A 56,655-nucleotide genomic window follows, 5' to 3' on the forward strand; every position below is an offset into this window, starting at 1 on the left:
CATAAAGGAAGTGAATCATGATTCACAAAAAACAGGAATCCCTTCTGCCACCAGATCTGCTCCAGTTACCGATCAATCATCAACCCGGTCGGCCATGGAGGAATCACGATGTCTCGCAGTTGACGCGAAACGTTTTTTGACGATACGGCAAGGCGATAGCGCAAGAGCGGGTAACCGCCGGTGAGCAAGGAAGAGCTGCGAACATGGGTTTGAAACGGGCGGTGGATTTTTTCCTGGCTTTGATTGCATCGGTGATCCTGCTCGTTCCGATCCTTATCGTTGCTCTTTGTGTTCGCCTGACCTCGCCGGGACCGATCCTCTATTGGTCACGACGTGTGGGCCGTTTCAACCGGATCTTCCTGATGCCGAAATTCCGCAGCATGCGCGTCGACACGCCAACGGTCGCCACGCATCTGCTCGAAAATCCGGATCGGTTTTTGACACCCATCGGGTCGTTTCTGCGTAAATCGAGCCTCGACGAACTGCCGCAGCTCTGGTGCATTCTGGGGGGCACGATGAGTTTCGTCGGCCCACGGCCGGCACTCTACAATCAGGATGATCTGATAAAGTTGCGAACGGCTTATGGGGTCGACAAACTCCTGCCCGGTTTGACCGGGTGGGCGCAGATCAACGGCCGCGACGAGTTGCCTGTTCCGGAGAAGGTGAAATTCGACATCGAATATCTCGAGCGGCGTTCATTCGGCTTCGACATGCGTATCCTCTTTTTGACCGCAGAGAAGGTAATCCGCCGCAAGGGAATACGGCATTAAGCTACCTACTTCTGATAGATAAGCGGTGCGGAAGACCTTGATTTCCGATTATTTCAGTTGCGCTCATTGCAGAAAGCGACAAGAAGGTGGTTGTCTGTTGATCTGCGAGACGCTGGTAAGCAATGCCTGAAAATTCTCCCTCTGAGACATCGCGCTCACGATGGTTGTTGGTGCCGTTGCAGGCGCTCGTTGCCCCATTGCTGGCGATGCCGCGGGTTGCCAAACGCGCTCTGGCTTTGCTGGTGGATTCCAGCTTTTGTGTTCTGACGATCTGGCTGGCCTATTGCTTCCGGCTGAATGAATGGACGGTGCTGACCGGCGTGCAGTGGTTGCCGGTTTTCGTTTCGCTGTGCATGGCGCTTCCCATCTTCATCGTCATGGGCATGTATCGGGCGATCTTCCGTTATGCCAATCTGGCCGCTTTCATCACTGTCTTAAAGGCGATTGCGATCTACGGCCTCGCCTTCATGGCGATATTCACGGCTCTCAGCGTCCCAGGCGTTCCGAGAACCGTCGGCATTCTCCAGCCTTTCCTGCTTTTGATCGGGATCGGGCTGTCGCGGCTGGGTATCCGCTACTGGCTCGGAGATGCCTACCAGCGCATCCTTCACAAGAATATGCTTGCGAAGGTGCTGATCTACGGGGCCGGCAAGGCCGGGCGGCAACTGGCGGCCGCCCTGACGAACAGCGCCGAACTCAACGTCGTCGGCTATCTGGATGATGATCCGCGCCTCAAGGGCGGCGTCATGGGTGGCTTGCCGATCTATGACCCCTCGGATCTTCCGGAGCTGGCCGAAACGCTTGGCGTGCACAATGTGCTTCTTGCTCTTCCGTCTGCATCCCGGCAGCGTCGCAACGAAATCCTGGAGCATATCCGCAAAGCCAGGGTGAATGTTCGCACATTGCCTGATCTCACGGCGCTTGCTCAGGGACGTGTCACTGTTTCCGACATTCGTGAGCTGGAGATCGAAGACCTGCTGGGGAGGGAAGCGGTCGCGCCGCGGCAGGAATTGCTCGACAAAGCAATGCGCAACAAGGTGGTGATGGTCACCGGCGCCGGCGGCTCAATCGGCGGCGAGTTATGCCGACAGATCCTGCGCAACGCGCCTTCCAGCCTGATCCTGCTCGATCAGAACGAGTTTGCGCTCTATAATATCGATGCCGAATTGCGGAAGCTGGCCGAACTCTACGAGCATGAAAATCTGCAGATCGTCCCGATCCTCTGTTCCGTTCGCGATCAGGATCGAATGGAGCATATCATCCGGAGCTGGCGACCGCAGACCCTCTATCATGCCGCTGCCTACAAGCATGTGCCGCTCGTCGAGCATAATGCCGTGGAGGGCATCAAGAACAACGTCATGGGTACGCTTGTTGCGGCTCGCGCGGCGCAGAAATACGGCGTCTCGAATTTCGTGCTGATCAGTACGGACAAGGCCGTGCGTCCGACAAATGTGATGGGTGCCAGCAAGAGGCTGGCGGAGATGGTTCTGCAGGCGCTCGCCGCAGAATCGACGACCGACAGAATGCGGACGAATTTTTCCATGGTCCGCTTCGGAAACGTCCTCGGCTCCTCCGGATCCGTCGTGCCGCTTTTCAGGCAGCAGATCAAGGAAGGCGGCCCCGTTACGCTGACACATCGCGAAATCACCCGCTATTTCATGACCATTTCGGAAGCCTCGCAGCTGGTCATCCAGGCCGGCGCGATGGGTGAGGGCGGCGATGTCTTCCTGCTCGATATGGGAGAACCCGTTCGCATTGCCGATCTTGCCCGCAAAATGGTGGAGCTGTCCGGATTGGCCGTCCGTGACGAGGATAATCCGGAAGGGGATATCGAGCTTTCCGTTACCGGCCTCAGGCCTGGCGAGAAGCTTTATGAAGAACTGCTGATCGGGGATAATCCGGAAACAACTGAACATCCCCGGATCATGAAGGCGCGTGAGGATTTCCTTTTCTGGCCGGAGCTTTTGAAAAAGCTCAACTCGCTCAACGCGGCATTGGATCGGAACGACATGGTTGCTGCACGTATGACGTTGGCCGAGCTCGTTTCTGGCTATTCGTCGACGGGTGAGGTTTCGGATTTGGCTTTCACCGGCGCCGAAACCAATACGGCCGCCTGAGAAGCGCAGACGTCAAAGCGCGCCTGCGTCAGGCTTGCGTCCTGCAGCGCGCTTTCGCTCTATGCAAGTCGTCATCCCAGTACAGCTGCACCCCTTCCGAAGGCATCGAAGCAATTGCAGGAAAAGTGCGAAGCGGCTTTCCGTCCGGGATTGCATTGAAACAAAGGTTGGAGCGGTTCGGCGCTTCCGTGAAACCTGTACCGCTCTAGTTTCGAACGACGGGCACAAAGCCTGTGCTGCCGCGATCCACGCAAATAAGAGCTACCAGATAAGCGAAGATCGGATCCAGGGCCTTCTGATTGAACATAATGCCGAAGCTGCCGGTGATGACGTAGCTGCTGACGAGCAGAAGCGCGAGCGCAATGGCCAGATCCCGGCCGGGTCCGGCTTCCTTTCTCCAAGCGCCCATCACCGGCGTCGCGAGCATCAGCGACAGCGCTGCAATGCCGAAAATGCCGGCATCGATCCCCGCGGTCAGAAAACCGTTGTGGACATGCGAATAGGTCAGTTGCGGCCTTATGCTTTCGGGCAGCTCTGCCAATACCGAAGCCATCCGGTTTTGCGGGCCATAACCCGTCAACGGGTCCTTGCTGATCGCCGATACTGCGCCTTTGTACAGTGCGAATCGTGCGCTGAGCGACGTGACCTCGCCGTCGCTGCGTTCGAGCGACGCCATATTCTCCTGCAGCGCCTCGATACGATGAAGGATTTGGCCGCTGCCGAGGGCGATAAGTCCCGCAAACAGCAAAGACCCGGTGATGGCGAGGCTGCGCAAACTCAGATGGAAGCTGTGTTTGCGAAAATACCAGAGGAAAATAACGATATGAATGGGTATGACCAGCCAGGCCGAGCGCGTTCCCGACAGCAGGACGCAGCCCAGACCGGCGGCATATCCCAATATGGCAATTCTTTGCTCGACACTTTTGGGTGATTGAACGTTGAGAAGCGCGATGCCACCGAAAAGAACGCCTATGACGCCCAGTAGTGCGGCGTTCGAAGTCCCGGCCTCTGCCCTCTCCATCAGAAACATGATCTGGAGCAGACTGAAAAGAAAGGTAACGATCATGCCGATCCCTGCGCCGAGAATAAACAGTGGCACGAGGCTGCCATTGGGAGACTGGCGCATCCGCGGCAAAACCAGCCAGACCGCAAAGAAAGGCAGCAGCCGGAATATCCAGTCCAGTTCTTCGGAGTAGGGCGGATTGACGAATATGCTGGCGATCATCACCAGCGGGTAGACCGACATGCCAGTGGCAACCAGCCGGTCGGATTTCGACAGGCTCAGGGAAAGCCGGCCCATCGCCAGACAGTAGAGGCCCCACACCATCGATCCGAGAAGGATGAACGAGTTGAAGTTCGGCGAAAGTCCGGGAAGCACGGCAAAGAGAAAGACCGCAATGCGGTTGTTCCGATCGAGTGTGCTTCCCGTCCCATTTTCAGGATAGAGCACTGCTATCTTCAGTTGTCTGAGGTATTTCACTTGCCGATCCTGACCATGCTGATGCCGTTTCGCTAAGGATCGCGGTCACGCCTGTCAAGCCGGGGATTGCGTGCAATCTATGGCTTTAAGCCTCGTGGTGTTCCAGCAACAGGCCTCCATGGGCGGAGGCGGTTCTATGAAATGTCGGAATCCGACATAAAGGCCAGCTACAGCAGTAAACACGTCTGAGGTGCAGTGGGCCGAAGGTTTGGTCGGCATACATATTCGCGCAATATCGCTGATTGCATTGAAGGCGCTACGAAGCACGGACAGAAATGATGCGTGGTCGCGGCTATACGGCCAGCTTATATGACCTCGCCGTTGTCAAAGTGCTATCGCCAATATCGGCCTGTCATATTTTCGGTCGATGATCGACCGAGGAGGTAGCCGAGGCCGAATGCCAGAATGCCGGTGCCGAGCAACAGGGCGCTGGCGGTATGCGGATGATCCCTGACGCCGTAGGCGACGGCGTAAGCCTCACGCTTCACCCCATCGGCGGCCGACTTCGCGGCTTTGGTTAAACCCTCTGGCTGCTCAGCCGGTTTTCCGGTGAATCCGGCGTTCAAATTCTGTTTGTCGGTCATGTCGGGACCTTTCCTGAAATTGGCTCGAGGCGGACGTTCAACTCTGCTCGCGCGTGCCGGGGGAGGCTTCGCGTTGATCGGCATCCTCGAGATCCGTTTTGACGAGGAACGCATCGGTATGTTCGCGCAACGCCTCCCGCAGTGCCGCAAGATTTGGCCGATTATCGATTTCGGCCTGTACATCGAGTTCATGGGCGTCGAGTTCATGGGCGTCGAGTTCATGGGCGTCGAGTTCATGTTCCGCCAGGGTCCAATGATGCCGGTGCCGGCCTTCCGGCCTGCCTTCATTTTCCCAGAGGGAATATGCCCTTTTCCGAATTTCCTCCTCGCGGGTGGTTGCCGGCAATCCGCCGCTATGCCTGTCGGTTTCGTTTGCGTCTGGCCGGGCTTTCTCCCGTCCGCGCGCCCTCGCGACAGATGAAAATTCCGGCCGGGCGTCGCCTAGCTTTTCCTTTGTCTTGCGTCGTGCTGGGTTTTTCATGAGGGTCTCCTTGGGGATTTCAACCAACTCGGCCGATCTAAGTTCCAAAAAAACAGTGTATTGAGGGAAGGGACCCATCACCTCGGTTGGCAAGGCAAGACAACTGGTATACTAGTATGCAAACAGTCTCACCGTCCTGGTATGGGTATGCCGCAGGCGTCAGAAACCGAAGTTTTGGTCGTCCCGCCGCAAGAAATCGGCGGAAGGCTGCGCCGGGTCACCACGGCCGGCGCCATTTATGAGCGGCTGCATGCCAATATCGTCTCGCTGCGGATGCCGCCTGGCATGCCGCTGCAGGAAAAGCGCATCGCCGAGGATTTCGGCGTCAGCCGCACACCGGTCCGAGAGGCACTGCTCAGACTTTCCGAAGGCGGGCTGGTCGATATCTATCCGCAGTCGGGTACTGTCGTATCGCGGGTTCCGGTTTCGGCGATTCCCGAAGCCGTCGTCGTGCGCAAGGCACTCGAAGGCACAACCGTCGAGACGGCTGCTCTGAACGCCACCGCTGCCGATATCGCCCGTCTCGATGCCATCATCGCCCGGCAGCGGTCGCATGCCGCGACCGGCAATGCTTCGAGCTTCCATGAGGAGGACGAGGCCTTTCACGAAGCAATCGCGCAGATATCGGGTTATCCCGGCATCTGGGTGATCCTGAAGACGGTCAAGGTGCAGATTGACCGGGCGCGACGGCTGACGCTGCCGGTGCTCGGACGAATGGACAATGTGGTGCATGAACATCTGATCATCCGCGATGCGCTCGCCGCCCACGATGCTGCGGCTGCACGTGATGCGATGATCCACCACCTGAGCGCCGTCATTCCCGACGTCGACGAGCTGCGCTCGCGTTACCCCGATTATTTCTGCTGACGGCAGATCCAGACACGAAACAAAATGCAAGGGAAGGAAGAAGCATGCGGCAAGGTTGGAGATGGTTCGGGCCGGAAGCGCCGGTAACGCTGGATGATGTCCGCCAGACGGGCGCGACCAATATCGTCTCTTCGCTGCACCAGGTGCCGATCGGCAGGGCCTGGACGGAAAAGGAAGTGCGCGAGCGCCAATCGCTGATTGAGACGACGCCAGGCGACCGTTCGCCGCTCGTCTGGTCGGTGGTCGAGAGCATTCCGATTCCCGATGCCGTCAAACGCAAGGGCGGCGAGGCGAGGGGCGAAATCGAGGCGTGGATCGCCAGCCTCGAAGCGGTGGCCGCCTGCGGCATTCCGATCGTCTGCTACAATTTCATGCCGGTGGTGGACTGGACCCGCACCGAACTCGACTTCGTGACGCCGACTGGTGCCACCGCCATGCGCTTCGATCACGAGCGCTTCGCGGCCTTCGACCTCTTCGTCCTGGAGCGGCCGGATGCGGGCCAGCAATATTCCGCGGAAGATCGCGAACGGGCCCGTGTCGTCTTCGAGGCGATGTCGGAGGCGGAGATCGCCGAGATCACCCGTATCATCACCTCGGCTCTGCCTGGTTCGACCACCGAGCCCCTCACCATTCCGGCCTTCCGGGAAAAGCTGGTCGCCTATAGCGGCATCGACGCCGCCCGGCTGCGCCGGCATCTGATCGAATTCCTGGAGGCGGTGACGCCGGCTGCCGAAGCCCGCGGCGTCAAGCTGACGCTGCATCCGGATGATCCGCCGCGTTCGCTGTTCGGCCTTCCCCGCATCGCTTCGACGAGCGATGATTATGCCGCTCTCTTCGATGCGGTGCCGTCACCGGCGAACGGCATGTGTTACTGCACCGGCAGTCTCGGCGTGCGCGCTGAGAACGACCTGCCGGCGATCGCCCGCCGCTTTGCTTCGCGCATACACTTCGCCCATCTGCGTGCCACGACCCGCGAGGGCGACGGCCGGACCTTCCATGAAAGCGCGCATCTCGAAGGCGACGTCGACATGGTTGCGGTGCTCCGGGAGTTGGTGGCGGAAGATAAGCGCCGCAGTGCCGAGGACACCATCGTCTTCCGCTCGGACCACGGCCATCGCATGCTCGACGATCTCGACAAAACAGTCACCCCCGGCTATCCGGCGATCGGCCGCATGCGCGGCCTTGCCGAACTGCGCGGCATCCTGCATGCGCTGGGCGCCCCGCCGAACTGAGGGCGCCCGGATCGCCGCCCTGCGCCAGCGGAAATCGGCGCGCTCTGAAGTCCAAGCGGTACTTCAGAGCGCGCAACCCTTCAAAAATAGATCGGTGCACATCTTCGCCCGTGCCGCGATCGCATCGATCTTCGGCGGCGGCTCCTGGCGCAGCATCGCGGCGCGCTGCGGCTCCATGATCATCATGCCGCGCAGCATGCCGCAGGCCGCATGCGGATCGTTGAGTGTTATCAGTCCACGCTCGATCTGCCTGCGCAGCCAGTCCTCCATCAGCGTGTTGGTCCTGACGATAGCCTTCTCATAAAAGCTATTGGCGATCTCCGGAAAGCGGTCGGACTCACTGATGACGAGCCGGGTGACGGTGATCGTATCCAGTGACAGTGCCAGCATGCCATAGGCCGTCAGCATACGTTCCAGCCCCTGCCTGAGATCCGCTACGGCGAGCGTCCCGGGGTCAAGCGCCATGAGGAAGCGTCCGGTCCGCTCCGTGACCATCTCGGAAAAGAGGTCCGCCTTCGTTGGAAACAGGCGGTAGAGCGTCTTGGTCGAAACCCCTGCGTCTTGTGCGATTGCAGCGATGCTTGCCGCGGCATAGCCGCTCTCATGAAACTGCCTGTTCGCCGCCTCGATGATGACGTTTCTCGTATCGTCGTCGCAGCGGATTTGCGGTCGGCCTCGGGGCCTCTTCTCGATTTCGTGATTTTGGACCATGACAATTTTCCAAATTCTCGTTGACATCCATTTTCTAATACATATTTTGGAAAACATCAAGTTTCCTAAATTGCATTCCATTCGAATTCAAAGGCCGCGGCCGATAGCGACAGCGACCACTCCCAGGAGAGAGACAATGTCCATCAAAACCCTGCAGGCTCTGAACAACAACGCGCCTGCCTCGGAAATCACGGCGGAAGCCGCACCCGCAACCCTTGACGCCGGCAACGCGCCCCGCATCACTGAGGCCGTCGTCGTATCGGAGCCTGCCGTTCGCAAGCGCCGTGGCCGGGGATTGCTGCTGGGCGCAACGGCTGTCGTCCTGATCGCTGCAGGCGCCTATTACGGCCACGACTACTGGACAGTCGGCCGCTTTCACATCTCGACCGACGATGCCTATGTGAAGGCCGACAATACGACCGTCGCACCGAAGGTTTCGGGCTATCTCGCCGAAGTGCTCGTCAGCGATAATCAGCTGGTCAAGGCTGGTCAGCCGCTTGCGCGCATCGACGACCGCGACTTCAAGGCCGCTCTCGATCAGGCAAGCGCCGATGTCGCCGCGGCCGAGGCAACGCTCAACGCCAAGCAGGCTTCGCTTGATATCCAGCAGTCGGCAATCGCCGCCGCCCGCGCGACGGTTGACGTCGACCGCGCGAACGAAACTTTCGCCGAGCAAAACAACAAGCGTTATTCGAACCTGGCCACCAGCGGCTACGCCCCGGTCCAGACGGCGCAGCAGGCCGCTTCGCAGATTGCCGCCGCCCAGGCAACGATCGTTCGCGACAGCGCTTCGCTCGACGCCGCCGTCAAGCAGGTCGATCTCTTGAACGCCGAGCTTGCCCAGGCGAAGGCTGCGCTTGCCCGCAGCCAGGCCGTGCAGCATCAAGCCGAGCTGAACCTCTCCTATGCAACGATCACAGCACCCGTCGACGGCACGGTCGGCAACCGGACGCTGCGTGTCGGCCAGTATGTTCAGGCCGGAACCCAACTCATGGCGGTCGTGCCGACGAGCGCGGTCTATGTGATTGCCAACTATAAGGAAACGCAGCTCACCGACGTCCGTGCCGGCCAGCCCGTGGAGATCGAGGTCGATACCTTCCCGGGCCGTACCTATCGCGGCCGGGTCGACAGCCTCGCTCCGGCAAGCGGCCAGGAATTTGCCCTGCTGCCGCCCGATAACGCCACCGGCAACTTCACCAAGGTCGTCCAGCGCATCCCGGTCAAAATCGTGCTCGACGGCGACGCCGCCATGAGTGGCGACCTGCGCCCCGGCATGTCCGTCCAACCGAGCATCGATACCAAGAACGACCGCAGCTAGGCCGGGAGCGAGGAGTTCGTGTCATGTCCACCATCGCAGCAACAACCTTAGCCATATCGCAGCCGCGCGCCAGCACCCGGGAATGGATCGCCGTTCTCGCCGGCATGATCGGCGCCTTCATGGCGATCCTCAACATCCAGATCACCAATGCGTCCCTCCTCGACATCGAGGGTGGCATCGGAACGGGCGTCGACAACGGCGCCTGGATCTCCACCTCCTACTTGATCGGCGAAATCGTCGTCATTCCGCTGACTGCCTATTTCAGCGGTGTTTTCTCGTTCCGCCGTTATATCCTCGTCAACTCCGTGCTTTTCCCGCTGTTCTCCATCGCCTGTGCCTTCGCCCATGATCTCGGCACGATGATCGTGCTACGCGGCCTGCAGGGCTTTGCCGGCGGTGTACTGATCCCGATGGCTTTCACCATGGTTCTGACCAAGCTGCCGAAATCGCAGCAGCCGCTCGGCCTCGCTATCTTCGCGCTTTCGGTCACCTTCGCACCGGCGATCGGCCCGACCATCGGCGGTTATCTCACCGAAAACTATGGCTGGCAGACGATTTTCTTCATCAATGCCGTCCCGAGCGCGATCATGGTGGTGGCGCTCGCCCTGACGCTCGACAAGCAGCCGATGCAGCTTGGTCTGCTGAGGGAAGGCGATTGGGCCGGTATCTTCACCATGGCGATCGGTCTTTCGGCACTGCAGACGGTGCTTGAAGAAGGCAACAAGGAGGACTGGTTCTCCTCGCCCTTCATCGTCAAGCTGAGTATCGTCGCCTTCGTCTTCCTCGCCGCCTTCATCTGGATCGAGCTCACCGTCAAGAAGCCGCTGGTCAAGCTCAGCCTGCTGAGGCAGCGCAACTTCGGCATTGGTGTTGCGGTCAACGTGCTTGTCGGCGTCGCTCTCTTCGGCAGCGTCTACATCCTGCCGCAATATCTCGGCCAGGTGCAGCGCTACAATGCCGAGCAGATCGGCAACGTGCTGGCCTGGACCGGTCTGCCGCAACTGCTGCTCATCCCACTCGTGCCGATGATGATGAAACGCTTCGATGCGCGTTACATCGGTTTTCTCGGTATCTCGATCTTCGCGATCAGCTGCTTCATGAACGTCATGCTTTCGGCCGATACCGCCGGCGACCAGTTCTGGATCCCGAACATCGTTCGCGCGATCGGCCAGGCGCTGGTGCTAACGCCGATCACCGCTATCACCACCGCCGGCATCGCAGCCGCCGACGCGGCCGCCGCTTCGGGCCTGACCAACATGCTGCGCAATCTCGGCGGGGCGGTCGGCACGGCAACGCTCGGCACGGTTCTGACCAAGCGCGAGCAGTTCCACTCCAACATCATCGGCCAGTCGATAACGCTCGGCCGCGATGAAGTCCGCAACCGCCTCGACCAGGTGACCGGCTACTTCATGTCGCACGGCGTCTCCGACCATGCGGTCGCAACGCAGAAAGCTGTGGTGGCGCTCGGGCAGATCGTCAAACGCCAGGCCCTAATTATGGGCTTCAGCGATACCTTCGCCGTTATCGGCACGGTGCTTGCCATTGCTGCCATTGCCTTGCTCTTCGCCCAGAAGCCACGCGCAGGTGCAGGCGCCGGCGCCCACTGAAGGTCGGCCTCCGCATTGTTTCCCAACGAGCGCAGAAGCATGACAGGGAAAGCCCTCCTTCGCCCGAAGGAGGGCTCTTTGTGACGGCCTGTTACGGAATCTCGACCGTGAAGGCGAAGCTTGCCACGCCGCCCGGCGCCAGGATGGTCGTGGAGGGACGTTTCGACAGTTCGGTCGAACCTCCGCCCTCCGCAGCCGTTCCATGCCAAGGCTCGATGCAGATGAACGGCGCACCCGGTTTGGTCCACAAGGCAAGGTTGGGCAGGTTCTTGAAGCCAAATAGCAAGCTCGGTCCGCTTTCGGCGCCGTAACGCAGCCCTTCGCCGGCACCTTGCGGGAAGATCATCGCATCCTGCTCGAACATCGCATGATCCAGCATCAGCCGGCCGGCATTGAACGGCGAGGGCAGCGACGCAGGGTTGATCAGGCCACCCTCCAGCCGTACGAGCTCCGGCTCGCCTTGATTGTCGAGTGTAACCGTATGGGCCTGCCCGGCGGCACCGGGCAACGGCCAGGCGAAAGCCGGATGGAAGCCCAGCCCGAACGGCATCGCCTTGCTGTCGCGATTGGTAACCTCTGCCGTCACCGTCAAAATGCGGCCCTCGACCGCATGCTCCAAGGTCAGCTGAAAATCGAATGGATACACTGCTCTCGTGGCTTCGGAGGCGACCAGCTGGTGCCGGCACATCGTTGCCGTGGATGCTGCAAGTCTAAACTCGCTCCGGCGGGCAAAACCATGCTGGGCCATCGGGTAGACCGCGCCGTCGATCGCGATCTTGTCATCCGGAGCCTTGCCGACGATCGGAAACAGGATCGGCGACCGCCCGGTCCAGAAGGCTGCATCGCCCGTCCACAGCCAGGAGCGTCCGTCGCTTGACGTAAGCGACTGCATCTCGGCGCCAAGGGGAGAGATGTCGACGGTGAGATCCTGATTGCCGATCCGGATTAAGGTTGGCATCGCAATTCCCTTTCGCGCTGGTTCGGTACCAAGCCATACCTTTCCGCACCAGGGATTTCCACTCAATAGGTGGAGCGCGCGGTGGTGTGATCATGTTGTTGGGCGGACGCTATTTCCTGATCGCACCCAATCTTGCGAGCACTTCATTCGGGATTCCGTAGCGCTGAATGGCATCGCGATTGTTGCGCAGCCCGCAGATCTCGCGCTGGATGAAGAATGCCCAGACGGCATCGGAGGCTGCATTGAGCAGCCTCTCGTGTTCCTCGGCACTCTGGCGCTCGGCGGCCCAAGCCTTCAGCGCTGCAAGCGCCGCTTCCACCTTCAGCCCGTGACGCCCGAGCGCATCGGCACGTTCGGCCATCAGCTCGTATTCGAGGACGTTGAAGCCGTTTCTATCCTGCTGGGATTGTCTGAGGGTTGCGGCGGACGAACGCTCATTGGCACGAATTCCCTTCGGCGAAGGCCACGATCTTAGCCAATCCGGCTCGACAGATCGAGAGGGTTCGAACGGGTCTATCCCGTCATTTCCATGCGTGGCATAAGGGCGCCGAAAAAACTTTCCCCCTGGGCCCAGCACATCATGATTCGTATCGAGAATATCAGCAAACAGCTCAGCCACCGGATCCTCTTCATCGAGGCATCGGCAGCCCTCAACAGAGGCGAGAAGATCGGTCTCGTCGGCCCGAATGGCGCCGGCAAAACGACGATCTTCAGGATGATCAACGGTGAGGAACAGCCCGATGAGGGGCAGGTGTCCTGCGAGAAGGGCGTTACCATCGGCTATTTCAACCAGGACGTCGGCGAGATGGCGGGGCACAGTGCCGTCGCCGAGGTGATGAACGGCGCCGGTCCGGTCAGCATCGTTGCCGGCGAGTTACGCGAGCTGGAGGCCGCCATGGCCGATCCCGAGCAGGCCGACGACATGGATAAGATCATCGAGCGTTATGGCGAGGTGCAGGCGCGCTATGAGGAGCTTGACGGCTATGCGCTCGAAGGCCGCGCCCGCGAAGTGCTCGCGGGCTTAAGCTTCAGCCAGGAGATGATGGACGGCGACGTCGGTGCGCTGTCGGGCGGCTGGAAGATGCGCGTGGCGCTCGCCCGCATCCTGTTGGCGCGACCCGACGTCATGCTGCTCGACGAGCCGAGCAACCATCTGGATCTCGAAAGCCTGATCTGGCTGGAAGAGTTCCTGAAGGGATACGAAGGCGCGCTGCTGATGACCTCGCACGACCGCGAGTTCATGAACCGGATCATCACCAAGATCATCGAGATCGACGGCGGCACATTGACGACCTATTCGGGCGATTACGAATTCTACGAGCAGCAGCGGGCGCAGAACGAAAAGCAGCAGCAGGCCCAGTTCGAGCGTCAGCAGGCGATGCTCGCCAAGGAAATCAAGTTCATCGAGCGGTTCAAGGCGCGCGCCTCGCATGCCTCGCAGGTGCAGAGCCGCGTCAAGAAACTGGAAAAGATCGACCGGGTGGAGCCGCCCAAGCGCCGGCAGTCGGTCGCTTTCGAATTCCAGTCGGCGCCGCGATCCGGCGAGGACGTGGTCAGCTTGAAGAACGTACACAAGAAATACGGTAGCCGAAGCATCTATGAAGGGCTTGATTTCATGGTGCGGCGGCGGGAACGCTGGTGCATCATGGGCATCAACGGCGCCGGCAAGTCGACACTGCTGAAACTGGTGACCGGTACCGCCGAGCCAGATGAAGGCAGCGTCGCGCTCGGTGCCAGCGTCAAGATGGGCTATTTCGCCCAGCACGCCATGGATATTCTCGATGGCGAGCACACCGTCTTCCAATCCCTGGAAGACCGGTTTCCCCAGGCGGGGCAGGGGCCTTTGCGGGCGCTTGCCGGATGTTTCGGCTTTTCCGGCGACGACGTCGAGAAGCGGTGCCGCGTGTTGTCGGGCGGCGAGAAGGCGCGGCTGGTCATGGCAATGATGCTGTTCGACCCGCCGAACCTCTTGGTGCTCGACGAGCCGACGAACCATCTCGACCTCGACACCAAGGAGATGCTGATCAAGGCGCTGTCGCAATATGAGGGCACCATGCTGTTCGTCTCGCATGACCGGCATTTCCTCGCCGCACTTTCCAATCGGGTGCTGGAGCTGACGCCTGAGGGCATCCATCAATATGGCGGCGGCTATACGGAATATGTGGCGCGCACCGGCCACGAGGCGCCGGGTCTTAGGAGCTGACGATTATTTTCGTGCGGCATGTCGAAACCGTCGGCATCCGGCGAGGGCAGTCGCGGTCCTGCTGACGATCAAGGTCGACGATGTTTATGCAGTCTGCGCGGAGCTGCGCAGGCTTGGCGTGACGCTGCTCAATGGACCGGTCGATCGTCCCTGCGGCCGCCGTACGGCGGCCTTTGCGGATCCGTCCGGCCACGTCTGGGAGGTCGCGCAGATACTGCGCTAAGTGTTGCATCCAAGGCCTTGGCGAGCCGCTTCCATCACCCGAAGGGCGGATTCTGCGGCTATTGCCACGATGATGACCAAATTCCGTGGTGTTCGGAGCCCTCTTCATGCAATCGGGGACGGGCGCATCAGCATGGACTGGATAAATCGCTATATCGATCAGCCGCTACTGCACGGCGCGGCGGGCTTGTTGCGGAGCTGGCATCTTCGGACGCGGCAACCGCCGGAACTGCTGGAGCCGACGTGGAATCTCGTCGTGCTTTCCTTTCTGCTGATCGCGAGCGGGCAGGTCCTGGCCGGCAAGCCTTTCGCGCTCGGTGTTGCCGCGCTGATCATGCTGGCGCTGCCGTCCGCGCGAAAACTGCTTTCGGTGATGAAGGCGAGCGGAGGCGGCTACGGCGCCCGGGAATACAAGTCGTTGAGAGCACGCGCCATCGCCAAACGTGAGGCGGAGTGGTCGGTGCGGATCATCGTCCTGTTTTGCTCTGCCTGCCTTCCCTTCTTCACCCGCATCGACGATCCGGCGGGAGCCTGTTTCATGCTGGGGGCAAGCATCTGGTTCGTCCTGACCGGGCCGCTCAAGGCCTATCTCGAGGCGGCCGAGCCCCCCGAGCCGAATGAAGGCGACCGGATGTTCAGCGGCGCTTTTTATTTCGGCTGAACCGGGCCGATGCGGCGTTGCATGCGCCGGGCCCGAGAGGGACAGGGAACCAAATGGGGCGGCCTCCGTTATCTCCGCAGCAACGTAAAAGGAGATTGCGATGCTTTATTACGCTCTGGTGTTTCTCGTTGTGGCCTTGATAGCCGGCGTCCTCGGATTTGGCGGTATAGCAGGGGCTTCAGCTTCTATTGCCCAGGTTCTGTTCTTCATTTTCCTGGTGCTGTTCGTGGTATCGCTCGTCATGCGCTTTATGCGCAGAGTATAGCGCGAATGGAATAAGTATAAAAACCCGGCGAGCACATCGCCGGGTTTTTCTTTATTGCCGCATCCGGTTTGACGCCGCCCTCACTGGAGGTTCCCGTTACGATCATGGTCGGCTGTCGCGAAATCCGCCATGACCCGCTGCATGAATTCGCTTCGGCTGATGCCGCCATTGTGGTTGGCGTCGGTCAAGGAGAATTGCTCGACGGTCAGGATCTGAACCGTCTCATCGGACTGAAGGCTGCCATCCTTGTTCTTGTCGAGACTTCCGAATGCCGTGCCCATGAAGGTTTCGTATTCGGAGCGATCGACCGTCTTGCTGGCATTGCCGTCGAGTCGGTCCATCTGGCCCTGATACATCGATCCGGGCTGCTGTTGTTGTGCTGCTGCCCCAAGGCATTGGCACAGGATAAGTGTCGTCGCGAAAGCCAAGGTCTTCATCGTTTGATATCCTTCCCCCATTATCGGCAAGCCAGACGATTGCCGACGAAACCGCCACCGCCTATGCCGGCTCCAATAGCAAGCACCTGTCCGGTTCCAGCCCCGATCGTGCTGCCGATCAGACCGCCGACAATCGCGCCGCCGACGGTTCCGGCAATACAGCCGAATTCGGAATTGTGATCCGCGACCGCCTGTGATGTCGGCCCGGACTGGCAGCCAGAGATGGCAAGGCATCCCGCAAGCATGATGTTTGTCGTGCGTATGCGCATGTTTCCCTCCCGATAAATATACCCGCCATCTGCAAAAGAGACCGGTGGGTGTACGATTGTTCGGTCCCTGCGAAGCTATCGCCTGATTATATCGCTGAAATTCAGACTTTATTTCTGTTCGAACAGAAGGAGAATTCCGGAAAACAACCGGACATTCTGCGGCAGTGCAAAGCAATCACGCCATTTCCCCCGCCGTTACAGTCTTGCAGGGAGAATACTTCCAAATAGTACAGCTGTAGACCCCGAATGGCAACCTGCGCGGTCATCATCGCAATCGGCAACAGGGCGCTCGTCCGGAAAAGACGATGGCGATCGCAATCGTGCCTTTCCGGCAACCATTCCTGACAACATCATGAAATAACCGGATGACGTGAATTAGTGCCTTTGAAATGTCCCAATGGGGCTGAACCGTAGGCATGTTTGTCGCTCGTGCCCTCCCATGCGCTTCGACAGGCGATGCGAAAAGGATGCCGGTTCCGGATCGTTTAGTGGTTCCGTCCGTTATCTGTAGCCGAATCTGGTGGCGAGTAGCCGGGTATTTTGCTCCCGTCACGATTTGAGAAGGAGACACTTATGAAGAAGACTTTTGCGACGGCGTTTGCCGCGGTATCATTGAGCCTCATCGGCGCGGCGGCGGTCAATGCCGCCGACCCGGTCACCAGGACATATGAAGAGCCGGACCTGCGCAACGGCGTGAAGATCGGTTACCTCACCTGCGATATCGGCGGCGGCACGGGTTATGTGCTCGGTTCATCCAAGGAGGCCGATTGCATCTTCCAGTCGACCGTCGGCAACGAGCTTACGGATCGTTATACCGGCGAAGTGAGAAAACTCGGCATCGACCTCGGTTTCACCACGCGCAGCCGGTTGATCTGGGCCGTGTTTGCGCCGACGGCCGGTTATCATCGCGGATCGCTCGCCGGCCTCTATGTCGGCGCCACCGCCGAGGCGACGCTCGGCGCCGGTGTTGGCGCCAATCTCCTGGTTGGCGGCACCTCCGGCTCGATCCATCTGCAGACGGTCAGCCTGACCGGCCAGCTTGGCCTTAACGTCGCGGCCGGCAGTGCCTCGATGACGCTGACGGCCGACAATTGATATGCCTTTTGGCGCCCCGCCGCGTTGCGGCGCGGCAGGGGCGCCACTCCTCCGAAGGGCCTTTCACGCCGCAACTTGCCTCAGCCGGTCACGATATTATGAATATTCGCATGGCAACGCCTGACGAGGACGACATCCTGGTGAGGCACTATCTGAAGATTTGGGACAGCTACGGCACGCCGCCGGAACATTACAGGCCAGATGCGGTGGCACGGATCTTGTCTTTCATCAGCAGCGGCCGCGAGCAGCGACGTCTGACTTCGTTCCTTGCCATCGTCGAAGGCGAAATCGCCGGTTCCGTATCCTGCCAGCTGCACCAGTCGCCGTTTCCCGAAGTCATCCGGGAAGAACAGCAGCTGCATGGTTACATCTGGTCCGTCTATGTCGCGGACGCCTTCCGACGGCGCGGCATCGCGCAGGCGCTGACCGGCAGGGCGGCCGACTATCTGAAATCGATCGGCTGCACGACCACTGTCCTCCACGCCTCGGAGGCCGGCGAGCCGGTCTATCGGACCGTCGGTTTCGAACTGGCGAAGGAAATGCGCCTGCAGTTTCCGGCGGAGTAACGAAGGGTCTTCCGTTTATGTTTTTGCCCGGCCGGGTGCGACAAAAGTGGCGATCGTTGTCTCGTCATGGCCGGCCTCGCGCAGGAAGCGGCTGGCAAATTCGATGGCGGGGCTTCTCAGCGCATCGTCTGGTCGGATCAGATGAAAGGCCACGTGATAATCGAGCGTCCGGTCCGAGACGGCGACGACGCGCCCGTCGGCAAGTGCGGCGTCCGATAGAGGTGGCCGGGCAAGCGCGATGCCAAGCCCTTGCGCGCAGGCATCGATCACCAGATTGTAATCCTCGAAGCGCCGGTCATGGCCGCGCGGGATATAGTCGACGCCCTCGCGGGCAAGCCAGCGGCGCCAGCCTTCGATATTCGAATCGTGGAGGATCGGCAGATCGAGCAGCGAAAGGGCGTCGGAGCGCGGGCCGAGCCGGTCCGCCAGGGCCGGGGCGGCGATCGGAAACGACTTCTCCTGCCAGAGCGGCAGGGCGCGCACGCCGGCCCACGGCCCCTTGCCGCAGCGGATGGCAAGGTCCGTGCCTTCGCCGAAATCCGCCAGCCGGTGTTCGAGCGTCAGTTCGACATGCAGCTCGTTTCCTTCGAGCTTCGGCAGACGCCGAAACAGCCACAAAGAGGCGACGGAGGGTGTCACCGAAAGACGCACCACCGCCTTGTTCCGCCGAGGCAGCCAGCGCTCGCCGCTATTGCCGAGCAGGGCAAGCGCTTCCTCCGCCCGCGCGAAAAACCGCATGCCCTCCGGGGTCAGGCGCACGCCTCTGGCCTCGCGGGCAAACAGGCGCACCCCCATCCAGCGCTCGAGGCGGGAGACCTGGCGCGACACCGCGCCATGAGTGATGCCGCTTTCCTCGGCCGCGGCGGAAAACGAGCCGAGACGGGCGGCACGTGCAAAGGTCTCGAGCGTATCGAGTGGCGGCAGAACCTGCGAGCTGTGAACCATATGCACATTTGATCATCGATTGCGATGCTTTTCAAGCACGCATCGAAGGCCTATCCATTGGCTCATCACATATGGAGGCGAAAATGAGCATGGCTGCAAGCGCACCGGTTTCGGCGAAAGAGCAAGGCAAGTTCGACCTGGTGGCATTTGCGGCGATCGTCGTCACCATCCTCTTCTGGGCATCGTCCTTCGTGGTAATCCGCATCTGTCTCGGGCCGCTGACGCCGATCGAACTGGCAACGGCGCGTTATGTCGCCGCTGGTGCCATCGCGCTGGTCTATCTCGCCCTCTATCGGCCGATGCCGGAAAAGCGCGATTTCCTCCGCCTCTCCGTCGCCGCCGTGCTCTTCATCGCCGCCTATGCGGTTCTGTTGAACACCGGCGAGCAGACCGTTGCGGCCGGGCCGGCGAGCTTCATCATCAATACCATGCCGGTCTTCACCGCCCTGATCGCCACGTTCGCGCTCGGCGAGCGCTTCGGACGCTGGGGCTGGGCCGGTACCGCGGTGTCCTTCGGCGGCGTAGCGTTGATTGCGGTTTCCTCCGAGGGCGGCTTCAAGCTCGATCCGAATGCCGTCCTTATCCTTGGCGCAGCGCTCTGCTCGGCGATCGCCAGCGTGTTGCAGAAGCCGCTGCTCGGGCGGCTACCGGCCCTTGCCGTCACCGCCTGGATCCTGCTGATCGGTTCCGTGCCGCTGTTTCCGGCTGTTCCAGCGACGATCCATGCAATGGCCGCCGCACCGGCTGAGGTGAACTGGGGTGTTGCCTATCTCGTCATCTTCCCGACGGCGATCGGCTACCTCACCTGGGCGATCGCGCTGAAGCGCCTGTCAGCCGCCCGCGCTTCGAATTTCCTCTATGGCGTTCCGCCGGTCGCCACGCTGATCGGGTTCGTCTGGCTCGGCGAGACGCCGACGGTGCTGGGCGCGGTCGGCGGTGTCATGGCAATCCTCGGCGTGCTCGTCGTCAACGTGATGCGGAAGCGATAGACACAAATCGGTCCGGAAGGTGATCATGTCTTACCCCAGATCTAGCGGAGCAGTCCGTCCCGCCCAAACTCATCCCAACCCCGTAGCTGTGCGGACGCTTCCTCGGTGAGTTCTTGCGATGCCGCAGCCGCCTTATTGTCACTCTTCAGCGAACGCGTCAGCTTCGCCTTGTAGGCCGCCCTCCGCCTGTTTTCCATGGCGGCCGCGGTGTCCTCTTCACGCCACTCTTCGACAGCGCCTCGGTCGAGCAGATCCTCGACCATCCGTGGTTCGAAGACGTGGAAGGTAATCTGCCTGGCGCGGCCTCGAAGCTTCACCGTACGCGTTCCCGCGCTGGGCAGGCGACCGTCCTGCAGCCAGCGACGCCTCTCGGTCGTTGAGATCGTCAGGATGTCCTCGATTTCGCGCGGGATCACCGGCAGGCTTTCGACACCTTGGAGCGATTTCGCAATGACTGCCGAGGCATGACGAAACTCGCTCCTCGCGCTTTCAGGCATTGTCAGCGTGAAAACCGTCCCGCTGATGTCGAGCGATTTTCGGAGGGGCGAGGGGAGGCGCGCACGGATTTCCAAGAGGATTCCCTTGGCACGCACTGAAGACCCTAGCGTGGCCGCGGGCGGGAGCGCCCACGTTTCGACCAGTGCAGGAGTGTCATTCTTCTTGTTTTTCGCCATGCGCAAAGAGATGGGATCAAGGCGCAGCCCCGTCAACGCTCACCGCGTTTTACATCGACCTCCTCGATCCCCGCCAAAACGAACAGCTCCTGCGCCACAGCGTGGTACGACGACGGCGTTCGTGGTATTTTTTGAGAACGGTGGAGCGGGATCAACGTCGATGCAGACGATTGAGGATTGGCTAGGTCAACTCGGTCTCGGCAAGTACGCCGACGCTTTCGTCGGGAATGACGTCGATCTGAGAGCGCTCCCTCATCTTGCCGAATCTGACCTCCAGGAGCTCGGCGTCTCGCTTGGGCACCGGAAGATTATTCTGGCTGCTATAGACCGGCTTGCGCATCAAGGTCCCGGCGAGCAGCCTCCTGCTCCGGCCGTTACCGAGGCCCAATCCGAAGCGGCGGCTGACCGGCGACTGCTCAGCGTGCTCTTCTGCGACCTGGTCGGGTCGACAGCGCTGTCCGCGCAGCTCGACCCGGAAGACATGCACGAGCTGACCCGCCGCTATCAGGATAGCGTCGCCGGCGCAGTCACGCGCTTCGGAGGCTACGTCGCCAAATATCTCGGAGATGGCGTGCTTGCCTATTTCGGATGGCCAATGGCCTACGAGGACCATGCAGAGCGTTCAATTCGAGCCGGCCTCGAGGCGATGGCCGCCGTCGACGCCCTGCAGTCTCCTAGCGCGCAACAATTGAAGGCGCGCATCGGCATCGCATCCGGGCGCGTGGTCGTTGGCGACACCGACGGCAGCGCGAAGGAACGTGCATCGATCGCCGGAGACACTCCCAACCTGGCCGCACGTCTGCAGGCCGCGGCCGCCCCAGGCCAGATCGTGGTCTCCGACAGCACCCGCCGCCTCGCTGGGCAGTCGTTCGAAATCGAGAGCCTCGGCACGCAGGAGCTCAAAGGCTTCACCTCGCCCATTGCGCTGTTCGAAGTCCGCGGTCAGCGAGAGGTGGACAGCCGTTTCGAAGCCGCGCATGCCAGCGGGCTTTCGAAATTTGTCGGCCGCGTCAGTGAGATCGGCCTGCTGCTGGAACGGTGGGAGTTAGCGAAAGCCGGGCAAGGCCAGGCGGTCTTCCTGTCGGGGGAGGCTGGTATTGGGAAATCGCGCCTTATCGAGGCTTTCGAAGAACGTCTGCAAGGGTCACAGCATGAACTCATCCGATTGCAATGTTCGCCCTATCACGTGACATCGGCCTTTTACCCGATCGTCGAGCGACTGAGCCGGCTCGCGTCGTTTTCGCCGGCAGATGATCGGAACACGCGCGTCGAAAAGTTTCTCACCCTTGTTCGCCGCTACGGCGAAAACCCCTGCGACGTTGGCGCGATCTACGCCGAGCTGCTTTCGCTCGACCTCGGCGACGAGTTCAGGCCGCCTGATCTCTCCGCGCACCAGCGCAAAGAAATTCTCGTCCGCACATTGGCGAACCGTCTGCTGCTTGCGGCCAGGATCGCACCGGTGCTCATGGTTTGCGAGGACGCGCACTGGATGGACCCGTCCACCAGCGAAGTGCTGAGAGAACTCGTCAGCCGGCTTCACGGCGCCGCCGCCCTTGTCGTTGTGACCCACCGACCGGAATGGAGCGCGAACTGGGCAAGCGGACTGGCGCAGGCGACGACGCTCTCCGTTGGGCGCTTGACCAGGCAGCAGATGCGCGAGTTGATCGAGTCCATGGTGTCCGACATTCCCGAACAGCTCGCCGAAAGGATTGCGGAGCGGACGGACGGAGTGCCGCTGTTCGTCGAGGAGTTGACCCGCTCGGTCGTGGAGAGCGGAAAACCGTCATCGCTGGACGCAGAGATCCCGGACAGTCTGCAAGGCTCCCTCATGACTCGTCTCGATCATTTGTCGACCACGGCCAAGGAAATCGCGCAAATTGCCGCCGTCATAGGCAGGGAATTCGATCGCGGCCTTCTTTCGAAGATAGCCGGCCTGGACGACCGGGCGCTGGAGAAAGCGCTGAACCAGCTCGAGTCCAGCCAGATCGTCGTCGAAGGCGGCGTCTTGCACGACGCTCTCGTTTTTCGACATGCGCTGATTCAGGATGCGGCCTACCAATCGCTCCTCAACCGGCGCCGGCGCCATTTCCACGAGAAGATCGCCAGGGTGCTCGTCGAACAATATGACGATGTCGCTGCCACCCAGCCCGAGCTCATCGCCCAGCACTACGAGAAAGCGCAGCGGATTGAGCTCGCGCTTCCCTACTGGATGAAGGCTGGAGAACGCGCCCTCGCACGATCAGCCAACTACGAGGCGGTCGACCATTTCCAGAATGCCTTGGCAATCGCAGAGCAACTGCCTGAAGGAGCTGAGCGGCAAAGGGACCTGCTCACCGCGATCCTAAAACTCGGCGACGCCCTTTTCGCTGCGGGTCGCATGACGGATTCGCTGGCGAAATACAGGCTGGCCGCCCCATTGGCACGCAAAGCGGCCGACACGCAGGCCTTTGTTCGCGCGGTGATTGGTCTTGACGGATCCAAATTCCTCTCCTCGAATTCGCTTGCCGAAACGGTGCCGCTTCTCGAGGAAGCCCTCGAGATGGTTGAACCTGCGGATCTAAGTTCACGGTGTCAGCTTCTCAGCCGCCTTGCGCGAGCATACACCTACCTGAGCGACAGCAAGAACGCGGCAAAATGCCATGGAGAAGGGATAGAACTGGCCCGGCGGGTTGGCGATAAGACTGCGCTTGTGGAGCTCTCCGCACTGCCATTCCTGACGCCGGCACCGGTTAAGTCCGTTAGCGAGAGAAACGACCGGATCGCACGCATAGATGAAATAAGACGCCTCGCGGGTGAGATCGATGACGACGACGTGCAAAGCCGAGCGCTTTCAGTCGACGCCTATGTCTCGACGGAACTCGGCGATCGCGCACGCGCCGATCGGGCGGTTGACGCGCTGGACGAACTTGGTACCAAGCGGCAGCATCTCAACGTCCAGTTCTACGCTCGCATCGCAAGAGCGATGATGGCCATACTCGATGGAAGGTTCGCGGCTGCGGAGGAGTTTGCTGAAGACGCGCTGAAGCTCGGCATGCAGACCCTTGGCGTTGCGCCCGAGGGCGTTTACGGCATGCAGATGTTCGCGATCCGACGGGAGCAGAGCCGCCTCTCGGAGGTCGCACCGGTCATGAAACTGTTGATTGAGGAACACCCGGACGAAACTACCTGGCTGCCGGGTTTTGCGTTGGTTGCCTTTGACCTGGGCTATCGGGATGCGGCTCAAAGAAGGTTGAGCGAGCTTGCCCGCACCCGCTTCGCCCTTCCGCTTGACGGAAAGCGGAGTGCATCCCTCTCGTTCCTGACAGAAGTCGCTGCCGGTCTCGCCGATACGGACGCTGCTAGAACCCTCTATAAGCTTATGCTCGACTACAAGGAGATGACCGTCACGATCGGTATGGCAACCGTTTGCTTCGGCGCGGCCAGCCGCTATTTGGGAGTGTTGGCAGCGGCGCTGGGCGAATTCGACAGAGCGTCGGAGCACTTTGAGCATGCGCTCGAAATGAACGCGGCGATCGGTTCGCGGCCGTGGCTCGCGCACACAGAGGCAGATTATGCGGACTTGCTAATGAAAATAGGTAGCCGGGCCGCGATAAAGAGAGCAATGTTGCTATCCGAGAATGCCCGGTCAACCGCGGCCGAACTGGGAATGGTCCGGCTGCAACAGCGACTGAAGCCAACGATGCATTAGGACCAACAGTTCGCTGCTTTGGTGGGAGGAAGGTCTCGTCATGCCACGCTACATCATCGAAAGAAACTTTGCAGAACAGCTCGATCTATCAAAAGAGGGGGTCGAGGAAATCAACCTGATCAACGATCAGGAAGGAGTGAAGTGGATTTTTTCGTTCCTCAGCGCGGACAGAAAAAAGACTTACTGCCTTTACGAGGCGCCCAGTACGCAAGCCATTCTCGCCGCGGCCCGGAGGAACAATGTCCCCGCGGATGTCATCATAGAGGTCAGCGAGGAAATCGGTCCCAATATGTTTGCTTAGCGCTCCTCGGCCAGCACAGGCGTCAGGCGCTGCCGCGAAGGCTGCCAGAACGAACTGGTGGCCGTCGTTATCCGCCTTGTGTCCTCTCAAAGGCTGCGGGTCCAGAATTTTCGGGTGGTCAGTCTGAACTTAAATGGAAGGCGATATCAGCAGATAAGCATTGCGCAGGCGTTCGCTTTCTTTAAAACGAAAGCAGATCGAAAGGTGCCTGCTCATGTTCTTGACCGACCGGCAAACTGAAATCGTGGAAATAGCGAAATCGAGCGGCAGGGTCCTGGTCGAGGAGCTCGCTTCCCGCTTTTCGGTGACGCCGCAGACGATCCGCAAGGACTTGAACGATCTCTGCGATGCGCAGGTGCTGACGCGCATCCATGGCGGCGCCACATTCCCGAGCGGCACCGAGAACGTCAAATACGAGGCACGCCGGCAGATCGCCGCTTCCGAGAAACAGGCGATCGGCATGGCTGCGGTCGAACTGATCCCGAGCGGCGCCTCGCTCTTCATCAATATCGGAACGACGACCGAGGCGGTGGGCGAGGCGCTCGCCAACCATCACGAGTTGATGGTCATCACCAATAATATAAATGTCGCCAACAGGTTGCGCTTGCTGCCGGCGATCGAGGTGGTGATCGCCGGTGGCGTCGTGCGCGGTTCGGACGGCGGCATCGTCGGCGAAGCGGCAGTCGATTTCATCCGCCAGTTCAAGGTCGATTATGCCGTGATCGGCGCGTCGGCGATCGATATGGACGGCGCGCTTCTCGACTATGACTTTCGCGAGGTGAAGGTCGCCCAGGCGATCATCGCCAATGCCCGGCATGTCATTCTGGTTGCCGATTCGACCAAGTTCGAGCGCACGGCACCGGTCAGGATCGGCCAGCTTTCTCAGGTTCATACCTTCATTACCGATCACTGTCCGGCGCCGTCGATCCGCAATCTCTGCCTCGAGAATAATGTGAAGCTGATCGAAACGAACGCTAGATCGCGCTAATCGCGCCGCGATCTTCAGATTCGCTTGGCCCACGTGTCGGTCTTTCGTTTTGCGTAATCCGGGGCGACATGCATTAGGACTTCGGCCGAGGATCTCCCGTCAGCGCCTTGTACTCTCCGTCAGTCAACCCGCGAAACATTCGTTTGACATTCGTATTGCTTTCGTTTTAACTGCCTCTACTTTCGCAATTGCGCAGGTTTTGTGCGATGCGAAATCGGCATTTGGGCTCGGAGGGGTAATGGGCCGGGAGATTCACGACATATTCGTCATCGGCGGCGGCATCAACGGCTGCGGCATCGCGCGCGATGCCGTCGGGCGCGGTTATTCCGTGGCGCTGGCGGAGATGAACGATTTCGCCTCGGGCACCTCGTCGGGCGCCACCAAGCTCATTCATGGCGGCCTACGGTATCTCGAGCATTATGAGTTCCGCCTCGTGCGTGAATCGCTGATGGAGCGCGAGATCCTCTGGGCGACGGCGCCGCACATCATCTGGCCGCTGCGCTTCGTGCTGCCCTACCACAAGGGCGGTATCCGCCCGGCCTGGTTGATCCGCCTCGGCCTCTTCCTCTACGACCATCTCGGCGGCCGCAAGCTGCTGCCGGCGACCTCCGTGCTCGACATGCGCCGCGATCCGGCTGGCAAGCCGCTGAAAGCGCTGTTTGCCAAGGCCTTCGAATATTCCGACGGCTGGGTCGACGATGCCCGCATGGTGGTGCTGAACGCCCGCGACGCCGCCGACAAGGGAGCGACGATCATGCCGCGCACCAAGGTGGTGTCGGCAAGGCGCGAAAATGGCCTGTGGCATATCGAGACGACCGATACGGTCACCGGGCGCAATGACAGCCATCAGGCCAGAATGCTGGTCAATGCCGCCGGTCCCTGGGTCGATCATGTCATCCGTTCGGCCTTTGGCCAGAACGAGGCGCATCACGTCCGCCTCGTCCAGGGCAGCCACATCATCGTCAAGAAGAAGTTCGACGATCCCAGAGCCTATTTCTTCCAGAATCCCGACAACCGTATCATCTTCGCCATCCCCTATGAGGGCGAATTCACGCTGATCGGTACCACCGACCGGGATTACACCGCCGATCCCAGGGATGTCCGGATCTCCGAGGAGGAGACCGTCTATCTTTGCAATGCGGCATCGGAATATTTCAAGGAGCCGGTCAGGCCCGAGGATATCGTCTGGACCTATTCGGCGGTCAGGCCGCTTTATGACGATGGCGCTTCGAAAGCGCAGGAAGCGACGCGCGATTACGTGCTGAAGCTGGAGGGCGAGGGGAGTGCCGCGCCGCTGCTCAACGTCTTCGGCGGCAAGCTCACCACCTATCGCCGGCTTTCCGAGCATGCGCTGGAAAAGATCGGTGCCGCAATCGGCGTCAAGGGCGCCCCGTGGACGGCAAAAAGCCATCTGCCGGGCGGCGATTTCCCGGTCAAGGGTTACGAGGCCGAGGTCGCCAAGTTGAAACGGCGCTATGCGTTCCTTGCCGACCAGCATGCGCGCCGGCTGGTGCGCCGCTACGGCACGAAGGCCGAGGCGCTGCTGGGCGATGCCCGTGCGACCGAGGATCTCGGACGGTTGTTCGGCGGCGATCTCTACGAGGCCGAAGTCAAATATCTCGTCGAACATGAATGGGCCCGGCACGGCGAAGACGTGCTGTGGAGGAGAACAAAGGATGGTCTGCGCCTTTCCCAGGAGCAGGCTCAGTCACTGGAGGAGTACATGGCTGCCATACCGGCAATGGCCGGATAAGGCGGCGTGTGGTCCCCGCTGCGTGGAGGCACGGGAACAGGAATGCTGGAACTGCGAAACGCCGCCAAGATGGTGGGCGCGGACTATCATATCTATCCGACCGATCTGGTTCTCGAGCGCGGCACGCTGAACGTCCTGCTCGGGCCGACGCTGTCGGGCAAGACGTCGCTGATGCGGCTGATGGCCGGGCTCGACCGTCCGACTGCCGGCTCCGTTCATTTCGACGGCGCCGATGTCACCGGCATGCCGGTGCAGAAGCGCAACGTCGCCATGGTCTACCAGCAGTTCATCAACTATCCGGCGCTGACCGTTTATGAGAACATCGCCTCGCCGATGCGCATCTCGGGCAAGGATGCCGCGACGATCGACCGCGATGTGCGCAAGGCGGCCGAGCTTTTGAAGCTCACGCCCTATCTCGACCGCACGCCGCTCAATCTGTCCGGCGGCCAGCAGCAGCGCACCGCGCTGGCGCGCGCCCTCGTCAAGAATGCCAGCCTGGTGCTAATGGACGAGCCGCTCGCCAATCTCGATTACAAGCTGCGTGAAGAATTGCGGCAGGAATTGCCGAAGATCTTTGCCCAGTCCGGCGCGATCTTCGTCTATGCCACGACGGAACCCTCCGAAGCTTTGCTGCTGGGCGGCAATACGGCTGCGCTCAACGAGGGTCGGATCACGCAGTTCGGCCCGACGATCGAGGTCTACCGCAATCCAATCGATCTGACGACGGCGAAAACCTTTGCCGATCCGCCACTGAATTTTATTGATCTGGTCAAATCGGCAGGCAATTTCCTGCGCGACGGCGAGTTGATTTTTGCCGTGCCGCCGCATCTTCAGAGCGTGCCGGACGGGCCGGCAACGATCGCGTTTCATCCGCATCATCTTGCACCCACCGCTCAGACGGCTAGCTCGGCGCGGCTGACGGCACGGACACAGATTTCGGAGATCACGGGGTCGGAAAGTTTCGTTCATCTGCAATTTGCCGACACCCGCTGGGTGATGCTCGCCCACGGCATCCACAATATCGACCCGGACACGGACATCTCCGTTTTCATCGACACGCGCCACCTGATGGCGTTCGGCGCAGACGGCCTGGCGATCACCACTGCCAGGCAGAGGGGCTAGGAGAAGATCATGGCACGTATCACCCTCGATCATATTCGCCATGCCTATGGGCCGAACCCGAAGAGCGAGAAGGACTACGCTCTCAAGGAAGTGCACCACGAGTGGAACGATGGCGGCGCCTATGCGCTGCTCGGACCTTCAGGCTGCGGAAAGACCTCGCTGCTCAATATCATTTCCGGCCTTATTCAGCCGTCCGAAGGGCGCATTCTCTTCGACGGGCAGGATGTTACGAACCTGCCGACGCAGCAGCGAAATATTGCTCAGGTATTCCAGTTTCCGGTCATCTACGACACGATGACCGTCTACGACAATCTGGCTTTCCCCTTGCGCAACCGCGGCGTCGCGGAGCCTGATGTTGATCGTCGCGTCCGCGAAATATTGGAGATGATTGATCTTGCAGACTGGGCCAAGCGTCGCGCTCGCGGTTTGACGGCGGACCAAAAGCAGAAGATTTCGCTCGGCCGCGGCCTGGTGCGCTCGGATGTGAACGCGATTCTCTTCGACGAGCCGCTCACTGTCATCGATCCGCATATGAAATGGGTGCTGCGATCGCAGCTGAAGCGGCTGCACAAGCAGTTCGGCTTTACGATGGTCTATGTCACACATGACCAGACGGAGGCGCTGACCTTCGCCGACAAGGTGGTGGTGATGTACGATGGCGAGATCGTGCAGATCGGCACGCCGGCCGAACTCTTCGAGCGTCCGAGCCATACCTTCGTCGGCTACTTCATCGGTTCGCCGGGCATGAACTTCATGCCGGCCAAGGTGGAGGGCAGTACGGTTCGGGTCGGTGAGCACGCGCTGACGCTCGACTATGCGCCAAAGACTTCGCAAGCGGCCAAGGTAGAGCTTGGAATCCGGCCCGAGTTTATCAGGGTCGGCCGCGAGGGCATGCCTGTGACGGTGAGCAAGGTGGAAGATATCGGCCGGCAGAGGATCGTCCGCGCCCAGTTTGCCGGCCAGCCGATCGCAATCGTCGTCCCTGAAGACGGGGAGATTCCGGCTGATCCCCGGGTGACCTTCGAGCCATCGGCGATCAGCATTTATGCCGACTCTTGGCGCGCCGGACGGGAGGCTTGATCATGGAAAAAACCTGGAACAACAAAGCCTGGTTTCTGGTTCTGCCGGTCCTCGTGCTGGTGGCGTTCTCGGCTGTCATTCCCTTGATGACGGTCGTGAATTATTCCGTTCAGGACACTTTCGGAAACAACCAGTTCTTCTGGAACGGAACGGATTGGTTTACCGAAATCCTGCATTCCGACCGGTTCTGGGCCGCCCTGCAGCGAAACCTGATTTTTTCGTTGATCATTCTCGCTCTTGAGATTCCGCTCGGTATTTTCATTGCGCTCAACATGCCGAAATCAGGCATCGGCGTGCCGGTGTGCCTGGTTCTGATGGCACTACCATTGCTGATCCCGTGGAACGTTGTCGGCACGATCTGGCAGGTGTTCGGCCGCAACGACATTGGTTTGTTCGGCTATTACATCAATGCCATCGGCTTCGATTACAACTACGTGCAGGATCCGCTCGACGCCTGGGTAACCATCATCATCATGGATGTCTGGCACTGGACGAGCCTGGTCGTCTTGCTCTGCTATGCCGGCCTCGTTTCCATTCCGGATGCTTTTTATCAGGCAGCCAAGATCGACGGTGCGTCCCGTTGGGCGGTGTTCCGCTATATCCAGCTGCCCAAGATGAAGCGTGTTCTTCTGATCGCCGTGCTGCTGCGTTTCATGGATAGTTTCATGATCTACACCGAACCGTTTGTCGTCACGGGTGGCGGTCCGGGCAACTCGACCACGTTCCTGTCAATCGATCTGGTCAAGACCGCGCTCGGACAGTTCGACCTCGGTCCGGCCGCTGCCATGTCGCTGATCTATTTCCTGATCATCCTGCTGCTTTCGTGGGTGTTCTACACCGTCATGACAAGCCACGACGCGGAGAATTGAAATGAGCGCCTCCAACGAAACGACAGCGAGCCGAAAGATCTCAGGCGTTACCAGTGTCGCAAGCGGTCTCTCCTCCGATGAAGTCAGCCGTATGATGCGCCGGCGCGGCGAGGAATCGCGCTGGTGGTGGCTGGTTCCGACGATCTATATCATCGTGCTCCTGCTGCCGATCTATTGGCTCGTCAACATGAGCTTCAAGACCAACGCGGAAATCGTCAATTCTCTGACGCTTTATCCTCATAACCCGACGATCGCCAATTACGTGACGATCTTCACGGAGAAGGCGTGGTATTCCGGCTACATCAATTCGATCACCTATGTGGTCATGAACATGGTGATCTCGGTGGCGGCCGCGTTGCCGGCGGCCTATGCCTTCTCCCGGTATCGCTTCCTCGGCGACAAGCATCTCTTCTTCTGGCTGCTGACGAACCGGATGGCGCCGCCGGCAGTTTTTGCCCTTCCGTTCTTCCAGCTCTACTCAGCCTTTGGGCTGATCGACACGCATATCGCAGTGGCGCTTGCCCACTGCTTGTTCAACGTGCCGCTGGCGGTCTGGATCCTTGAAGGCTTCATGTCCGGGGTGCCGAAGGAAATCGACGAGACGGCCTATATCGATGGCTACTCGTTCCCGCGGTTTTTCCTGAAGATCTTCACGCCGCTGATTGCGAGCGGCATAGGTGTCGCCTGCTTCTTCTGCTTCATGTTCTCCTGGGTCGAGTTGCTGATCGCCCGAACGCTGACGACGACCGACGCGAAGCCGATTGCTGCCACCATGACCCGTACCGTCTCTGCATCCGGCATGGACTGGGGTCTGCTGGCCGCCGCAGGTGTTCTGACCTTGATCCCGGGGGCGCTGGTGATCTGGTTTGTACGCAACTACATTGCCAAGGGCTTCGCCCTGGGGAGGGTTTGATGAGCTATTCGCTTCCCGATTTTTCATGGATGGCGTGGACCTGGCCGACGGCCGCCTTCTTCATCGTCATCGTATTGCTGCTGATTGGCATGGGGGCATGGGAATATGCCGTGCCGGGCGGCAATCCGCGGATCGGAATCCTGCGCTTCGAGACGACGCGCGGTGACCGGCTTTTCCTTTCGCTGCTCGGCAGCGCCTTTATCCATCTTGCCTGGCTTGGTCTCGTTGGATCAAGCCTCTGGTGGGCTCTCGCTCTCTCCGTTGCCTACGCCATCGGCGTATTCCGCTACGTGTGAGGCAAGTTGATGCAGATGGCCGGGGGTATTTCTGGCCGCCTGATACGTGAAGACTGCAATCGCAAACCTGGGAGGATCTCATGCGAAGGCATTTATTGACGACGACAGCAGCGGTACTGCTGGCCATGACCGGGTCGGCTTATGCCGGCATGGACGAGGCAAAGACTTTTCTGGATAAAGAGATCGGCGACGTGTCGACGCTCTCTCGCGCCGACCAGGAAAAGGAAATGCAGTGGTTCATCGATGCTGCGAAGCCCCTGCAGGGGATGGACATCAAGGTTGTTTCTGAAACCTTGACCACTCACCAGTACGAGTCCCAGGTGCTGGCTCCAGCCTTTACGGCGATCACCGGGATCAAGGTCACGCACGACGTCATCCAGGAAGGTGACGTAGTCGAGAAGATCCAGACCCAGATGCAGACCGGTCAGAACCTTTATGACGGCTGGGTCAATGACTCCGACTTGATCGGTACGCATTGGCGCTATCAGCAGGTGCGCAACCTGACCGACTGGATGGCCGGCGAAGGCAAGGACGTTACCAACCCCGGCCTCGATATCGACGACTTCATTGGCACCAAGTTTACCACTGCACCGGACAAGAAGCTCTACCAGCTTCCAGACCAGCAATTCGCCAACCTCTACTGGTTCCGCTACGACTGGTTCAACGACGAGAAGAACAAGGCCGATTTCAAGGCGAAATACGGCTACGATCTCGGCGTTCCGGTCAACTGGTCGGCCTACGAAGACATTGCCGAATTCTTTACCGGCCGTGACGTGAACGGCAAGAAGGTCTTCGGCCATATGGACTACGGCAAGAAGGACCCGTCGCTCGGCTGGCGCTTCACCGACGCCTGGCTGTCGATGGCCGGCAACGGCGATAAGGGCCTGCCGAACGGTCTTCCGGTCGATGAATGGGGCATCAAGGTCGACGAGAAGTCGCGCCCCGTCGGCTCATGCGTTGCCCGCGGCGGTGACACCAATGGCCCGGCGTCTGTCTACTCTATCCAGAAGTATCTGGATTGGTTGAAGGCCTATGCACCGCCGGAAGCTCAGGGCATGACCTTCTCGGAATCGGGTCCGGTTCCGGCACAGGGTAACGTCGCGCAGCAGATCTTCTGGTACACCGCATTTACCGCAGACATGGTCAAGCCTGGCCTGCCTGTCATGAATGAAGACGGGACGCCGAAATGGCGCATGGCACCGAGCCCGCATGGCGTTTACTGGAAAGACGGCATGAAGCTCGGGTACCAGGACGTCGGTTCCTGGACGCTGATGAAATCGACCCCGACGGATCGCGCAAAAGCTGCCTGGCTCTATGCACAGTTCGTGACCTCCAAGACGGTTGACGTGAAGAAGAGCCAGCTCGGTCTCACCTTCATCCGCGAATCCACCATTCGCGACAAGAGCTTTACGGAGCGCGCTCCGAAGCTCGGCGGTCTGATCGAGTTCTATCGCTCGCCGGCCCGTGTTCAGTGGTCGCCAACCGGCACCAACGTTCCCGATTATCCGAAGCTGGCTCAGCTTTGGTGGCAGGCCATCGGTGACGCCGCGGCCGGCGCCAAGACGCCGCAGGAAGCCATGGATTCTCTTTGCGGCGAGCAGGAGAAGGTCATGGGCCGTATCGAGAAATCGGGCGTTCAGGGCGATATCGGACCGAAACTGGCCGAAGAGCACGATCTCGACTACTGGAACAAGGATGCCGTCGCAAAGGGCAACCTTGCGCCGCAGCTGAAGATCGAGAACGAGAAGGAAAAGCCGGTCACGGTCAACTACGACGAACTCGTCAAGAGCTGGCAGTCGAAGTAAGGCCAACCTTGGCCGGAGGCGACGAGGCTTCCGGCCACCACTTCTTGCCACCGGCATCCAGCCGGTGGCACTCACAATCTTTCTCTCATGAAACGTCCGCGTCCTGCCGACCAACAGCAGGCTGAGCGTCTTCGTGCGAGCCGGAGACGGATATGAGCGGCTATATTCTTGCAATCGACCAGGGCACCACGTCTTCACGCACGATCATCTTCGATGGCGAAATGAAGATGGCCGGCTCGGCCCAGGCGGAGATCACCCAATATTATCCGCAGCCTGGATGGGTGGAGCATGATGCCGGCGAAATCTGGCAATCCGTCGTCGACACGGCGCGCAAGGCGATCACCGATGCCGGTCTTGATGCCGCCGCCATTGCCGCGATCGGCATCACCAATCAGCGCGAAACGGCTGTCGTCTGGGACCGCAGGTCGGGCGCGCCGCTTCACCGGGCGATCGTCTGGCAGGACAGGCGCACGGCCGAAATGTGCGAGAGCCTGAAGGCCGACGGATATGAGAAGCTGTTCAGCGCCAAGACCGGCCTGCTGCTTGACCCCTATTTCTCCGGAACCAAGCTGCGCTGGCTGCTCGACAATGTCGATGGCCTGCGGGAGAAGGCGGAGGCAGGCGAGGTCTGCTTCGGCACGATCGACAGCTGGCTGATCTACAAGCTGACGGACGGCCGCGTGCACGCCACCGACGCGACCAATGCGTCGCGAACGTTGCTTTATAATATCGACGACGGCGTTTGGGACGAGGAGCTTCTGGGCATTCTGGGCATTCCCTCTGCCATGCTTCCCGAGGTCAAGGAATGCGCCGATGATTTCGGCCGCGCTGACAAGGCGCTGTTCGGTGCCGAGCTTCCGATCCTCGGCGTTGCCGGTGACCAGCAGGCGGCGGCCGTGGGCAATGCCTGCTTCGAGCCCGGCATGATGAAATCCACCTATGGCACCGGTTGCTTTGCCCTGCTGAACACCGGCCGGGATCGTGTTTCCTCCTCCAACCGGATGCTGACCACGATCGCCTGCCGCCTCGACGGCGAGACGACCTACGCGCTCGAAGGCTCGATCTTTATCGCCGGTGCCGCCGTGCAATGGCTGCGTGACGGTCTCGGCATCATCGATCAGGCGTCGGAGGCGGGCGTGCTTGCGGCCAAGGCCGATCCCGGGCAGCAGGTCTATATTGTTCCGGCATTCACCGGCCTTGGCGCGCCCTATTGGGATCCGAACGCGCGCGGCGCGATCTTCGGCCTGACGCGAAACAGCGGCCCGGCGGAATTTGCCCGCGCCGTGCTCGAATCCGTCGCCTACCAGACACTCGACTTGCTGGTGGCGATGAAGAAGGACTGGGGCGTCAACCAGCTGGAAACCGTGCTGCGCGTCGATGGCGGCATGGCGGCTTCGGATTGGACGATGCAGTGCCTGGCCGACATGACCGGAAATCCCGTCGACCGCTCGGCGATCCGCGAGACGACGGCGCTGGGAGCCGCCTGGCTTGCCGGCTCGAAAGCCGGCATCTGGCCGAGCAAGAAGAATTTCGCCAAGGCCTGGGCTTGCGACCGCCGCTTCAACCCCTCGATGGAGGAGACCGAGCGCCAGGCAAAAATTATCGGCTGGAAGAATGCGGTGTCGCGGATGATTTCGGACACCTCGGCGGGCTGACACCTATCCCGGATACGGCTTCATCTCTTATGCGCTGCCGGCGGCTTTCCTGTTGACGAAGCTGAGCGCGAGTACTGCGAAGATCAGTGTTCCCGTGCCGACCTGCTGCCAATAGAAGTTCAGATCGGTCAGCAGCAGCCCGTTGGCGACGATGCTGAGCAGCAATGCGCCGAGAACGGTGCCGCCGACATTCGGCCGCCCGAGCGGACTGAGCGTCGTGCCGATGAAAGTGGCGCCGATGGCGTTCAGCAGGAAGGCATTGCCCGAGGAGGGGATGTAGGTGGTGACCGTCGCGGTCAGGATCAGGCCGGCGATGGCTGCGATCATACCGACCAGAATGAAAGTCACGGCGACATGCGCCGGCGCGGCGATGCCGGAATAGCGCACGACGCCCGGCTGGATGCCGATCGACAGAATGACGCGGCCGAACCGGGTGTGGGCAAAAACGACGGCGGCGGCGGCGATGACGACAATGGCAACGGCAAGCGGCACCGGGAAGCCGGCGAGGGCGCCGTGGCCGAGGAAACGGAAGGCTTCCGGCACGCCGTTCGGCGGCAGATAGACCGGATTGCCGCCATTGGTCAGCAATTGCTGGACGCTGCGGCCGATGAACAGCGTGCCGAGCGTGGCAAGGAACGGCGACACGCCGATCCCGGAAATCAGCAGCGCGTTGAAGGCGCCGACAAGCGCTCCGGCCGCAAGCCCGGCAAATGCGGCGATTGCCACCGGTTGGCCGGCGAGCACGAGCGAGACGAAGGCGAAACTGGCGAAATCCATCGCCGTTCCCGCGGACAGATCGATGCCGCCCGACGCCACAGCGAAAGTCATGGCTATCGAGACGATGGCCAGCAGCGTGAAATTGTTGACCAGGATGCTCTGCAGGTTGGCAAGCGTCAGGAATGTCGGCGTTATCAAGGAAAAGGCAGCGAATACCGCAATCAGGGCGAGGATCAGCCCATAGCGCACCAGGCCGCCGGCGATGAGGCGCGGCAAGCCGACGGCGGGGGAAGGGGAGGTTTGCAGCGACATGATCAGGCCTCCTGCCGGCGCAGCAGCGTGGTGGCGGAAACGACGATGAGAATGAGCACGCCCTGAATGCCGCTGACCAGCGTGCTTGAAATGTTCAGCAGCTGGAAACCGTTAGTGAGGAAGCCGACCAGCAGGGCTGAGAGCAGCGTCCCGGTGGCCGTGGGAACCAGCCGGCGCGAAAAGACCGAGCCGAGCAGGGCTGTCACGACAATGGGCAACAGCATCTCGCCCGAGCCGGTCGTGCTGCCGCTCAGATAGGAAACCGACAGGATACCGGCGATGCCGCCGGTGAGGCCGCTGGCGACGAAGGCGCCGGCGAGCAGACGGCGAAGCGGGAGACCGGCGGCACGTGCCGCATCCGGAAACTCACCGACCGCGTAGAGGCGCAGGCCGAGTGGGGTATATTGCACGATCGCCGCGGTGATCGCTGTGAAGCCGAGGAGCACATAGGCAAGAACAGGAATGCCGAAAACGTCCGAGGCCGAAAGCGCCGACAGGAAAGGCGTCGAAGCCGGAAGGACGGTATTGCCGGTCAGCACCAATTCCAGGCCGGCGACGACGTTCATCACGGCAAGCGTGGCCAGCAGCGGCACGATGCCGGCATAGACCACGGCGATGGCATTGACTGTGCCGATCAGCGCACCAGTCGAGATCGCTGCCGCAATCGCCGCCGTGTCGCCGTAGCCGAGTTGCGTCAGGCTCGCATAGACGGCGCCGCTGAGGCCCATATTGGCAGCGAGCGACAGGTCGATGCCGCCGGTGACGACATTGGAGCCGCCGGCGATCAGCACGACCGTCAGGCCGATGGCAAGCACCCCTGAGATCGTCGATTGGCCAAGCACATTGCCGATATTGCCGATGCTGAAGAAATAGGGAGCGGTGAGCGAAAAGACGATCAGGATGGCGGCGAATGCGATCAACGATCCGAAGCGCAATGCCGTAGCCGCAAAGTTGCCGGCCCGCCGGTGAGGGGGTTCCGAAACGGAAAAATCGGAAGGCGCGAATTCCACTTCAGCCGACATGGCGATGTCCCTCGGATGATCCGGTCGATTGAGCCAGTACGGCATCCGCAGTGGTCTCCGATGAAATGAATTCCCGCACCACGCGCCCGCGGAAGAGCACAAGAATGCGATCGGTTATGCCGACGAGTTCGGGCAGATCGGACGACAGCACGATGACGCCGGCGCCGCGCGCCGCGAGTTCGCCGATCAGCGTGTAGATCTCGACCTTGGAGCCGATGTCGACGCCGACCGTCGGCTCATCGAGAAGATAGATCTCGGAATGGCGGCTCAGCCATTTGGCGATGGCGATCTTCTGCTGGTTGCCGCCCGAAAGCGTGCGCAGCAAAGCGTCGCGCCCATTGGTTTTCACCTGCAGCCGCGTGATCAGAGCATCGACCTCGCGCTGTTCGCGTTTGCGGTCGAGAAAGCCGAAACGCGTGAAGCGGCCAAGGCTGGAAAGGCTGGTATTTTCCGCAACGCTGAGATCGAGCGCGACGCCGTGGCGGCGCCGGTCCTCCGGCACCAATGCGATCTCGTGGTCGGCCGCCTGCGTGGGATTGGCGAAGCGGGCGCTCTTGCCGCGAATCTCGATACGACCGTAGGCCGAGGTCTCGAGTCCGAAGAGGGTGCGGACCAGTTCCTTGGCGCCGGAGCCGAGCAGGCCGGTGAGGCCCAGCACCTCGCCGCGGTGAAGCGTGAAGCTGACGTCGCCGTATTTTCCCGGCGCTGACAACCGCGCGACCTTGAGGATCTCGTCGCCCGGCGTCACCTGAGGCTTCGGAAACATCTCCTTGATGTCGCGCTCGACCATTAGCCGTGCAATCGCTGAGGCCGAAGTCTCGCCGATCGGCACAGAGGCAACATCAAGCCCGTTGCGCAGCACGGTGACGTGATCGCAGAGCTCTTCGATTTCGTGCAGGTAATGCGAGATATAGATGATGGTAACGCCTTCGTCACGCAGACGCCGGATCAGCCGGAAGAGGATATCGGCCTCACGGCGCACCAATGCGGCCGTCGGCTCGTCGAAGACGAGCACTTTCGGCTGATTGAGGAGGGCGCGGATAATTTGCACGATCTGCTTTTCGGCGGTCGACAGCTCGCTGATCAGAGCCGCGTTCGGCAACCGGATGCCGAAATAGTCATTGAGAATATCGGTCGCGCGGCGCTGCATCAGACGCCGGTCGAGGAAAGGCGTGCCCGCAATGCGCGGTTCCCGGCCGAGAAACAGGGCTTCTCCGACGGTGAAGGTCGGGACCAGCAGCCGATCCTGGTGAATGAAATGGATACCGAGTTCTTCGGCAAGATGCGGCGTCAGCCTGTCGAAGGTCTGTCCCCCGATCTCGATGCGGCCGCCATCCGGCTGGTAAAGACCGGCCAGCAGCTTGATCAGCGTCGACTTGCCGGCGCCGTTCTGGCCGACGAGGCCGTGGATGGTGCCGCGCCTGACGAGCAGCGATGCGCCGGCCAGCGCTTGCGCGCCGCCGAAGTGCTTGACGATGCCTTCGAAGCGGATGATGTCGTCGCACGCCGTCACCGGCTGCTTCAAGGAAATGGCCGTCATGTCGATCTCTCCGGGCAGATTCCGAGCGATCCGGTCACGGCCGGATCGCTCGGGAGCCTTGTCAGCCGATGCCGAGCTTCTTGGTGACTTCGCCGACATTGGCCTTGTTGGCGAGCAGGGCCGAAACATAGGTCTCGCGCGGCAGGGTCTGGCCGGCGAGCAGCTTGGCGACGTTGCGGATGGCGGTGCGGCCGATTTCCGCCGGCTGCTGCGCGACGTCGGCGCCGGCCGGTGAATTCGGATCGGCAACGAGCTGCAGTACCTCAGGGCTGCCATCGACGCCGTAGGTGCGGATTTCGGTCCGCCCGGCGGCAGCCAGAGCCTGGGTCGCGCCCAGTTGCGGAATATCCCAGGCCGACCAGATCGCCTTGATCGAACCCTTTTCCGGATACTTGTTAAGGATTGCGGTGATCTGCGTGAAGGCGTCCTGCACGGTATTCGGGATGACGTCGCGCAGCTCCGGCTGGAGGATTTTCACCTTCGGGAAATATTTGACGACATTGACCAGCTGATCGTAGCGAATCGCGCAAGGGGTGACGCCGTAAAAGCCGTTGAAGACGACGATATTGCCTTCGCCGCCGATATCGGAGACGAGCTGCAGCGCCAGGTCCTTGCCGATGCCCCAGTTGTCGGAGGTAGTGTTGTTGATCGAGTTGGTCGAGCCGACGTCGACGGTCAGAACCGGGATGCCGGCGTCACGCGCCTTCTTCAGCCAGGGATCGATGACGCTGAGCGTGCCGAGGATCTGGACGATCGCATCCGGCTTCTGGGCAATCAGCGTCTGCAACTGCGAAACCAGCTTGCCGTCGTTGCGTCCGGCATCGACGGCGATCGGCTCACCCCCGAGGCGCTTTACCTCGTCGATCTGGGCGTTATAGGCCTGCAGGTCGAAAAAGTGATCGGTGCCGGTTGCGCTGATGGCGATGCGTTTGCCCTTCAGCGACAGCTCGTCGCCGGCTGCAAAGACCGGCTTCTGCCCGACCAGTGATGCACCCGCGACGGCGACCCCGGCCGCTGCGGACAGTTTCAACAGATCTCGTCTTCCGAAGCGGCTTCCGGACTTGTCGTTGCTCATTACCACTCTCTCCAATTAATTATGTCTATAGATTAAATGGATTAATGCGGATGAATAGGAACGAATTTCCAAAAGAACGATCTCCTGGGAAAAGAGTGGACGGAACAAAAGAAAATCCCTGGCCGCGATTTGCCGCGACTGAGAATGACTTCGGATGCCCCGACGATCTGGCGACTGGGTCCGCCGCCACTGATCAAGAAGAAGATGCAGTGCATAATTCTTGCGCATGTGCCCAAATTTGCCGAGGAAAAATTCCTGCTAAGCGCGGTGCAGTGTGGCGCGACAGCGAGTGTGAAATCAGGATTTAGATGAGCACGATCTGGCTTTATGCCACAACGTTGATATCGAACGCGAAGCTTTGATTCCACTTGGCGCGCAACTTGCCTCTCCCCCGTCAGGGAGAGTGAAACAATGCCCGATATCGACCCGACGATTTTCTCAATAAGCCGGCCATCCCTTGGAGGCTACAGGGCCTTCGTTCAACGCGACATGATCGTCGAGACCTATCGCAGCGCCGCGGGGCAAATGGTTTCGAGGGGCTCCCTTCATAGAATATCGATCAATCGAACGGCCCATGGCAAATATGCCTATCGGCTTGGAACAGGGGCATTCCGCAAAGTCGAGCGACCGCCGTTCACCCTGGGATTTCAACCCGCCGCCACGGTTCTTGAAGTCGATGGGGATGCGGCGGATTATATCTCGATCTTCCAGTCACCTGCGCTCTACAGCAGCATTGGCGGCTCCCAATTTGATCCCGAGCATTGGGATAATGATGCACTCAGCGCCACGACGGATCCGACAACACTGCAGGTCGCGCTGTCCCTTGCATTTGTCGCCGGGAAGACCGAGCGCGACGACCCGCTTTTGATGCAGCACCTGGGGATGGCGCTTGCCTGTTGCGTTGTAAAGCTGCTGGGCGCCAAACCTGAAGCCGGCGATCGTCCGCTGACGTCGGACAATCTCCGACGGGTGATCGATTACATCGAGAACCTGCTTGGCAAATCCGATCTGAGTGTCGAGGAGCTGGCCGGGGTGGCCCATATGAGCCCCTTTCATTTCAGCCGGGAATTCAAACGGGCGGCAGGGATGGCGCCGCATCGCTTCGTTCTGGAACGCAGGATCGAGCGGGCGCGACTTTACCTCGCAGATGGCAAGGAAACGCTCGCAAACATCGCTTACGCCACAGGCTTTTCGAGCCAGGCGCATTTCTCCAGCGTCTTCCGTCGTCTGATCGGGGCGACACCGAAGGAGTACCGACGATCGGTCCGTCTTTGAGCCGGCAGCCGCCGATCGCAAATCAGCAATTTTTCGAAAGACAACCGCACGAATTTGAAATCTCTTGAGGCTGCGGTCTGCGAGGCTTTTCCCACCAGGAGGCCTATATGACCGCTTTTGCCCAAGCCAATCCGATTACCGATATCTGCTTTTTGGTCGAGGATATTGACCGGGCGTCGGACTTTTATGTCGAACGGCTTGGCTTCAAACCACGCCGCCGGGCTCCCGGCTTTGCCGATTTCAAAGGAGCGGGTGTGACACTGGCACTCTGGCAAATCGAGCATATTGCCGAGTTTACCGGCGTCTCGGGCCTTCGCGCGCCCCCAGGCGTGCACAAGGCTTGCGCGGCCATCGAGCTCGCCTCGCCGGAGCAGGTCGATGCTGCTTATCAGGAGCTGAAGGCCGCGGGCGTGCTCTTCCAGGCGCCGCCACAGGACTATGTCTGGAACGCGAGATGCTGCTATTTCGCCGATCCCGATGACAATCTCTGGGAAATCTATGCATGGTCCGCAGGCGGCCCGATCGGCGACATCGAACCGCAAGAGCGAGTGTAAGCGGCCCGGCCAGCCGTCCAACAATTCAACAAGGGGAAGGCAAGCAAATGAACCGGGATGACAGGAAAATCGTGGTCGATAGGCGCACTGTCCTGAAGGGCGGAGCCTTTGCCCTTGCTGCTGCGTCGGCGGGGATCAGCGTGTTTGTGCCTCGTCATTCGAACGCCGCCGCATCCAAGGTCGTCGTCAAATACGATTGGCTGATGAGCAACGGACAGATCGGCGATATCGTCGCAGTCAAGCAAGGCCTGTTCGAGGCCGAGGGGCTCGACGTCGAGTTTTCCCCCGGCGGTCCCAATTCGGCAACGGTGCCACCCGTGATTACGGGTGATGCGCAGCTCGGCCAATTCTCCGATTCGGCACAGCTTCTTCTTGCCCGGTCATCCGGCGTGCCGATCAAGATCTTCGCCTGCGGTTTCCGCATGGCGCCTTTCGCCTTTTATTCGCTCCCCAAGGCGCCGATCCGCACCGTCGAGGATATGGTCGGCAAGCGCATCGGCATCCAGCCGACGGCCCGTTATGTGCTCGATGCTATCCTGCTGAAGAACAAGATCGATCCCTCGAGCCTGACCATCACTAATATCGGCTTCGACATGACGCCGCTGATGACCGGCCAGGTCGATGCGGTGACCGGATGGATCACCAACACCCAGGCCCTTTCCATCATCGGCCCCGACCGCATCGATCTGATGATGAAGGATACAGGCCTGCCCTCCTACGCGAACGTCTATTTTGCCACTGACGATGCCGTGAGCGGCCATGCGGAGACACTGGCAAAGGTGCTGCGTGCCCTCGCCAAGGGCTGGGCCTGGACGCATGAACATCCTGAAGAGGCGGTCAAATTGACGGTGGAGGCCTATCCGCAGCTCGATCTTGCCGTGGAGCTGAAGACAGTACCGCGCATATTGTCGCTGAGCTTCGACGCAGCGACCGGTAAGGATGGCTGGGGCAGCTTCGATCCGGCAGCTCTTGCTGAGCAGATTTCCGTTTACGACAAGATCGGCCAGTTCAAGAGCGGCGCGCCGAAGCTGGAGGACTGCTATACGACCAGGATCCTGGACATGACGGCGGATGACCGTCCGAAGATTGCGTGAGAGAGCGGATTGCCCGAAGCGGTGGCTATCGAAACCAAGGATTTGGCTATTGGCTATGCCGGCGTCGCCGAGACGACCCGCATTCTGTCTGGCGTCGACCTCAGCGTCGGCAGGGGCGAATTTCTGACCATTCTGGGTCCTTCCGGCTGCGGCAAGTCGACCTTCCTGCGTGCGGTGGCGGATCTTCTCCCGCCGCTTGACGGGCAGCTGTCGGTGCTCGGCAGGACAGCATCGGAGGCGCGCCGGCGGCGCGAAGTCGCCTTCGTCTTTCAGGACGCAACGCTGTTGCCTTGGCGGACCGTGAGGGAGAATGTCGAGCTGCCGCTGCAGGTAGGGAAGAAGAACGTCTCGCGATCGGTCGATCCGCGGCCCGACCATTGGATCGAGCTGGTCGGCCTGTCGCATCTGGCCGACCGATATCCGCATCAATTGTCCGGGGGCCAGCGCCAGCGCGTCGCCATAGCGCGGGCGCTTCAATGCGAGCCGGATATCCTGCTCATGGACGAGCCGTTCGGTGCGCTCGACGAGATCACCCGCGAGCGACTGAACGACGAGCTTCTGGAGGTCTGGCGCCGCACCGGCACGACCGTTCTGTTCGTGACCCATAGTGTTGTCGAGGCGATCTATCTCGGCGGACGCGTGCTGGTCCTGGCGGCCAATCCGGGCCGCGTCCAGGCGCTCATCGATCTTACGCCGCTGAAAGACGAGCGCGGCCTCTGTCGGCGCGAGAGCCTCGATGTCCAGGAGACCGCAGCCCATCTGCGCCAATTGCTCCAGCAGGGGAGTTCGGCTACATGACGCATCGTCCGCTGTCCCTTGCCGAGGCCGTCGGCCTTCCTGTTATTGGCGCCCTTTCGCTGCTCCTCGCCTGGCAATGGCTGGTGCCGGCCCTCGGTATTCCCAGCTATATCGTCCCGACGCCGCTGGCGATCCTGCGTACGCTTGCAAGCGAATGGCGCTTCCTGCTGTCGAACGCCGTTCCGACATGGGGCGAGGCGGGCCTCGGTTTCCTCTTGGGCAATAGTCTCGCCGTGGTCCTGGCGGTTGCCTTCGCCTATAATCCGCGGTTCCAGGCCGCCTATTTCCCCGTTGTCCTGCTCTTCAATACGATTCCCGTGCTTGCGCTCGCGCCGATCATTATCCTCATCTTCGGCCTCGGCATGTTTCCGAAAGTCATCATCGCTGCTCTCATCTGCTTCTTCCCAACCCTGGTGAATACTGCCCGGGGCCTCAATCTGGCGACTGCGAGCGAGCTTGACCTGATGCATGTGCTTTCCGCGAGCGGCTGGGAGACGTTCTGGCGCCTGCGCGCTCCACGGTCGGCCCCCTTGCTCTTTGCGTCGTTGCGCATTTCCGCAACCACCTGTGTGATCGGCGCGATCGTCGGGGAGTGGATCGGCTCGAACCAGGGGCTGGGTGCTGTCATCATCCAGTCGACATTCAATTATCAGGCCGAAAGGCTCTTTGCCGCCGTCGTGCTTGCCTCCTTCTCCGGTATCGTCTTTTTTGCCGGTGTTGCCCAGATCGAACGGATTTTCCGACGGCTGCAGTTAGGGCGAAGCTGAAAGCGTTCAATGCGGTCAACACATCTCGATGGCTCTAGCTCGTCGCCAGGGTGGGCGTGGCCGAAACGCTAACGCTCTCCAGGATATGACAAGGCCTCCCGCTGTTGTCTCGGGAGGCCTTGTTCCGGCTATTCGTCCATCGTTTCCCGGATGTCGGAGAGATCGATGCCATGGGTGTCGAACCACCAGTCGGGACTCATTTCAGCATAGCGGTGACGCAGGCGCAGATATTGTACGCGCCCGCGTCTGGCGTCGACCTCTTCCTGAAAAAGGGATGATCGAGCGTGCCGCCCATTTTGTAGATGCGGCGGAGCAGCTTTCGCAAGACGTAGCCCTGCTCCTTGTTGCCTGGTTGGAGGCGCTGTCTACAACCGTCATCACAGTCTCGCATAACGTCTCCAGCGCAAGGTCTTGCGGCGTGCCGTTAACGATCAAGTCGAGACGTTCTGCGCCGAAGCCGACGTCGATGCTGGTTCCGGGCGGATTGGCGATGTTTCCGATCTCGACACCATCCTTGTAGAACTCGGGTACAGTATCCGCTGATGCTGCCATCGCTTCACCTGCAATCCGGATCGGCAACAATGGCCATACGTCCGCCACAGAGCGGCGTCCATTGGCCAGGCGGTTGGGATGGATCGTCGCGTGATCCGGCACGATGCCCAGCGTTCGGAGAAAATTCAAGCCAGAAATCGATGGCGCTGCCGACGGTCATTTCCCGGAAGGAGAAAAGGCCGAGCATGGTGAAGTGGAGAAATCGCCGATCTCGTCAAGGTCGCTCATGCGCAGGCAGGCACCTGGCTGTTTGCAACAGTTCCGCTGTAGGAAGGATCGGAGAAGAGGGGTTTATATTGCTGCATGCCGGCGCTGCAGAAGAGGTGGTGTTATCATGCGGCCGTACGGATTCGATGCGTGCGCCTTCGGGGAAGACAGCGATCTTCGGCGCTAACAGCAATCCGCCGCCACAGGCCAGCCTGCAAATGATGCTCTTGATCATTGGCTCAGTTGAGACTAAATATAACCTCAAGTGAAGAGGAGCCGTTGCCCATGGTAGGATTTTCTATGGTCGCCGACGTTCTAGGATTGCCCGCCAGGGAGCCGGCGTCGCGCTCCGCCTTCGGCCTGCTCTCCAGCATCGAGGCTGGATTGCCGGTCAAGGCGCTCGACCGCATGGCGCTGCTTCTGGCGCCAGGCGACGCCCAGTTCAAATACCGGCTGGTTCCGAAGGCCACCTACGAGCGGCGCAAGTCCAAGCATCGGCTTTCCTCCGACGAGGGCGTGAAGCTCGCCCGGCTCGCGCGCGTCTGGGGCCTGGCGCTCGATGTCTGGCAGGCCGAGGCCGAGGCGCGTGATTTCCTGTTTCGTCCGCATGCGATGCTGGAGGACAGGCGGCCGATCGATGTCGTCATCCAGAGCGAGATCGGCGGGGAGCTCGTGCTTGATATCCTTGCAAGCCTGAAATACGGCAGCGCTGCGTGAGCGCACAGCTTCTTGACCGAACGCTGACATCCGTTCGTATTGGTGATCCCAACGGAACCTACCCGATCTTCGATGCCACCGGCTCGACCATCGCGCCGGGGCGGTGGAACACCTCGGGCAGCCCGATCATCTATACGAGCCAACACTATTCGACCGCGCTGCTCGAAAAGCTCGTCCACGGCAGCGGCAGGCTGCCACCCAACCAGCATTACGTCACGATCACCATACCGCGCGGGCTCAGCTACGAGGTCTTCTCCGAACCCGCCTTGCCGGGCTGGGACAGCATGCCGGCGAACGCTAGCAAGACATTCGGCGAACGCTGGTGCCAGGAGAGGCGCAGCGCCATCCTGCTGGTCCCAAGCGCAGTCGCCCGCGTCGATAACAACATATTGATCAATCCGGCCCATCCGGAATTCCCATCGATCACGGTCAGCCTCCACCAGCCCGTCTTCTGGGATCGCCGTCTGTTCGGGGTGTGATGGGCAGGCTTTCAGCACGTAGCATCCTGTGAACTTGCCGGTTATCCTGGCATCCGCAGATGTTCTTAAGAAGCCGTCCATCGGCTTACGGCAATGTCCGGCGATGCGGGCGAGGTCCGAACCTCGTCATCATCATTTACCTTAAAAAGTAAGGTCAATTTGGTGCGTAGCTATGACGCACGGCGGTCCAATTGACTCTCAGCATTTGGCATGTAATTGCTGATCCGATTTTTAAGAATTCAAGTAGAATATATGTATCATCTCGGCGAACTTGTAATACGACGACAGCAAGAAAAGTTGATTAAATCGGTAAGGAAATTTGTTAGTAAAGGACAGCCTTACGTTATAATGGATTTTCCATCTGCCAAGGATCCTGGGCACCACGCGAGTTGGCTGGGATTGGCTAGGGTATTATACGAAGTAACGGGACGGCATCCGGTGCTTACCGGTGGCGTGGCCAAAAGTATTGATGAAGTAAAAAATACTCCTGGCGACGCGCCAATATTTATTTGTGGGTGGTCAGACTTCGGAGACGGGCGAATCGGCAGGGACGATATTCGTTTTCGTCTGGCATGCAGATATCCGGACCGAACCATCATTCAGATGCCTCAAACCATCGATTTCGCCAACGATGCACTTCTGGAATACGCCAAGCGTACGATTGGAAGGCATCGCAAATTTTTCTTTATGACCCGCGATGAGCAGAGTTTTGGGCTGGCAAAAGCGAATTTCGATTGCGATGTCGAGGCTGGCCCGGACACGGCATTCAGCATCGAGCTGCTTAAACCGTTCGAAGCTGATCCTATGAGGCTACTGTACGTGATGCAGCCTTTTGGAGATGACGACGTTGATATAGCCGAAGCGCGAGCGATTGCAGACGGCCCCCTTACCAATTGGATCAATGGTCCGGATAGTTTGTGGCGCCTGCGCAAGTCGAGTGTCGTCAAGGCGGCAATGCGGCGTGGCTTTAGCCGTGCCCAGATGGTGTCCCAACATCACGAGGATGTCGCTGCTCGGTATGTCGATTATGGCGTGAGGATGCTGTCCGGCGCGCAACGGATCATCACCAACCGTTTACATGGTCATATTCTCTGTCTTTTGCTCAATAAGCCGCATGTCGCGGTTGCGAGAAACGGAAGTAGGCTGCACGACGCCATCGGTAGCTGGGCTAGCGACAGTCCTCTGGTGGAGAAAGCGACAAATGCCGGTGAACTTTTAGCGGCAATGTCTCGCCTTCCGTATGAGATGAACGGAACTTGGTACAAGTCAAGTAGACCCATGGATCTGAGCCCCAGCCTTCCTGCGCGAGATCTAGTCCCTCATCCCTCGATCGTTTGATTCCCAGTAGGAGCTCAGTTTTGTCGGTTGCACGAGACGATGATATTCTATTCAGCCATGTCAATAAGAACCGATCCTCGGCGGCTGTAACGGGTGCCTTTTGGTCGGCGATGAGCACGCTTATCCCGACAGTCCTTACCTTCGCAGTTTTCGTGGTGACGTCTCGAGTCCTCCAGCCTCAAGATTTCGGTCTTGTCGCGCTGGCATTCAGCATCGTGTCGTTTGCCGGCAGTTTTGGACCGACCGCATTTGGCGAAGCGATCATACAGCGAGCCGAAATAAGGCGAAGCCACCTCGATACGATATTCCTGCTTTCGCTTGCTTTTTCATTTTTGATCTACGGAGTTTTGTGTGCAGCCGCTTCGCCTATCGCGGCCTACGTGGGACATAAGGAAATCACGTCCCTTATCTACATCATGGGATTGAAGGTATTCTTCGACTTCACGGCCGTCGTTCCGAATGCGATCGTCAACAGGAAGATGTCATTCCATCTGGTCGCCGTCCGAACTGTTATCGCCACCATTACGTCTGGTTGCATTTGCCTTGTTTTGGTTCTCGCCGGTTTCGGGTTGTGGGCGCTTGCAATTGCGCAGATCGCGGCCACCGCGGCATCATGCGGCGCTGCTTTCTGGGGTGCAGGGTGGTCGCCGGGGCTTCACGTGAAGAGAGAAAGCCTGAACGACCTGCTGCACTACGGCTTTTTTGCATCCGGCACTCGATTTTTACAGACGATGAGCTTGGACAATTTGATCATCGGCGTGCTCTTGAGCCCGTCAGCGCTCGGTATTTACAATTTCTCGAAGCGCTTGTTCGATATGATCAACAATGTCATCGCTGGGGGCTTAACTTCTGTCACCCATGTCTTGCTATCCTCATTGCGGAGCGATCCGAAGAAGGTTCGAGAAGCATTTCTGATGGCGACGTTTGGCTGTGCCCTGGTTTCCTACCCGGTCTTCATTGGCCTTGCTGCCGTTGCCGATGATGCGATCACGACAATTTTCGGTGCGCATTGGATCGAGGCCGTTTGGCCGGTTCGGTTCTACTGCGTTATCGGGTTGATGGCCGGGATCGGCTACGTGCAGGCATCCTTGATCAAGAGCCAGGGGGAGATGGATTGGTGGTTCTACTACCAGCTGGCACGAAATCTCCTCACGCTCGTAACGATCGCAGCTCTTTATCCTTATGGCGTCACAACAGTTGTTTTCGCCATTATGATCGAAGTTCTGTTGTTTTGGCCGATCACCAGCTGGAAGGTTTCGCGCCATATAGAGCTGAGTGTCGGGGCCTATCTGATGCAATTCCTTCGGCCAAGCCTGGCTTGTGCGGGAATGGTCGCTGTGGTTTTGCTGCTGCATGAATCGCTCGTCCATTGGTCGCCTTATCCACGATTGGCCGTGGAAATCGTCGCCGGCGGAATTGCATACTGCTGCCTGATCTTTGTTCTGTGCAGATCTCATCTCAATGTCTTGATCGGCAGCATAAAGCAGGTACGACAGCGCAAAACCAACAGGGACGAGATTGTCGACCCTGTGGCACATCAATCGTGATATCGGGACTCCTCCGTTGCGACCTGCCTTGCGGAGAAGCTACTGATACGTAAAGCAGCGGTCGGCACACACGTCACTTTCAGTCCACTGCATTGAACGCCGCTCAGGCACAAGCGAAATAGGGTAATCGATCAGATGACCAGTCTCGACCGCGGTTATTCGCCATCGACCATTGACGACGCAGGAGTGTCGATTCCCGAGCGCAGCCGTTACTATTCCCTGGATGCAATGCGCGGGTTTGCCGCTATTTGTGTTGTCGCTACACATTTCCAGGAACGATATGCCCCATCGGCCTATCTGGCTGTCGACTTTTTCTTCGTTCTCAGTGGATTTATTATCGCGGAGATTTATGGAAAACGGCTTGCGCGTGGCCTGCCATTCCCCGCGTTCATGGCGGCTCGAATCAAGCGCCTTTATCCGCTCTATCTGATCGGAATTTTGGTCGGTCTCGTCCAGATCATACTGTTAACAAGCTGGGGTCTGCGAGATCAAAGCGTGGTTGACCTGCTGGTGTCGACCGTTGCCAACGGGGTTTTTCTGCCCAGCCCGATGTATTTCCTTCAAACCAACCCGATGCAAGGGATGTTTCCAATCAACGGTCCAGCATGGTCGATGTTCTGGGAACTGTTGGTGAACATAGTCTTTGCGCTATGGCTTTTCCGGCTCTCTGTTCGCGCCCTTTGCGAAGTCGCACTGGTTTCGGCTGCGCTTTTGGTTTTTGTGGGTCTTAATTACGGTATGCTGAATATCGGCTGGGAATGGCCTTCAGCGGTAGGTGGTCTCCCAAGGGTCATGTTTTCATTTACTGTAGGGGTCGTGATCAGCCGTCTATTCGGTGGAATGCCGGCCTGGAGCAAAGGTTGGACGGCGATCGTGCCGTGCCTTCTCCTGATGGTTTTCATGGCCGCACCGGTTCCTTCCCTGCTGCGGCCCTACTACGATTTGACCTTCGCGATAGCTCTGGCGCCGCTCACCGTGATGCTTGGCCTCTTTCTGGAGATGCCGGCAAAAGCAGATAGGTTGGCGACATGGGTTGGCTATATCTCCTACCCCGTCTACATCCTGCACCGCGGTGTGATCGGTGTTTTCAAGCCAGTCGCCGGGTCGATCGGATTGAGCGGCCCTCTCGCCTTTCTCGTGCTTCTGAGTGCAGTCCTATGTTTCGCTTACGGAACTGCTCGTCTCGTAGACAAAACGATGGCCATGCGGGCTCGGCCAGCTCGATAAGCCGCAAACAGATGTCGTATGATCACGCCCTGGGCCGTGGCGAGCGGGCCATCAGCCGGGCATAGGCGATGGCCGACAGCATGTTGACATGGTTGGCTTTGCCGGTGCCGGCAATGTCGAAGGCTGTGCCGTGATCGACCGAGACGCGGTCGATCGGCAGGCCGAGCGAGACGTTGACCGCCGTCTCGAAGGCGACGAGCTTGATCGGGATATGGCCCTGGTCGTGATATTGGGCAATGACCAGATCGAAGGCGCCATTATAGGCGCGGGCGAACACCGTGTCGGCGGAGATCGGGCCGACGACGTCGATACCGCTAGCCTGTGCCTGCTCGACGGCGGGTGCCAGGAATTCCGTGTCCTCGGTGCCGAACAGGCCGTTTTCGCCGCAATGCGGATTGAGGCCGGCGACGGCGATGCGCGCCTTCTTACCAAGGCGCAGGAAGTGCTTGTGACCGGCTTCGATGGTGGCCAGAACCCGCTCGGTCTTGGCGCGTTCGATCGCCCCCTTCAGCGAGATATGGGTGGAGACATGGATGGTGTTCAGCCGCTCGGAGGCAAGCAGCATGAACGAACTCTTCGAGCCGGTCAGATGGGCGAGAAGCCCGGTGTGCCCGTCATGGTGATGGCCGGCAAGGTTCATCGCTTCCTTGTTGATCGGCGCGGTGACGATGACATCGGCCTCACCAGCCATGGCAAGATCGACGGCGCGGGTGATATAACGCACCGAGGCATCGCCGGCGACGGGGCTGACCTTACCGATTTCGGGCAGGGCCGCGCCGAGCACGACTTCGTCGACGGCGATCATGCCATCGCCCGCATCGGCAGGCCCGAATTTGAGGCCGGTGCTGCAGACGCGATCGGCGCGCTCCAGCGCTTCGACATTGCCGACGATGACAAAATCGCGGCGCTCTTTGCTGGGAAGGGCCGCCAAGGCCTTGACGATCACTTCGGGGCCGACGCCGGAGGGATCGCCGAGCGTCACTGCGACTTTCGCATTCCTGTCCATCATCAATATCCCTTCTAGAACGCCGCTGTGTAGATCGAGCGAATGTCGGCGCGCGTGAGATCGCGCGGATTGTTGTCGAGCAGCCGGCGGATGGCAAAGGCATCGTCGGCCATGGCGTCGAGATCGCTTTCCGGCACGCCGAGGCCGGAGAGTTTCATCTCGATGCCGAGTTCGGCGCAGAAAGCGTAGGCCGCATCGAAGACGGATGCGATGTTGTCAGAGGACTGGCGCCCAAGTGCTTCCATCACCGCTTTTGTCTTTTCCGGGGCCGACGGGGTGTTGAAGGCGAGTACATGTGGGAAGATCAGCGCATTCGCCGCACCATGCGCCACATGCCAGCGCGTGCCGAGGGGATAGGCGAGCGCATGGCCGCCGGCGGTGTTGACCGGGCCGAGGCAGAAGCCGCCGTACAGCGAGGCGAGCGAAAGGCCGGCGCGCGCTTCGGCGTCGTTGCCGTCCTTGACGGCGCGGGCGAGATATTTGCCGACGAGCCGCGTTCCCTCGATCGCATAGATGTCGACCATCGGATGGGCTTTGCGGTTGGTGAAGGCCTCGACGCAATGAGCCATCGCGTCGATGCCGGTGGCAGCCGTAGTCCGCGCCGGCACGGTGAAGGTCAGGGCCGGATCGATGACGGCTATATCGGCCAGCATGTGCAGGCTTTCGACGGCAAGCTTCGCCATCGTGTTGGGATCGGTGACCAGTGCGCGGATGCCTGCCTCGCTGCCGGTGCCCGAGGTCGTCGGCACCTGGGCGAGCGCTGCCTTGCGCGGCCCGTGCACCTTGTTCGGGCCGACGACCTCATGCAGCGTCTGCGCGGAGCCGGCAAGAACGGCGGCAAGTTTTGCCAGATCCATGGCGCTGCCACCGCCGAAGCCGACAATGAGTTCGGCATCGGCGCCATTGGCCGCCGCCAGGACTTTTTCGAGGTTGGCGGTATCCGGCTCGGGCGTCACTTCGGAAAAGACGGTGACTTCGCCCGTGAGTTCCAGCACATCGATACGCGAAGCGTTGAAAGCGTCGGAGATGACAAGCGCACGCCTATAGCCTTTTTCGGCAGCCCATTTGCCGAGCTTGCCCGCCGTGCCGATGCCGAATTCGATCAGATGCGGCCGAACGATCGTGATCGGCGAATCCAAGCTGGCCATGAACCAGTCCTCCCTGCAAGATCTTGCGGCAACAATTTCGTCGCCCTCTTTTATTGTAAAGTTGTAAGATCAATGTCAAGCCGGCATTCCAAGGCGCGGAAGTTTTTATCGTCTGATTGTGGTCGGTTAGGCTTTGAAGCTGCGTTTCCGCGTCACAATCTATCGCGATATCATAATGTTAACAAGTATATGTCGACGGAGGGGTCTTCCGGGGACGAAAGACCGGGTGACCGTTTGCCGGCGCATGGCTCTTGTCAAATTGCTGTCGCTTAGTCGCTCCAGCGCCGGTGGCCCTGCATCCTTTCGGGCCCGATCGGATGCAGGTTTACAATCTTCCGGCCGCCGCTTCGATCAGATCAGGGCAGCGATCGCGGGGCCAGGCGCACATATTTGATGGCGCGCCGGTAATAGGTGTAGGCGATATGGAGTGTGCCGTCGCCGCCCTCGATGATCGAGGGATAGGAGAATTCGCGATTCAGCGAATCCTTCGAATTGTTGCTGAGGCAGAAGCCATCGCCGGTATCGAGATCGATGCGATGCGGAAAGCTCTTGCCGCCATCCCTAGAGATCGCCAGGCTGAGCGGCGCCCGGGGCACGCCCCAGACCGCCTTGCGGCCGATATCGGCGACAACAGTGGTCTCTCCCGCCTCGCCACCCTCGATTTCGTCATAGAGCGACTGGCGGCGTGCGTCCGACATCGTCGCATTCGAATGGTTATAAACCATTGCGATTGCTCCATCATTCAGGACGGTGGCCTGGATCGAGGAGTTGTTGTTCGGCAGTTCGGTCGGCGCGGGCGCGCTCCACGTTTCGCCGCCGTCGGACGATCGGCTGGAAAGGATGCTCTCGGCGAAACGATTGCGGTAGAAGGCGATCATTTCGTCGCCGCCGAGCGGCAGGATGTTCATGTGCACGGCACCGATACTGTCTGGAATATCGTGCATCTGCCAGCTTTCGCCGCCGTTCCGCGAGATCAGCACCGCTGCCGTATCGGCGTCGCCGCTCCAGCGCTGGCCGTTGAGGCCGACGCAGCGGAAGACCGGAAGCAGCCAGTCGCCCCGTCCGTTGACGACGATCGGCTGGCGAACGAATGTGCCGGGACTGCCGCAGAGGACCCTGACCAGCCCAAAGCTTTTGCCGCCATCGTCCGATATGCGGCATTTGACAACGGACCCGTCCTGATTGCCCGAGGTTTGCGAGGTATAGAGCAGCCAAGTCTTTCCGTCAGGAGCATTGAAAATCAATGGATTCTGCTCGGATTTCTGTGGGTCGTCGCTCATCTTCTCCGGCTCGGACCAGCGCTCGGCGTCCGGTGCTAACCGCGACATGTAAATCGAAATATCGCCCATGCCCTCCATCGTGCCGCCGAACCAGACGCAGGTCAGCGTTCCGTCGGGCAGAAAAGCGAGATTTGCCGCATGGTTCTGGATGCAGGGCGAGGGCAGGTAGGCGTCGGCCCGGCCCTCGATGGCGGGGCGAGGGGTGATAAGCCCGGTCATCATGGCGGGCACGACTTCCGAAGGCAGGCCGGTAAAGCTCATGGCGGGTCTCCTCAAGGCAGCTTGGCATAGCTTTCGGCAAGTGCGGCGTAGTCCGCCTCGCCGAGCGGCATCAGCGGCGGGCGCGTTCGGCTCCAGGCGGGATTGCCCGTCTTCAGCCCCACCATTGCCTTGATGGTCGGGATCTGGACGTAGGAGTTGGAAAGCGTGCGATAGGCGTTGATACGCGCCTGCGCCGCCTCGACATCGGCGGCGCGCGCCTCGTCATGGACGTGGTCGTAGATGGTGCGCAGCGAATCCGCCACCAGATTGGAGGTGGCGGTGATGCAGCCGGCGCCGCCGGCCTTCAGCAGCGGCAGCAGCAGCGGATCGGCGCCCGCCAGCACCGAAAAACCGGGATGCGCGGCGATAATGGCCTGCATGTTATTGAAATCGCCGGCAGATTCCTTGATGCCGACGACCGTTTCCGGGAAGGCGGCAATCAGCCGGCCGATCAGCGGAATGGACAGCGGCACGCCCGAGACCTGCGGGATATGATAGAGGATGACCCGAAGGCGCGTGTCGGCGACCTTTTCCAGCACCTGCGAATAGGCGGCGAACAGGCCGTCGTCAGAAACGCCCTTGTAATAGAATGGCGGCAGCATCACCACCTTGGTGACACCGAGCGACAGCGCGTGCCGGGTCAGTTCCACGGTCTCCGGAATGGCGACGACCCCGGTGCCCGGCAGAAGCCTGTCGGCCGGAATGCCGGCCTTCACGGCCGCTTCCAGAATGGCGCGGCGCTCGGCTCCGGAGAAGGAATTGGCCTCGCCCGTCGTACCGAGCAGGGCCACGCCATGACATCCTTCAGCCAGCAGCTGCCGGCAATGATCGGTGAAAAGCGCCAAATCCGGCGTGTTGTCTGCCGTCAGCGGCGTCGCGGCCGCACTGAAGACGCCTGTGATCCTGTGATGGCTCATCCTATCCCCTTCGGCGCGTCCTGTCTTGCCGATCCGCGGTCGATCCGCCCGGCTGCGCATCCGATTGTCTTCGTCTGTTTGCGATGGAGTGCTAAGAACTTTTCCATTGCGGCGATTTTGTCAAGAAGACAAAGTGCCTTCATGGGAGAGTAAAAAATTATCTATTTGTTATTGCTGCAATATTTTTCAGCATATATTTTGCCTGAATGAAAACCGCGATTTTTTGTTGACATATTTACAATAACGAGAGAACCATAAGGAACGGATTGTGCTGCGCCTGGCAGGTGCAGGGAGAGCGCCGCCGAATTCACCGTGGGAGGGAATGCCATGTCTTTTGATCAATCTGATAAAACCAATCTATCGCGTCGCAACGCACTGAAGCTCGGTCTTGCGGCCGGCGTCGGGCTCACCGTGTTCGGGATGAATGCCCGCATCGTGATGGCTGACGAGGGCCAGGTCCTGAAAGTCGCACATCCGGCCTTCGACCAGGACTGGTCACCGCTGCGCGGCGGCGGCAGAACCTTCCGCTGGAATTCGATCTGGTGGGCAGCGCCGATGTATTTCGACAGTGAAGGCAATATCAAGCCTTACGTCTTTACCAGCTGGGAATCGGCCGACAACACGGTGTGGACCTTCAAGATCGACCCCAAGGCGGTTTTCTCTGATGGCAGCAAGATCACCGCGGCCGACGTCAAGGGATCGTGGGAAGTCGCCTCGATGCCGAACACCAAGAGCCAGCGCGCCGACCAGGTGCTGAGCAAGGTCAAGGGTTATGCCGAAATCGCCGCCGGCTCCGGCAAAGAGCTGACCGGTGTCGCAACACCCGACGAGGGAACGGTCGTCGTGACGCTTGGTGCCGCCGATCCGATCTTCTTCATGCGCCTGGCAAATCACATCGCGCCGATCACCAAGGCGTCGCAGTCGCGCGGCAGCGACGGCGAGGAGATCATCGACTGGTACAAGCCCGACAGCAAGCCGGTGTTCTCCGGCCCCTTCAAGCTGACCAGCATCGATATAGACGCCGGCAAGCTCACCTTCGAGCCGAATGAGAACTTCTTCGGGCCGAAGCCGAAGCTCGCGCGCATCGAGGTCACCTCGATCGAGGATAATGTGACGGCGACATCGCTGATCAAATCCGGCGAGTTCAATGCCCATACCGAGCTGGTCACCTCGACGATCATCCAGGATCTCGGCCCGGAATTCTCGGCCGGCCCGCTGATCCCGACCAGCCAGCACTTCTGGTTCAACATCTCCCGCGCGCCGATGGATGACCCGAAGGTCCGCCAGGCGCTGATCATGGCGGTCGACCGCGACGGTCTGTTCAAGGCGTCTTATCCGGATGGGCCGCACAAGAAGGCCGACCAGATCCTCAACTCGGTTCCAGGCGCCGAGAATTCCGGCTTCGAGCCCTTTCCCTATGATCCGGCAGCCGCCAAGAAGCTGCTTGCCGAGTCGAGCTATGGCGGACCAGAGCGCCTGCCGAAAATCATGTTCGTCGGCATCTCGGCGCCGGCCATTCAGGCCGCCGCCCAGTTCATTGCCGAGCAATGGCGCCAGAACCTCGGCATCACTGCGGTCGACATGAAGCCGCAGCAGGACGCCTATGCCGGTCCGGACCAGAATTCGGTCCAGATCTTCCGCGACGACGTCGGCACCCGCGTTCCCGATGCCGTCTCCTATCTGGCGGGCTGCATCGCCTCGACCTCGTCGAACGCGCAGAACAAGCTCGGCGGGTATAAAAACGACAAGGTCGACAGCGCCCTTGCCGAAGCGACGACCAAGGCCGCGGACGATCCGCAGCGCATCGCTCTCGCCCAGCAAGCCCAGAAGGCGTTCCGCGACGATTGGGCCTTCATCCCGTGGTATTCTCAGGCGATGTCGCGCTGGGCCACCAAGGAAGT

At 60.2% G+C, this 56,655-nt stretch carries 52 protein-coding genes and 3 pseudogenes (1 of these 55 only partly in view); 36 read left to right on the top strand and 19 right to left on the bottom strand.

The window, feature by feature from the left end; genetic code table 11:
* The 3 genes from ATY29_RS37315 to ATY29_RS17020 form a co-directional block, all read left to right on the top strand.
* A partial coding sequence (locus tag ATY29_RS37315; protein ID WP_207797760.1) for a hypothetical protein occupies positions 1-184 on the top strand: 184 nt, incomplete at its 5' end.
* A gap of 19 nt (positions 185-203) precedes the next feature.
* Positions 204-770, top strand: a complete 567-nt coding sequence (locus ATY29_RS17015) for a sugar transferase (RefSeq protein WP_097537007.1) — start codon at positions 204-206, stop codon at positions 768-770.
* Between the two features lie 122 nt (positions 771-892).
* On the top strand, positions 893-2,887 hold the full coding sequence (locus tag ATY29_RS17020; protein ID WP_097537008.1) for a polysaccharide biosynthesis protein: 1,995 nt from the start codon (positions 893-895) through the stop codon (positions 2,885-2,887).
* Positions 2,888-3,092: 205 nt separating this feature from the next.
* Here ATY29_RS17020 and ATY29_RS17025 read toward each other — a convergent pair whose 3' ends face one another.
* The 3 genes from ATY29_RS17025 to ATY29_RS17035 form a co-directional block, all read right to left on the bottom strand.
* Positions 3,093-4,367 carry an O-antigen ligase family protein gene (locus tag ATY29_RS17025; RefSeq protein WP_097537009.1) on the bottom strand — a complete coding sequence of 425 codons (1,275 nt, stop codon included), beginning with the start codon at positions 4,365-4,367 and terminating at the stop codon, positions 3,093-3,095.
* Between the two features lie 332 nt (positions 4,368-4,699).
* A complete protein-coding gene (locus ATY29_RS17030) occupies positions 4,700-4,951 on the bottom strand; it encodes a hypothetical protein (protein ID WP_003571853.1) in 252 nt (83 codons plus the stop codon).
* 37 nt (positions 4,952-4,988) lie between these two features.
* Complete coding sequence (locus tag ATY29_RS17035; RefSeq protein ID WP_097537010.1) at positions 4,989-5,432, bottom strand: DUF2934 domain-containing protein; 444 nt, start codon at positions 5,430-5,432, stop codon at positions 4,989-4,991.
* 147 nt (positions 5,433-5,579) lie between these two features.
* Between ATY29_RS17035 and ATY29_RS17040 the strand changes: the two genes are divergently transcribed.
* On the top strand, positions 5,580-6,299 hold the full coding sequence (locus ATY29_RS17040; protein ID WP_097537055.1) for a GntR family transcriptional regulator: 720 nt from the start codon (positions 5,580-5,582) through the stop codon (positions 6,297-6,299).
* A gap of 44 nt (positions 6,300-6,343) precedes the next feature.
* Positions 6,344-7,531 carry a mannonate dehydratase gene (gene uxuA, locus ATY29_RS17045; RefSeq protein WP_097537011.1) on the top strand — a complete coding sequence of 396 codons (1,188 nt, stop codon included), beginning with the start codon at positions 6,344-6,346 and terminating at the stop codon, positions 7,529-7,531.
* Positions 7,532-7,594: 63 nt separating this feature from the next.
* Here the strand turns inward: uxuA and ATY29_RS17050 are convergent, their stop codons facing one another.
* Entirely contained in the window at positions 7,595-8,242 is a 648-nt protein-coding gene (locus ATY29_RS17050) for a TetR/AcrR family transcriptional regulator (protein WP_003571849.1), read from the bottom strand.
* Between the two features lie 136 nt (positions 8,243-8,378).
* Here ATY29_RS17050 and ATY29_RS17055 point away from each other — a divergent pair, with 136 nt between their 5' ends.
* Both ATY29_RS17055 and ATY29_RS17060 read left to right on the top strand, forming a co-directional pair.
* Positions 8,379-9,560 (top strand): HlyD family secretion protein, encoded by a 1,182-nt coding sequence (locus ATY29_RS17055; protein WP_097537012.1) that lies wholly within the window; start codon positions 8,379-8,381, stop codon positions 9,558-9,560.
* Positions 9,561-9,583: 23 nt separating this feature from the next.
* Positions 9,584-11,167 (top strand): DHA2 family efflux MFS transporter permease subunit, encoded by a 1,584-nt coding sequence (locus tag ATY29_RS17060; RefSeq protein WP_097537013.1) that lies wholly within the window; start codon positions 9,584-9,586, stop codon positions 11,165-11,167.
* A gap of 91 nt (positions 11,168-11,258) precedes the next feature.
* Here the strand turns inward: ATY29_RS17060 and ATY29_RS17065 are convergent, their stop codons facing one another.
* A complete protein-coding gene (locus ATY29_RS17065) occupies positions 11,259-12,125 on the bottom strand; it encodes an aldose 1-epimerase family protein (RefSeq protein WP_097537014.1) in 867 nt (288 codons plus the stop codon).
* Between the two features lie 109 nt (positions 12,126-12,234).
* Positions 12,235-12,563: pseudogene (locus ATY29_RS17070) on the bottom strand (DUF6665 family protein).
* Between the two features lie 142 nt (positions 12,564-12,705).
* Between ATY29_RS17070 and ATY29_RS17075 the strand changes: the two are divergent.
* The 4 genes and pseudogenes from ATY29_RS17075 (at position 12,706) to ATY29_RS17090 (ending at position 15,476) form a co-directional block, all read left to right on the top strand.
* Positions 12,706-14,328: an ABC-F family ATP-binding cassette domain-containing protein gene (locus tag ATY29_RS17075; protein WP_025418077.1), complete on the top strand. Its 1,623-nt coding sequence runs from the start codon at positions 12,706-12,708 to the stop codon at positions 14,326-14,328.
* Positions 14,329-14,361: 33 nt separating this feature from the next.
* A pseudogene (locus tag ATY29_RS17080) lies at positions 14,362-14,551 on the top strand (VOC family protein); the annotation flags it as partial.
* Between the two features lie 69 nt (positions 14,552-14,620).
* Complete coding sequence (locus ATY29_RS17085) at positions 14,621-15,211, top strand: hypothetical protein (RefSeq protein ID WP_003571842.1); 591 nt, start codon at positions 14,621-14,623, stop codon at positions 15,209-15,211.
* A gap of 100 nt (positions 15,212-15,311) precedes the next feature.
* Positions 15,312-15,476 carry a DUF1328 domain-containing protein gene (locus tag ATY29_RS17090; protein WP_003571841.1) on the top strand — a complete coding sequence of 55 codons (165 nt, stop codon included), beginning with the start codon at positions 15,312-15,314 and terminating at the stop codon, positions 15,474-15,476.
* Between the two features lie 80 nt (positions 15,477-15,556).
* Here the strand turns inward: ATY29_RS17090 and ATY29_RS17095 are convergent, their stop codons facing one another.
* A complete protein-coding gene (locus ATY29_RS17095) occupies positions 15,557-15,913 on the bottom strand; it encodes an EF-hand domain-containing protein (RefSeq protein WP_003571838.1) in 357 nt (118 codons plus the stop codon).
* A 20-nt stretch (positions 15,914-15,933) separates the two neighbouring features.
* The gene (locus tag ATY29_RS17100; RefSeq protein WP_003571837.1) at positions 15,934-16,182 is read right to left on the bottom strand and encodes a YMGG-like glycine zipper-containing protein; all 249 of its coding nucleotides are present in this window, start codon (positions 16,180-16,182) and stop codon (positions 15,934-15,936) included.
* Positions 16,183-16,755: 573 nt separating this feature from the next.
* On the opposite strand from ATY29_RS17100, the gene ATY29_RS17105 reads away from it, so the two are divergent.
* Together ATY29_RS17105 and ATY29_RS17110 are read left to right on the top strand one after the other, a co-directional pair.
* Positions 16,756-17,277 (top strand): DUF992 domain-containing protein, encoded by a 522-nt coding sequence (locus ATY29_RS17105; RefSeq protein WP_003571833.1) that lies wholly within the window; start codon positions 16,756-16,758, stop codon positions 17,275-17,277.
* Positions 17,278-17,375: 98 nt separating this feature from the next.
* Positions 17,376-17,843, top strand: a complete 468-nt coding sequence (locus ATY29_RS17110) for a GNAT family N-acetyltransferase (RefSeq protein WP_097537015.1) — start codon at positions 17,376-17,378, stop codon at positions 17,841-17,843.
* Between the two features lie 15 nt (positions 17,844-17,858).
* On the opposite strand, the gene ATY29_RS17115 is transcribed toward ATY29_RS17110, so the two are convergent.
* Positions 17,859-18,788, bottom strand: a complete 930-nt coding sequence (locus ATY29_RS17115; RefSeq protein ID WP_003571829.1) for a LysR family transcriptional regulator — start codon at positions 18,786-18,788, stop codon at positions 17,859-17,861.
* A gap of 71 nt (positions 18,789-18,859) precedes the next feature.
* On the opposite strand from ATY29_RS17115, the gene ATY29_RS17120 reads away from it, so the two are divergent.
* Positions 18,860-19,777: a DMT family transporter gene (locus ATY29_RS17120; protein WP_025418081.1), complete on the top strand. Its 918-nt coding sequence runs from the start codon at positions 18,860-18,862 to the stop codon at positions 19,775-19,777.
* A 41-nt stretch (positions 19,778-19,818) separates the two neighbouring features.
* Here the strand turns inward: ATY29_RS17120 and ATY29_RS17125 are convergent, their stop codons facing one another.
* A complete protein-coding gene (locus ATY29_RS17125; RefSeq protein ID WP_025418082.1) occupies positions 19,819-20,451 on the bottom strand; it encodes a hypothetical protein in 633 nt (210 codons plus the stop codon).
* Between the two features lie 160 nt (positions 20,452-20,611).
* Here ATY29_RS17125 and ATY29_RS17130 point away from each other — a divergent pair, with 160 nt between their 5' ends.
* The 11 genes from ATY29_RS17130 (at position 20,612) to glpK (ending at position 34,921) form a co-directional block, all read left to right on the top strand.
* On the top strand, positions 20,612-24,139 hold the full coding sequence (locus ATY29_RS17130; RefSeq protein ID WP_025418083.1) for an ATP-binding protein: 3,528 nt from the start codon (positions 20,612-20,614) through the stop codon (positions 24,137-24,139).
* A gap of 40 nt (positions 24,140-24,179) precedes the next feature.
* Entirely contained in the window at positions 24,180-24,440 is a 261-nt protein-coding gene (locus ATY29_RS17135; RefSeq protein WP_003571824.1) for a DUF4242 domain-containing protein, read from the top strand.
* Positions 24,441-24,654: 214 nt separating this feature from the next.
* Positions 24,655-25,428, top strand: a complete 774-nt coding sequence (locus ATY29_RS17140; protein ID WP_003571822.1) for a DeoR/GlpR family DNA-binding transcription regulator — start codon at positions 24,655-24,657, stop codon at positions 25,426-25,428.
* Positions 25,429-25,666: 238 nt separating this feature from the next.
* Complete coding sequence (glpD, locus tag ATY29_RS17145) at positions 25,667-27,181, top strand: glycerol-3-phosphate dehydrogenase (RefSeq protein ID WP_097537016.1); 1,515 nt, start codon at positions 25,667-25,669, stop codon at positions 27,179-27,181.
* Between the two features lie 42 nt (positions 27,182-27,223).
* A complete protein-coding gene (locus ATY29_RS17150) occupies positions 27,224-28,303 on the top strand; it encodes an ABC transporter ATP-binding protein (protein ID WP_003571818.1) in 1,080 nt (359 codons plus the stop codon).
* 9 nt (positions 28,304-28,312) lie between these two features.
* Positions 28,313-29,383 carry an ABC transporter ATP-binding protein gene (locus tag ATY29_RS17155; protein ID WP_003571816.1) on the top strand — a complete coding sequence of 357 codons (1,071 nt, stop codon included), beginning with the start codon at positions 28,313-28,315 and terminating at the stop codon, positions 29,381-29,383.
* 2 nt (positions 29,384-29,385) lie between these two features.
* Positions 29,386-30,252, top strand: coding sequence for a carbohydrate ABC transporter permease (locus ATY29_RS17160; protein ID WP_003571814.1), 867 nt, complete (start codon positions 29,386-29,388; stop codon positions 30,250-30,252).
* A gap of 1 nt (position 30,253) precedes the next feature.
* Positions 30,254-31,165 carry a carbohydrate ABC transporter permease gene (locus ATY29_RS17165; RefSeq protein WP_003571813.1) on the top strand — a complete coding sequence of 304 codons (912 nt, stop codon included), beginning with the start codon at positions 30,254-30,256 and terminating at the stop codon, positions 31,163-31,165.
* Entirely contained in the window at positions 31,165-31,461 is a 297-nt protein-coding gene (locus ATY29_RS17170) for a DUF2160 domain-containing protein (protein WP_097537017.1), read from the top strand. Before ATY29_RS17165 ends, ATY29_RS17170 begins: the two co-directional genes overlap by 1 nt.
* An 80-nt stretch (positions 31,462-31,541) precedes the next feature.
* Positions 31,542-33,266, top strand: a complete 1,725-nt coding sequence (locus ATY29_RS17175) for an ABC transporter substrate-binding protein (RefSeq protein ID WP_003571810.1) — start codon at positions 31,542-31,544, stop codon at positions 33,264-33,266.
* Positions 33,267-33,418: 152 nt separating this feature from the next.
* Positions 33,419-34,921: a glycerol kinase GlpK gene (gene glpK / locus ATY29_RS17180; protein ID WP_097537018.1), complete on the top strand. Its 1,503-nt coding sequence runs from the start codon at positions 33,419-33,421 to the stop codon at positions 34,919-34,921.
* 27 nt (positions 34,922-34,948) lie between these two features.
* Here the strand turns inward: glpK and ATY29_RS17185 are convergent, their stop codons facing one another.
* From ATY29_RS17185 to ATY29_RS17200, 4 genes are all read right to left on the bottom strand, one after another.
* Positions 34,949-35,950 (bottom strand): ABC transporter permease, encoded by a 1,002-nt coding sequence (locus ATY29_RS17185; protein WP_097537019.1) that lies wholly within the window; start codon positions 35,948-35,950, stop codon positions 34,949-34,951.
* Between the two features lie 2 nt (positions 35,951-35,952).
* A complete protein-coding gene (locus tag ATY29_RS17190; RefSeq protein WP_097537020.1) occupies positions 35,953-36,972 on the bottom strand; it encodes an ABC transporter permease in 1,020 nt (339 codons plus the stop codon).
* Positions 36,962-38,512 (bottom strand): sugar ABC transporter ATP-binding protein, encoded by a 1,551-nt coding sequence (locus ATY29_RS17195; protein ID WP_097537021.1) that lies wholly within the window; start codon positions 38,510-38,512, stop codon positions 36,962-36,964. Before ATY29_RS17195 ends, ATY29_RS17190 begins: the two co-directional genes overlap by 11 nt.
* 61 nt (positions 38,513-38,573) lie before the next feature.
* Positions 38,574-39,587, bottom strand: coding sequence for a sugar ABC transporter substrate-binding protein (locus ATY29_RS17200; RefSeq protein WP_097537022.1), 1,014 nt, complete (start codon positions 39,585-39,587; stop codon positions 38,574-38,576).
* Between the two features lie 411 nt (positions 39,588-39,998).
* Here ATY29_RS17200 and ATY29_RS17210 point away from each other — a divergent pair, with 411 nt between their 5' ends.
* From ATY29_RS17210 to ATY29_RS17230, 5 genes are all read left to right on the top strand, one after another.
* On the top strand, positions 39,999-40,862 hold the full coding sequence (locus ATY29_RS17210) for a helix-turn-helix domain-containing protein (protein ID WP_097537023.1): 864 nt from the start codon (positions 39,999-40,001) through the stop codon (positions 40,860-40,862).
* Positions 40,863-40,969: 107 nt separating this feature from the next.
* A complete protein-coding gene (locus tag ATY29_RS17215; RefSeq protein ID WP_097537024.1) occupies positions 40,970-41,416 on the top strand; it encodes a VOC family protein in 447 nt (148 codons plus the stop codon).
* A 47-nt stretch (positions 41,417-41,463) separates the two neighbouring features.
* Positions 41,464-42,510 carry an ABC transporter substrate-binding protein gene (locus ATY29_RS17220; RefSeq protein WP_097537025.1) on the top strand — a complete coding sequence of 349 codons (1,047 nt, stop codon included), beginning with the start codon at positions 41,464-41,466 and terminating at the stop codon, positions 42,508-42,510.
* A gap of 9 nt (positions 42,511-42,519) precedes the next feature.
* Positions 42,520-43,308 (top strand): ABC transporter ATP-binding protein, encoded by a 789-nt coding sequence (locus tag ATY29_RS17225; protein WP_097537026.1) that lies wholly within the window; start codon positions 42,520-42,522, stop codon positions 43,306-43,308.
* The gene (locus tag ATY29_RS17230; protein ID WP_097537027.1) at positions 43,305-44,075 is read left to right on the top strand and encodes an ABC transporter permease; all 771 of its coding nucleotides are present in this window, start codon (positions 43,305-43,307) and stop codon (positions 44,073-44,075) included. Before ATY29_RS17225 ends, ATY29_RS17230 begins: the two co-directional genes overlap by 4 nt.
* A gap of 128 nt (positions 44,076-44,203) precedes the next feature.
* On the opposite strand, the pseudogene ATY29_RS17235 reads toward ATY29_RS17230, so the two are convergent.
* Positions 44,204-45,045, bottom strand: a pseudogene (locus ATY29_RS17235) (alanine--tRNA ligase-related protein).
* A 74-nt stretch (positions 45,046-45,119) separates the two neighbouring features.
* On the opposite strand from ATY29_RS17235, the gene ATY29_RS17240 reads away from it, so the two are divergent.
* The 5 genes from ATY29_RS17240 to ATY29_RS17260 all read left to right on the top strand — a co-directional run bounded on the left by ATY29_RS17240 (position 45,120) and on the right by ATY29_RS17260 (position 50,142).
* Positions 45,120-45,551 (top strand): antitoxin Xre-like helix-turn-helix domain-containing protein, encoded by a 432-nt coding sequence (locus tag ATY29_RS17240; RefSeq protein ID WP_097537028.1) that lies wholly within the window; start codon positions 45,120-45,122, stop codon positions 45,549-45,551.
* Positions 45,548-46,030: an RES family NAD+ phosphorylase gene (locus tag ATY29_RS17245; protein ID WP_097537029.1), complete on the top strand. Its 483-nt coding sequence runs from the start codon at positions 45,548-45,550 to the stop codon at positions 46,028-46,030. The genes ATY29_RS17240 and ATY29_RS17245 overlap by 4 nt, the downstream gene beginning before the upstream one ends.
* A gap of 252 nt (positions 46,031-46,282) precedes the next feature.
* Positions 46,283-47,368, top strand: coding sequence for a polysaccharide pyruvyl transferase family protein (locus ATY29_RS17250; protein WP_097537030.1), 1,086 nt, complete (start codon positions 46,283-46,285; stop codon positions 47,366-47,368).
* 20 nt (positions 47,369-47,388) lie between these two features.
* On the top strand, positions 47,389-48,915 hold the full coding sequence (locus tag ATY29_RS17255) for a lipopolysaccharide biosynthesis protein (RefSeq protein ID WP_097537031.1): 1,527 nt from the start codon (positions 47,389-47,391) through the stop codon (positions 48,913-48,915).
* A gap of 135 nt (positions 48,916-49,050) precedes the next feature.
* The gene (locus ATY29_RS17260; RefSeq protein ID WP_097537032.1) at positions 49,051-50,142 is read left to right on the top strand and encodes an acyltransferase family protein; all 1,092 of its coding nucleotides are present in this window, start codon (positions 49,051-49,053) and stop codon (positions 50,140-50,142) included.
* A gap of 22 nt (positions 50,143-50,164) precedes the next feature.
* Here ATY29_RS17260 and pdxA read toward each other — a convergent pair whose 3' ends face one another.
* The 4 genes from pdxA to ATY29_RS17280 all read right to left on the bottom strand — a co-directional run bounded on the left by pdxA (position 50,165) and on the right by ATY29_RS17280 (position 54,754).
* Entirely contained in the window at positions 50,165-51,148 is a 984-nt protein-coding gene (gene pdxA / locus ATY29_RS17265) for a 4-hydroxythreonine-4-phosphate dehydrogenase PdxA (RefSeq protein ID WP_097537033.1), read from the bottom strand.
* Positions 51,149-51,162: 14 nt separating this feature from the next.
* Positions 51,163-52,296 carry an iron-containing alcohol dehydrogenase gene (locus ATY29_RS17270; protein ID WP_097537034.1) on the bottom strand — a complete coding sequence of 378 codons (1,134 nt, stop codon included), beginning with the start codon at positions 52,294-52,296 and terminating at the stop codon, positions 51,163-51,165.
* 356 nt (positions 52,297-52,652) lie between these two features.
* Positions 52,653-53,837 carry a sialidase family protein gene (locus tag ATY29_RS17275; RefSeq protein WP_097537035.1) on the bottom strand — a complete coding sequence of 395 codons (1,185 nt, stop codon included), beginning with the start codon at positions 53,835-53,837 and terminating at the stop codon, positions 52,653-52,655.
* Between the two features lie 11 nt (positions 53,838-53,848).
* Positions 53,849-54,754, bottom strand: a complete 906-nt coding sequence (locus ATY29_RS17280; RefSeq protein ID WP_025418092.1) for a dihydrodipicolinate synthase family protein — start codon at positions 54,752-54,754, stop codon at positions 53,849-53,851.
* Positions 54,755-55,081: 327 nt separating this feature from the next.
* Between ATY29_RS17280 and ATY29_RS17285 the strand changes: the two genes are divergently transcribed.
* Positions 55,082-56,655, top strand: the 5' portion of a protein-coding gene (locus ATY29_RS17285) for an ABC transporter substrate-binding protein (RefSeq protein ID WP_097537036.1). It continues 64 nt past the right edge of the window; 1,574 of the gene's 1,638 nt are visible here — the first part of the coding sequence; its start codon is at positions 55,082-55,084; its stop codon lies off the right edge, out of view.

Source organism: Rhizobium hidalgonense (genome assembly GCF_002914525.1).
In the GTDB taxonomy this organism is placed as follows: domain Bacteria; phylum Pseudomonadota; class Alphaproteobacteria; order Rhizobiales; family Rhizobiaceae; genus Rhizobium; species Rhizobium hidalgonense.

Excerpts from the sequence above, each read along its gene's own strand:
- ATY29_RS17015 (WP_097537007.1), top strand. The coding sequence starts at position 204 with ATGGGTTTGAAACGGGCGGTGGATTTTTTCCTGGCTTTGATTGCATCG.
- ATY29_RS17020 (WP_097537008.1), top strand. The coding sequence starts at position 893 with ATGCCTGAAAATTCTCCCTCTGAGACATCGCGCTCACGATGGTTGTTG.
- ATY29_RS17030 (WP_003571853.1), bottom strand. The coding sequence starts at position 4,951 with ATGACCGACAAACAGAATTTGAACGCCGGATTCACCGGAAAACCGGCT.
- ATY29_RS17035 (WP_097537010.1), bottom strand. The coding sequence starts at position 5,432 with ATGAAAAACCCAGCACGACGCAAGACAAAGGAAAAGCTAGGCGACGCC.
- ATY29_RS17040 (WP_097537055.1), top strand. The coding sequence starts at position 5,580 with ATGCCGCAGGCGTCAGAAACCGAAGTTTTGGTCGTCCCGCCGCAAGAA.
- uxuA (WP_097537011.1), top strand. The coding sequence starts at position 6,344 with ATGCGGCAAGGTTGGAGATGGTTCGGGCCGGAAGCGCCGGTAACGCTG.
- ATY29_RS17050 (WP_003571849.1), bottom strand. The coding sequence starts at position 8,242 with ATGGTCCAAAATCACGAAATCGAGAAGAGGCCCCGAGGCCGACCGCAA.
- ATY29_RS17055 (WP_097537012.1), top strand. The coding sequence starts at position 8,379 with ATGTCCATCAAAACCCTGCAGGCTCTGAACAACAACGCGCCTGCCTCG.
- ATY29_RS17060 (WP_097537013.1), top strand. The coding sequence starts at position 9,584 with ATGTCCACCATCGCAGCAACAACCTTAGCCATATCGCAGCCGCGCGCC.
- ATY29_RS17065 (WP_097537014.1), bottom strand. The coding sequence starts at position 12,125 with ATGCCAACCTTAATCCGGATCGGCAATCAGGATCTCACCGTCGACATC.
- ATY29_RS17075 (WP_025418077.1), top strand. The coding sequence starts at position 12,706 with ATGATTCGTATCGAGAATATCAGCAAACAGCTCAGCCACCGGATCCTC.
- ATY29_RS17085 (WP_003571842.1), top strand. The coding sequence starts at position 14,621 with ATGATGACCAAATTCCGTGGTGTTCGGAGCCCTCTTCATGCAATCGGG.
- ATY29_RS17090 (WP_003571841.1), top strand. The coding sequence starts at position 15,312 with ATGCTTTATTACGCTCTGGTGTTTCTCGTTGTGGCCTTGATAGCCGGC.
- ATY29_RS17095 (WP_003571838.1), bottom strand. The coding sequence starts at position 15,913 with ATGAAGACCTTGGCTTTCGCGACGACACTTATCCTGTGCCAATGCCTT.
- ATY29_RS17100 (WP_003571837.1), bottom strand. The coding sequence starts at position 16,182 with ATGCGCATACGCACGACAAACATCATGCTTGCGGGATGCCTTGCCATC.
- ATY29_RS17105 (WP_003571833.1), top strand. The coding sequence starts at position 16,756 with ATGAAGAAGACTTTTGCGACGGCGTTTGCCGCGGTATCATTGAGCCTC.
- ATY29_RS17110 (WP_097537015.1), top strand. The coding sequence starts at position 17,376 with ATGAATATTCGCATGGCAACGCCTGACGAGGACGACATCCTGGTGAGG.
- ATY29_RS17115 (WP_003571829.1), bottom strand. The coding sequence starts at position 18,788 with ATGGTTCACAGCTCGCAGGTTCTGCCGCCACTCGATACGCTCGAGACC.
- ATY29_RS17120 (WP_025418081.1), top strand. The coding sequence starts at position 18,860 with ATGGAGGCGAAAATGAGCATGGCTGCAAGCGCACCGGTTTCGGCGAAA.
- ATY29_RS17125 (WP_025418082.1), bottom strand. The coding sequence starts at position 20,451 with ATGGCGAAAAACAAGAAGAATGACACTCCTGCACTGGTCGAAACGTGG.
- ATY29_RS17130 (WP_025418083.1), top strand. The coding sequence starts at position 20,612 with ATGCAGACGATTGAGGATTGGCTAGGTCAACTCGGTCTCGGCAAGTAC.
- ATY29_RS17135 (WP_003571824.1), top strand. The coding sequence starts at position 24,180 with ATGCCACGCTACATCATCGAAAGAAACTTTGCAGAACAGCTCGATCTA.
- ATY29_RS17140 (WP_003571822.1), top strand. The coding sequence starts at position 24,655 with ATGTTCTTGACCGACCGGCAAACTGAAATCGTGGAAATAGCGAAATCG.
- glpD (WP_097537016.1), top strand. The coding sequence starts at position 25,667 with ATGGGCCGGGAGATTCACGACATATTCGTCATCGGCGGCGGCATCAAC.
- ATY29_RS17150 (WP_003571818.1), top strand. The coding sequence starts at position 27,224 with ATGCTGGAACTGCGAAACGCCGCCAAGATGGTGGGCGCGGACTATCAT.
- ATY29_RS17155 (WP_003571816.1), top strand. The coding sequence starts at position 28,313 with ATGGCACGTATCACCCTCGATCATATTCGCCATGCCTATGGGCCGAAC.
- ATY29_RS17160 (WP_003571814.1), top strand. The coding sequence starts at position 29,386 with ATGGAAAAAACCTGGAACAACAAAGCCTGGTTTCTGGTTCTGCCGGTC.
- ATY29_RS17165 (WP_003571813.1), top strand. The coding sequence starts at position 30,254 with ATGAGCGCCTCCAACGAAACGACAGCGAGCCGAAAGATCTCAGGCGTT.
- ATY29_RS17170 (WP_097537017.1), top strand. The coding sequence starts at position 31,165 with ATGAGCTATTCGCTTCCCGATTTTTCATGGATGGCGTGGACCTGGCCG.
- ATY29_RS17175 (WP_003571810.1), top strand. The coding sequence starts at position 31,542 with ATGCGAAGGCATTTATTGACGACGACAGCAGCGGTACTGCTGGCCATG.
- glpK (WP_097537018.1), top strand. The coding sequence starts at position 33,419 with ATGAGCGGCTATATTCTTGCAATCGACCAGGGCACCACGTCTTCACGC.
- ATY29_RS17185 (WP_097537019.1), bottom strand. The coding sequence starts at position 35,950 with ATGTCGCTGCAAACCTCCCCTTCCCCCGCCGTCGGCTTGCCGCGCCTC.
- ATY29_RS17190 (WP_097537020.1), bottom strand. The coding sequence starts at position 36,972 with ATGTCGGCTGAAGTGGAATTCGCGCCTTCCGATTTTTCCGTTTCGGAA.
- ATY29_RS17195 (WP_097537021.1), bottom strand. The coding sequence starts at position 38,512 with ATGACGGCCATTTCCTTGAAGCAGCCGGTGACGGCGTGCGACGACATC.
- ATY29_RS17200 (WP_097537022.1), bottom strand. The coding sequence starts at position 39,587 with ATGAGCAACGACAAGTCCGGAAGCCGCTTCGGAAGACGAGATCTGTTG.
- ATY29_RS17210 (WP_097537023.1), top strand. The coding sequence starts at position 39,999 with ATGCCCGATATCGACCCGACGATTTTCTCAATAAGCCGGCCATCCCTT.
- ATY29_RS17215 (WP_097537024.1), top strand. The coding sequence starts at position 40,970 with ATGACCGCTTTTGCCCAAGCCAATCCGATTACCGATATCTGCTTTTTG.
- ATY29_RS17220 (WP_097537025.1), top strand. The coding sequence starts at position 41,464 with ATGAACCGGGATGACAGGAAAATCGTGGTCGATAGGCGCACTGTCCTG.
- ATY29_RS17230 (WP_097537027.1), top strand. The coding sequence starts at position 43,305 with ATGACGCATCGTCCGCTGTCCCTTGCCGAGGCCGTCGGCCTTCCTGTT.
- ATY29_RS17240 (WP_097537028.1), top strand. The coding sequence starts at position 45,120 with ATGGTAGGATTTTCTATGGTCGCCGACGTTCTAGGATTGCCCGCCAGG.
- ATY29_RS17250 (WP_097537030.1), top strand. The coding sequence starts at position 46,283 with ATGTATCATCTCGGCGAACTTGTAATACGACGACAGCAAGAAAAGTTG.
- ATY29_RS17260 (WP_097537032.1), top strand. The coding sequence starts at position 49,051 with ATGACCAGTCTCGACCGCGGTTATTCGCCATCGACCATTGACGACGCA.
- pdxA (WP_097537033.1), bottom strand. The coding sequence starts at position 51,148 with ATGGACAGGAATGCGAAAGTCGCAGTGACGCTCGGCGATCCCTCCGGC.
- ATY29_RS17270 (WP_097537034.1), bottom strand. The coding sequence starts at position 52,296 with ATGGCCAGCTTGGATTCGCCGATCACGATCGTTCGGCCGCATCTGATC.
- ATY29_RS17275 (WP_097537035.1), bottom strand. The coding sequence starts at position 53,837 with ATGAGCTTTACCGGCCTGCCTTCGGAAGTCGTGCCCGCCATGATGACC.
- ATY29_RS17280 (WP_025418092.1), bottom strand. The coding sequence starts at position 54,754 with ATGAGCCATCACAGGATCACAGGCGTCTTCAGTGCGGCCGCGACGCCG.